General features: G+C 60.4%; 40 protein-coding genes and 2 tRNA genes (1 of these 42 only partly in view). 24 read left to right on the plus strand and 18 right to left on the minus strand.

The features are described 5' to 3' along the window. The 5 genes in view from D8U60_RS12490 to D8U60_RS12510 are tightly spaced (at most 52 nt apart) and all read left to right on the plus strand, a layout consistent with a single transcriptional unit that may run on beyond the window. Positions 1-620, plus strand: the end of a protein-coding gene (locus tag D8U60_RS12490) for an FAD-dependent oxidoreductase (RefSeq protein WP_016773218.1). 628 nt of this gene lie to the left of the window's left edge; only the last 620 of its 1248 coding nucleotides appear in the window; its start codon lies beyond the left edge, outside the window; the stop codon is at positions 618-620. Then, positions 617-1432 carry a DUF1365 domain-containing protein gene (locus tag D8U60_RS12495; protein WP_122706681.1) on the plus strand — a complete coding sequence of 272 codons (816 nt, stop codon included), beginning with the start codon at positions 617-619 and terminating at the stop codon, positions 1430-1432. The genes D8U60_RS12490 and D8U60_RS12495 overlap by 4 nt, the downstream gene beginning before the upstream one ends. Next, complete coding sequence (locus D8U60_RS12500) at positions 1419-2684, plus strand: cyclopropane-fatty-acyl-phospholipid synthase family protein (protein WP_016773216.1); 1266 nt, start codon at positions 1419-1421, stop codon at positions 2682-2684. Before D8U60_RS12495 ends, D8U60_RS12500 begins: the two co-directional genes overlap by 14 nt. Beyond that, positions 2677-3168, plus strand: a complete 492-nt coding sequence (locus D8U60_RS12505; protein WP_130900218.1) for a DUF2878 domain-containing protein — start codon at positions 2677-2679, stop codon at positions 3166-3168. Before D8U60_RS12500 ends, D8U60_RS12505 begins: the two co-directional genes overlap by 8 nt. A gap of 52 nt (positions 3169-3220) precedes the next feature. Further along, positions 3221-3526, plus strand: a complete 306-nt coding sequence (locus D8U60_RS12510; protein ID WP_024014290.1) for a YkgJ family cysteine cluster protein — start codon at positions 3221-3223, stop codon at positions 3524-3526. A gap of 107 nt (positions 3527-3633) precedes the next feature. Here the strand turns inward: D8U60_RS12510 and D8U60_RS12515 are convergent, their stop codons facing one another. From D8U60_RS12515 to hemA, 6 genes are all read right to left on the minus strand, one after another. Then, entirely contained in the window at positions 3634-4152 is a 519-nt protein-coding gene (locus D8U60_RS12515; RefSeq protein ID WP_016773213.1) for an acyloxyacyl hydrolase, read from the minus strand. Positions 4153-4263: 111 nt separating this feature from the next. Beyond that, positions 4264-5055: a glutamate racemase gene (gene murI / locus D8U60_RS12520; protein ID WP_130900219.1), complete on the minus strand. Its 792-nt coding sequence runs from the start codon at positions 5053-5055 to the stop codon at positions 4264-4266. After that, positions 5048-5803 carry a molybdopterin-synthase adenylyltransferase MoeB gene (locus D8U60_RS12525; protein ID WP_130900220.1) on the minus strand — a complete coding sequence of 252 codons (756 nt, stop codon included), beginning with the start codon at positions 5801-5803 and terminating at the stop codon, positions 5048-5050. The genes murI and D8U60_RS12525 overlap by 8 nt, the downstream gene beginning before the upstream one ends. Then, positions 5797-6627: a peptide chain release factor N(5)-glutamine methyltransferase gene (prmC, locus tag D8U60_RS12530; RefSeq protein ID WP_130900221.1), complete on the minus strand. Its 831-nt coding sequence runs from the start codon at positions 6625-6627 to the stop codon at positions 5797-5799. The genes D8U60_RS12525 and prmC overlap by 7 nt, the downstream gene beginning before the upstream one ends. Continuing rightward, the gene (gene prfA, locus D8U60_RS12535; protein ID WP_016773210.1) at positions 6628-7710 is read right to left on the minus strand and encodes a peptide chain release factor 1; all 1083 of its coding nucleotides are present in this window, start codon (positions 7708-7710) and stop codon (positions 6628-6630) included. Then, the gene (hemA, locus tag D8U60_RS12540; RefSeq protein ID WP_016773209.1) at positions 7707-8993 is read right to left on the minus strand and encodes a glutamyl-tRNA reductase; all 1287 of its coding nucleotides are present in this window, start codon (positions 8991-8993) and stop codon (positions 7707-7709) included. Before hemA ends, prfA begins: the two co-directional genes overlap by 4 nt. Before the next feature lie 182 nt (positions 8994-9175). Between hemA and D8U60_RS12545 the strand changes: the two genes are divergently transcribed. The 8 genes from D8U60_RS12545 to ychF all read left to right on the plus strand — a co-directional run bounded on the left by D8U60_RS12545 (position 9176) and on the right by ychF (position 16098). Further along, complete coding sequence (locus D8U60_RS12545) at positions 9176-10900, plus strand: tetratricopeptide repeat protein (RefSeq protein ID WP_024014295.1); 1725 nt, start codon at positions 9176-9178, stop codon at positions 10898-10900. Between the two features lie 3 nt (positions 10901-10903). Continuing rightward, the gene (lolB, locus tag D8U60_RS12550; RefSeq protein ID WP_016773207.1) at positions 10904-11521 is read left to right on the plus strand and encodes a lipoprotein insertase outer membrane protein LolB; all 618 of its coding nucleotides are present in this window, start codon (positions 10904-10906) and stop codon (positions 11519-11521) included. A 3-nt stretch (positions 11522-11524) separates the two neighbouring features. Next, the gene (gene ispE, locus D8U60_RS12555) at positions 11525-12376 is read left to right on the plus strand and encodes a 4-(cytidine 5'-diphospho)-2-C-methyl-D-erythritol kinase (protein WP_122611794.1); all 852 of its coding nucleotides are present in this window, start codon (positions 11525-11527) and stop codon (positions 12374-12376) included. A gap of 37 nt (positions 12377-12413) precedes the next feature. Beyond that, positions 12414-12488 (plus strand) — tRNA-Gln (locus D8U60_RS12560). Between the two features lie 45 nt (positions 12489-12533). Then, positions 12534-13475: a ribose-phosphate pyrophosphokinase gene (locus tag D8U60_RS12565; RefSeq protein WP_003171603.1), complete on the plus strand. Its 942-nt coding sequence runs from the start codon at positions 12534-12536 to the stop codon at positions 13473-13475. Positions 13476-13616: 141 nt separating this feature from the next. Continuing rightward, positions 13617-14219 (plus strand): 50S ribosomal protein L25/general stress protein Ctc, encoded by a 603-nt coding sequence (locus tag D8U60_RS12570; RefSeq protein ID WP_024014298.1) that lies wholly within the window; start codon positions 13617-13619, stop codon positions 14217-14219. A 171-nt stretch (positions 14220-14390) separates the two neighbouring features. Further along, entirely contained in the window at positions 14391-14975 is a 585-nt protein-coding gene (pth, locus tag D8U60_RS12575) for an aminoacyl-tRNA hydrolase (protein WP_016773203.1), read from the plus strand. A gap of 22 nt (positions 14976-14997) precedes the next feature. Further along, a complete protein-coding gene (ychF, locus tag D8U60_RS12580; protein ID WP_016773202.1) occupies positions 14998-16098 on the plus strand; it encodes a redox-regulated ATPase YchF in 1101 nt (366 codons plus the stop codon). Between the two features lie 144 nt (positions 16099-16242). Here ychF and D8U60_RS12585 read toward each other — a convergent pair whose 3' ends face one another. Then, complete coding sequence (locus tag D8U60_RS12585) at positions 16243-17460, minus strand: MFS transporter (RefSeq protein ID WP_039761258.1); 1218 nt, start codon at positions 17458-17460, stop codon at positions 16243-16245. 436 nt (positions 17461-17896) lie between these two features. On the opposite strand from D8U60_RS12585, the gene D8U60_RS12595 reads away from it, so the two are divergent. Together D8U60_RS12595 and D8U60_RS12600 are read left to right on the plus strand one after the other, a co-directional pair. Further along, positions 17897-19954 carry a methyl-accepting chemotaxis protein gene (locus D8U60_RS12595; RefSeq protein WP_095181651.1) on the plus strand — a complete coding sequence of 686 codons (2058 nt, stop codon included), beginning with the start codon at positions 17897-17899 and terminating at the stop codon, positions 19952-19954. Between the two features lie 115 nt (positions 19955-20069). Beyond that, positions 20070-20146, plus strand: a tRNA-Met gene (locus tag D8U60_RS12600). Positions 20147-20333: 187 nt separating this feature from the next. Here D8U60_RS12600 and D8U60_RS12605 read toward each other — a convergent pair. Continuing rightward, on the minus strand, positions 20334-20672 hold the full coding sequence (locus D8U60_RS12605) for a DNA-binding protein (RefSeq protein WP_122699513.1): 339 nt from the start codon (positions 20670-20672) through the stop codon (positions 20334-20336). Positions 20673-20676: 4 nt separating this feature from the next. After that, positions 20677-20991, minus strand: a complete 315-nt coding sequence (locus D8U60_RS12610) for a type II toxin-antitoxin system RelE/ParE family toxin (protein ID WP_122699512.1) — start codon at positions 20989-20991, stop codon at positions 20677-20679. Positions 20992-21564: 573 nt separating this feature from the next. On the opposite strand from D8U60_RS12610, the gene D8U60_RS12615 reads away from it, so the two are divergent. Both D8U60_RS12615 and ggt read left to right on the plus strand, forming a co-directional pair. Next, on the plus strand, positions 21565-21906 hold the full coding sequence (locus D8U60_RS12615; protein ID WP_130900222.1) for a hypothetical protein: 342 nt from the start codon (positions 21565-21567) through the stop codon (positions 21904-21906). A 183-nt stretch (positions 21907-22089) separates the two neighbouring features. Next, positions 22090-23922: a gamma-glutamyltransferase gene (gene ggt / locus D8U60_RS12620; protein ID WP_130900223.1), complete on the plus strand. Its 1833-nt coding sequence runs from the start codon at positions 22090-22092 to the stop codon at positions 23920-23922. A 53-nt stretch (positions 23923-23975) separates the two neighbouring features. On the opposite strand, the gene D8U60_RS12625 is transcribed toward ggt, so the two are convergent. The 3 genes from D8U60_RS12625 to D8U60_RS12635 all read right to left on the minus strand — a co-directional run bounded on the left by D8U60_RS12625 (position 23976) and on the right by D8U60_RS12635 (position 27536). Then, the gene (locus D8U60_RS12625; RefSeq protein ID WP_130900224.1) at positions 23976-24575 is read right to left on the minus strand and encodes a flavin reductase family protein; all 600 of its coding nucleotides are present in this window, start codon (positions 24573-24575) and stop codon (positions 23976-23978) included. Positions 24576-24791: 216 nt separating this feature from the next. Further along, positions 24792-26108: a PAS domain-containing methyl-accepting chemotaxis protein gene (locus tag D8U60_RS12630; protein WP_130900225.1), complete on the minus strand. Its 1317-nt coding sequence runs from the start codon at positions 26106-26108 to the stop codon at positions 24792-24794. Between the two features lie 114 nt (positions 26109-26222). Next, positions 26223-27536: an MFS transporter gene (locus tag D8U60_RS12635; protein WP_130900226.1), complete on the minus strand. Its 1314-nt coding sequence runs from the start codon at positions 27534-27536 to the stop codon at positions 26223-26225. Between the two features lie 339 nt (positions 27537-27875). Here D8U60_RS12635 and D8U60_RS12645 point away from each other — a divergent pair, with 339 nt between their 5' ends. The 3 genes from D8U60_RS12645 to D8U60_RS12655 all read left to right on the plus strand — a co-directional run bounded on the left by D8U60_RS12645 (position 27876) and on the right by D8U60_RS12655 (position 31321). Continuing rightward, the gene (locus D8U60_RS12645; protein WP_016773194.1) at positions 27876-29294 is read left to right on the plus strand and encodes a TIGR00366 family protein; all 1419 of its coding nucleotides are present in this window, start codon (positions 27876-27878) and stop codon (positions 29292-29294) included. A gap of 157 nt (positions 29295-29451) precedes the next feature. Then, positions 29452-30624, plus strand: a complete 1173-nt coding sequence (locus D8U60_RS12650) for a hypothetical protein (RefSeq protein WP_130900227.1) — start codon at positions 29452-29454, stop codon at positions 30622-30624. A 172-nt stretch (positions 30625-30796) separates the two neighbouring features. Further along, on the plus strand, positions 30797-31321 hold the full coding sequence (locus D8U60_RS12655; RefSeq protein ID WP_122699505.1) for a lysine methyltransferase: 525 nt from the start codon (positions 30797-30799) through the stop codon (positions 31319-31321). Between the two features lie 8 nt (positions 31322-31329). On the opposite strand, the gene can is transcribed toward D8U60_RS12655, so the two are convergent. Next, a complete protein-coding gene (gene can, locus D8U60_RS12660; protein WP_122611787.1) occupies positions 31330-31974 on the minus strand; it encodes a carbonate dehydratase in 645 nt (214 codons plus the stop codon). 140 nt (positions 31975-32114) lie between these two features. On the opposite strand from can, the gene D8U60_RS12665 reads away from it, so the two are divergent. Next, positions 32115-32519 carry a serine kinase/phosphatase gene (locus D8U60_RS12665; RefSeq protein WP_122611786.1) on the plus strand — a complete coding sequence of 135 codons (405 nt, stop codon included), beginning with the start codon at positions 32115-32117 and terminating at the stop codon, positions 32517-32519. A 120-nt stretch (positions 32520-32639) separates the two neighbouring features. Here the strand turns inward: D8U60_RS12665 and rimI are convergent, their stop codons facing one another. Both rimI and D8U60_RS12675 read right to left on the minus strand, forming a co-directional pair. Beyond that, a complete protein-coding gene (gene rimI, locus D8U60_RS12670; RefSeq protein ID WP_039761243.1) occupies positions 32640-33092 on the minus strand; it encodes a ribosomal protein S18-alanine N-acetyltransferase in 453 nt (150 codons plus the stop codon). Continuing rightward, positions 33085-33831, minus strand: a complete 747-nt coding sequence (locus tag D8U60_RS12675) for an energy transducer TonB (RefSeq protein ID WP_110646139.1) — start codon at positions 33829-33831, stop codon at positions 33085-33087. The genes rimI and D8U60_RS12675 overlap by 8 nt, the downstream gene beginning before the upstream one ends. 242 nt (positions 33832-34073) lie before the next feature. Here D8U60_RS12675 and mksB point away from each other — a divergent pair, with 242 nt between their 5' ends. The 3 genes from mksB to mksF are packed head-to-tail and all read left to right on the plus strand — an operon-like array spanning position 34074 to position 38882. Beyond that, positions 34074-35354 (plus strand): Mks condensin complex protein MksB, encoded by a 1281-nt coding sequence (gene mksB / locus D8U60_RS12680; RefSeq protein ID WP_177435465.1) that lies wholly within the window; start codon positions 34074-34076, stop codon positions 35352-35354. Beyond that, positions 35344-36045 (plus strand): Mks condensin complex protein MksE, encoded by a 702-nt coding sequence (mksE, locus tag D8U60_RS12685; RefSeq protein WP_016773189.1) that lies wholly within the window; start codon positions 35344-35346, stop codon positions 36043-36045. The genes mksB and mksE overlap by 11 nt, the downstream gene beginning before the upstream one ends. Then, positions 36042-38882 carry an Mks condensin complex protein MksF gene (gene mksF / locus D8U60_RS12690; RefSeq protein ID WP_041480021.1) on the plus strand — a complete coding sequence of 947 codons (2841 nt, stop codon included), beginning with the start codon at positions 36042-36044 and terminating at the stop codon, positions 38880-38882. The genes mksE and mksF overlap by 4 nt, the downstream gene beginning before the upstream one ends. Before the next feature lie 188 nt (positions 38883-39070). Here the strand turns inward: mksF and D8U60_RS12695 are convergent, their stop codons facing one another. Genes D8U60_RS12695 through D8U60_RS12705 form a run of 3 tightly spaced genes read right to left on the minus strand, consistent with a single transcriptional unit; the run spans position 39071 to position 42636 of the window. Next, positions 39071-41374 carry an MlaD family protein gene (locus D8U60_RS12695; RefSeq protein WP_130900228.1) on the minus strand — a complete coding sequence of 768 codons (2304 nt, stop codon included), beginning with the start codon at positions 41372-41374 and terminating at the stop codon, positions 39071-39073. After that, complete coding sequence (locus D8U60_RS12700; RefSeq protein WP_071173597.1) at positions 41367-41990, minus strand: paraquat-inducible protein A; 624 nt, start codon at positions 41988-41990, stop codon at positions 41367-41369. The genes D8U60_RS12695 and D8U60_RS12700 overlap by 8 nt, the downstream gene beginning before the upstream one ends. After that, complete coding sequence (locus tag D8U60_RS12705; protein WP_071173598.1) at positions 41977-42636, minus strand: paraquat-inducible protein A; 660 nt, start codon at positions 42634-42636, stop codon at positions 41977-41979. Before D8U60_RS12705 ends, D8U60_RS12700 begins: the two co-directional genes overlap by 14 nt. Positions 42637-42771: the final 135 nt, after the last annotated feature.

Below are 42771 nucleotides of genomic sequence, written 5' to 3' on the forward strand. Positions count from 1 at the left end.
GTTCCAGTGCCTATGTGGCGCCGCTGACTGCTTCATTCAGCGACAGGATCCGCCTGAACTGCCCGGTCAAGCGCGTCGAGCGCAACCAGCACGGCGTAGTTATCCACAGCCCGGCCGGCCTCGAACATTTCGACAAAGTGGTGTTCGCCTGTCACAGCGATCAGGCGCTGAACCTGCTGGCCAACCCGAGCGACGCCGAGCGTTCGATTCTCGGTGCCCTGCTCTACGCCGACAACGACGTCGTGCTGCACACCGACACGCGCCTGCTGCCAACGCGCAAACTGGCCTGGGCCAGCTGGAACTATCGCCTCGGCGGCGCCGGCCATACGCGCGCGGCGGTCACGTACAACATGAACATTCTGCAGGGCATCGAGAGCGACACCACGTTCTGCGTCAGCCTCAACCAGACTGCCGGCATCAGCCCGGATAAAGTGCTGGCCCGCTATACCTACGCCCACCCGCAATACACCCTCGCCGCAGCGGCCGCGCAAAACCGTTGGGGCGAACTCGACGGCGAGCAGCACACGCATTATTGCGGCGCCTACTGGGCCAACGGCTTTCATGAAGATGGCGTGGTCAGCGGGCTGCGCGTAGCCGCCGCGTTCGGTGAAACCCTGTGAACAGCGCTCTGTACAGCGGCGTCATCGGCCACCGACGTTTTTCGCCGCGCCGCCACGAATTCCGCTACCGCATCGGCCTGCTCTATCTCGATCTGAGCGAGCAGGATGCCGTGCTGGCCCTGTCGCCACTGGCCGGGCGCAGCCGCTTTGCGCCGTTCTCGTTTCGCGAAACCGATTACCTGAAAGCCTTCACCGGCAAGGGCATGCGCCTGATCGACGCCGTGCGTCAGCAGGTCGGCGCAGCCATCGGTCATGAGCCACAAGGCGCGGTATGCCTGCTGACCCAGCCGCGCAGCTGGGGGCTGTCGTTCAATCCGGTGAGTTTCTTCTACTGCCATGAAGCCGACGGGCAACTGGCGGCGATCGTTTGTGAAGTGACCAACACGCCGTGGCGCGAGCGTTATCACTATGTGCTGCCGGCGCAGACGCCGACCAGCCTGGTGGATTTCCATCAGCATTTCGCTGTGGCCAAGGCGTTTCACGTCTCGCCGTTTCTGCCCCGCGACCTCGAATACCGCATGAGCTTCAGCCCCGCTGCGCAAAGCCTCGGCGTGCACATGGCCGATTGGCAGGGCAACGAGAAACTGTTCGACGCCACGCTCAATCTGCGCCGTGAACCGCTCGATCGTCGCAGCCTGCATCGCTACCTGCGGCGCTTTCCGTGGATGACCGCAAAAACCGCTCTGGCGATTTATTGGCAAGCACTGCGACTGCTGCTCAAGCGCGCGCCGATCTTCCCTCACCAGGCTGCCGACGGCAGCTTTAAAACCGCCACTGTGCCTCCGAAGGAGCCGCACCATGAAATCCTCTAGCCTGCCGCTCGGTCGCTTCAGCACCAACGGTTTGACCGGCTCGCTGCTGCGCCGTGGCGTGTTGCGCCAATTGGCCCAGCTCAAACACGGACAATTGATGGTCGTCGAGGATGGCGAACAAATGCTTTTCGGCACCCCGGGCAGTGCTCTGCTCGGCGAAGTCCATGTACTCGACCCGGCCCTGTGGGGCATGGTCGCCAGTAGCGGCTCGATCGGCGCCGGCGAAGCATTCATCCACGGCTATTGGAGTTCGCCGGACCTGACTGCTGTGGTGCGCGTGTTCGTCAGCAATCTCGATGTACTCGATGCCATGGAAGGTGGCCTGGCGCGTCTGGGCCGGCCCTTCGTGCAAGGCCTGCATTGGCTCAATCGCAACACGCGCAAGGGTTCGCAGAAAAACATCGCCGCGCACTACGACCTCGGCAATGAACTGTTCGAACAGTTTCTCGACCCGACCATGATGTATTCCGCCGCCCAGTTCCTTTCGCCGAGCGACACCCTGGAACAGGCGCAACTGAACAAACTTGAACGCATCTGCCAGAAACTCGCGCTCAAGCCCAGCGACCACCTGCTGGAAATCGGCACCGGTTGGGGCAGCATGGCCCTGTACGCAGCGCAGCATTACGGTTGCCGCGTGACCACTACGACGCTGTCGAAAGAGCAGTTCGCGTTCACCGCCAAGCGCATCGAACAACTCGGCTTGCAGGATCGCGTCACCCTGCTGCTCAAGGACTACCGCGACCTCAGCGGCGAGTACGACAAACTGGTGTCGATCGAGATGATCGAAGCGGTCGGCCATCGGTTCCTGCCGACCTACTTCAAGCAATGCGCGCAGTTGCTCAAGAGCAACGGCCTGATGCTGCTCCAGGCGATCACCATTCGCGAGCAACGCTACGAACAGGCCAAGCGCAGCGTCGACTTTATCCAGCGCTACATCTTCCCCGGCGGCGCACTGCCCTCGGTGCACAAGATGCTCGATGTGGTCAGCCGCGAAACCGACATGAACCTGCTGCACATGGAAGATTTTGGCCTGCATTACGCCAAGACCCTGCGCCTGTGGCACGAGAACTTTCGCCTCGCCCATGGTCGCCTGAGCGAACTGGGCTACGACGATTATTTCCTGCGCCTGTGGGAGTTCTATCTGTGCTACTGCGAGGGCGGATTCCTCGAACGCACCATTGGCACCGCGCAATTGCTGCTGGCCAAACCGGCGGCGATGACCGCTCCCCTGCTCGGGCGCTTCGATGCGTGAGCGAATCGCCAATGCCGTGCTGTTTCAGCTCGGCTGGCTGGCCTGCGTGCTCGGCGGCAACAGTTTGTGGCTGCTGCTGGCGGTGGCGGCTCTGGTGATTCATCTGCGCTGGATCAGCAGTTGGGCGGCAGAAGGTCGTTTGATTCTGTGCGTGGTGATTGTCGGCACGGCGGTGGACAGCGTCTTGCGTTACCTCGACGTGTTCCGCTTTGCAGACGCCTCACCGCTGATTCCGCTGTGGCTGATGCTGCTCTGGGCGCTGCTCGCCACCACGTTGCGCCACTGCCTGGCCTGGAGCGCGCGGCCATGGTGGCTGGCCAGCGCACTTGGCGCGGTAGGCGGCGCATTGTCGTACTACGCTGGCGGACGGCTGGCCGGCGTGCAATTTCCCTATGGCGATATCCCCACGCTGATCTTGATCGGGCTGCTCTGGGCAGGCTTGTTCCCACTGTTGCATTTGATGGCGCGGCGTTTGGCGCCGTGAGCGTCCGTCAGCGCTTTCACACTCACAGCGATCACTGCCTTACACTGCCACGATGAAAACCATCCCCCACACCCAAATTGCCGAACCGGCGGTCACCTGCTCGACCTGTGCGGCGTGCTGCTGCCAGCTCGAAGTGATGCTGATCACCGACACCGGCGTGCCTGATCGCTTTATCGATACCGATGAATGGGGCGGTGAAGTGATGCTGCGTCTGGACGACGGCTGGTGCGCGGCGCTGGATCGCGACAGCATGATGTGCACGATCTATGAACGACGCCCGCTGATTTGCCGCGAGTTTGAAATGGGCGCGCCGGAGTGCATCGAAGAGCGCCGGGGTATTGCGACAGCCTACCGTTGATTCAAAAACAAAAGATCGTCCGATCGCGGCCCGAGCCTTCGGCAGCTCCTGCAGGAGACATCATTCCCATGTAGGAGCTGCCGAAGGCTGCGATCTTTTGATCTTTGTTACAGCGGCATTGTGTAATGCAGCGCGTAGCTTTCTACACCATCGTTGTCGCTGGACAGGCCGGCGTTGGAGTAGTGCGTGGCGCGGATGCCGACTTCGTGGCCGCCGTTGAAGCGCAGGCCGACACCGATGCGGTCTTCGAACTGGAAGGAGCCGCCCAGGTTGTTGCTTTCGTATTCGGTGTTGGAGAAGAACGCCACGCCGATACCCGCTTCCACGTACGGTTTGACCGACTGGCCGGCAAACTCGTAAACGAATACAGGCGAGAACGACAGGCTGTTGTTGCTGGAAGTCTTGTCACCTTCCCAATACGTGTAGGCACCGCTCCAGTAGCCGGTCAGGCGACCCACGTCGCTCTGCAGCCAGCTCTTGTCCCAGTCGAAATTCATGCCTAAGCGATACGTCATTGTCGAATCGCTGGTACCGCCGACGGCGAATTCAACGCCAGCGGCTTGTGCAGAAATGCTTTGCCCCATCAGTGCGGCCGCAATCGCGGCCAAGCAGAATAGTCGCTTCACTTTGAAACTTCCTTTTCCGGAACGATCGTTTGGTTTTTAGTTGCTGCTGTCGCTATAGAAATCCGCGCTTGGTCAGAAGTTCAGCGTTTTTTTAGTTATTTCACATTTTTTTTACAAGTCGAAGTTTTGCACATTCGACGCAGTTTGGCCCAGCAAGGGTAGGATTTTTCTGAGGGATTGCGGATCGCCGCTGGTCCAGAACTTCACCGGCTGGCTCGGACGTTGCGCCAGCAGATCACGCTCGGCGAGCAAGCGCTGCAACTGCCGGGCTACGGCAGTTCCGGTATCGATCAGGCTGACATCGTCGGCGATCATCGACCTGAGTAACGGCTTGAGGAAGGGATAATGGGTGCAGCCAAGAATGATTGTGTCGCAGTTTTGCGCCAGCAATGGAGCGACGTAACCTTGCAATAAAGTGCGTAATTCGGCGCTGTGCAGATCACCCGTTTCGATCAGTTCGACCAGTCCCGGACAAGGCTGGGTGATGACTTTCATGTCAGCCGCGAAACGATCGAGCAACGCGGCAAACTTCGCGCTCTGCAACGTGCCGGTCGTGGCCAGGACGCCAACCACGCCGCTTCGCGTGGCCGCTGCGGCCGGTTTGACCGCCGGTTCCATGCCGACAATCGGCCAGTCCGGGAAATCACGACGCAGATCGGCCACACCGGCCACGGTCGCTGTGTTGCAGGCCAGCACCAAAGCCTTGGCACCCTGCTCGCGAAAAAATCCTGCCATCGCACTGCAACGCTGGCGGATGAATTCCGGGGTTTTCTCGCCGTAAGGAATGTGCCCGCAATCGGCGACGTAAAGCAGCGATTCGTTGGGCAGCAAGCGCTGGATTTCGCCGAGAACCGACAAGCCGCCGACCCCGGAATCGAACACGCCGATCGGCGCTTCACGCATGGCGCGCGCCACAGACGCTGCAGCCCGGATCACGCTTGACCCGCAGCTCACGGAAGCGCGAACCCAGAGCGTCGATCAGCAACAAACGCCCCACCAATGGCTCGCCAAAGCCGACCAGCACCTTCAACGCTTCCAACGCCTGCAAGCTGCCGACCAGACCGACCAGCGGCCCGACCACGCCGGCCTCGCTGCAGGTCAGTTCGGCTTCGCTGCCGTGTCCGTACAGGCAGTGGTAGCAAGGGCTTTCGGCACGCCGTGGATCGAACACCGACAGCTGCCCTTCCAGACGAATCGCCGCGCCGCTGACCAATGGCTTGCGCGCGGCAACACAGGCGGCGTTGACCGCCTCACGGGTAGAGAAGTTGTCCGAGCAATCGAGCACCAGATCCACCGCCGCTACCGCTGCGGCGAGGGAATCGGCGTCCAGCGCCTGACGATGGGCGACCAGTTGAATTTCGGGATTGATCGCGCCCAGGCGCTTGAGCGCCGAGTCGACCTTGGACATGCCGACACTGTCGGTGTCGTGAATGATCTGCCGTTGCAGGTTGGTCAGATCGACCGTGTCGAAATCCGCCAGATGCAACTCGCCGACGCCCGCTGCCGCCAGATACAACGCCACCGGCGCACCGAGACCGCCAAGGCCGACGATCAGCACGCGGCTGGCCTTGAGCTTCAGCTGCCCGTCGATGTCGATGTGTTGCAGCAGAATCTGCCGGCTGTAGCGCAGCAATTCCTGATCATTCAGCACGGCAGGCGCCCCAGACTGATGCGTTGATGGCCGCCCAGATCGGTGCGGCTGTGGACTTCTGCAAAGCCACGAGTGAGCAGTAGGTCACGCACGGCTTTGGCCTGATCATAGCCGTGTTCGAGCATCAGCCAGCCGCCGGCTTCAAGATGATCCGGCGCCTGCGCAACAATCAGGCGCAGATCGTCGAGGCCATCTTCACCGGCGATCAGCGCACTGGCCGGTTCGAAGCGTACATCGCCCTCGACCAGATGCGGATCGGCGGCGGCAATGTACGGCGGGTTGCTGATGATCAGTTGAAAGCGCTGGCCTTCAAGGGCGCTGAACCAATGGCTGTTCAGCACCGTGGCGTTGTTCAGGTGCAGACGCTGGCGGTTGCGTTCGGCCAGGGCCACGGCTTCAAGCACACGATCCACGGCGGTGACTTTCCACGCCGGGCGTTCGCTGGCCAAAGCCAAAGCAATCGCACCACTGCCGGTGCCCAAGTCGAGGACCTTGGCCGGGGTTGCCGGCAGCAGCTCAAGGGCTGCCTCTACCAAAAGTTCTGTATCGGGACGCGGGATCAGCGTGTGCGGCGCGACTTCCAGATCGAGTTTCCAGAAGCCCTGCTGGCCCAGAATGTAAGCCACCGGCTCGCCACTGCGGCGGCGTTGCAAATACTCGGCAAAGGTCAGCGCAGCCTCGCTCGGCACGATGCGCTCGGGCCAGGTGTGCAGGAAGCTGCGCGACTTGCCCAGTGCGGCGGCGAGAAGCAATTCAGCGTCCAGACGCGCAGTCGGCGAGTCCGGCAACTCGGCAGCGCGCAACAGGCTGGCGATGATGGTCATTTATTCACCTATCGCTGCGAGCTGGTCAGCCTGATATTCGGCCAGCAGCGGCTCGATCACGGCTTCGACGCCACCGGCGAGAATTTCATCCAGGGAATACAGGGTCAGGTTGACGCGATGGTCGGTGACCCGGCCCTGGGCGTAGTTGTAGGTGCGGATACGCTCGGATCGATCACCGGAGCCGACCAGCAACTTGCGCTCACTGGCAATCGCGTTGGCTGCCGCTGCGTTCTGCTGATCGTTGAGTTTTGCCGACAGCCACGCCATCGCCCGGGCACGGTTCTTGTGCTGGGAACGTTCTTCCTGACACTCGACGACGGTGCCGGTCGGGATGTGGGTGATGCGGATCGCCGAATCGGTGGTGTTGACGTGCTGACCACCAGCGCCGGAGGAACGGTAAGTGTCGACACGCAGATCCGCCGGGTTGATCTCGATGGCTTCGCGCTCGTCCGGCTCGGGCAATACCGCCACGGTGCAGGCCGAGGTGTGGATCCGGCCCTGGGATTCGGTGGCCGGCACGCGCTGGACGCGGTGTGCGCCGGACTCGAATTTCAACTTGCCGTAAACGTTGTCGCCTTCAATGCGCGCGATGACTTCTTTATAGCCACCGTGTTCGCCTTCGTTTTCCGAGAGGATCTCTACGCGCCAGCCACGCCGCTCGGCATAACGCGAGTACATGCGGAACAGGTCGCCGGAGAAGATCGCCGCCTCGTCGCCACCGGTGCCGGCGCGAATTTCGAGGAAGACGTTGCGCCCGTCATTCGGATCTTTAGGCAGCAGCATGCGCTGCAGATCGGATTCCAGCGTGACCAGCAACTCCTTGGCTTCGCGAACTTCTTCCACGGCCATTTCGCGCATGTCCGGGTCGTTGTCCTTAAGCAGCGCCTGCGCGCCTTCAAGATCGCTTTGTACGCCGAGCAGCTTTTTATAGGCGGCCACTACCGGCTCGAGTTCGGCGTACTCCTTGGAATAGGCGCGGAACTTGGCCTGATCGGCAATGACTTCACCGTCGCCGAGCAGCGCGGTCAGTTCCTCGAAACGGTCCTGGAGAATGTCCAGCTTGTTGAGCAGTGACGCTTTCATTGCGGTTTTTTATCCGAAAAACTATCCGGTGAGCCCTCAAGGGCAAAGAGTTCCTGGGCCATGGCCAGCGCATCGAGGCGGCCTTCGGCAGACAGCTTTTTCAACTGCACGCTGGGCGCATGCAAGAGTTTGTTGGTCAGGCCACGGGCCAGTTGCCCGAGCACGTCTTCGGCGTTGCCGCCGTTGGCCAGCAGACGCAGGGCCTTCTGCAATTCCTCGTCCCGCAGGCGTTCGCTCTGTTGACGATAGGCCTTGAGCACATCGACTGCCGCCAGTTCGCGCAGGCGCACCATGAAATCGTCGGCGCCGACCGAGACCATTTCCTCCGCCGCTTGCGCAGCGCCCTGACGGCTCTTGAGGTTCTCGGCGACCACTTCGTGGAGATCGTCGACGCTGTACAGGTAAACGTCGTCGAGTTCGCCGACTTCCGGCTCGATATCGCGCGGTACGGCAATGTCGACCATGAAGATCGGCTTGTGCTTGCGCAGCTTCAGCGCACTTTCCACCGCGCCCTTGCCGAGGATTGGCAACTGGCTGGCGGTCGAACTGATGACGATATCGCTGCGCACCAGCTCCGCCGGAATGTCCGAGAGCAGTACCGCGTGAGCGCCGAATTGCTCGGCCAACTGACTGGCGCGCTCCAGCGTGCGGTTGGCGACGACGATGCGCTTGACTCCCAGCTCATGCAAATGGCGCGCGACCAGCGTAATCGTCTCGCCGGCGCCGATCAGCAGCGCCTGACTGCGTTGCAGATCGCTGAAAATCTGTTTCGCCAGGCTCACTGCGGCAAACGCCACCGACACCGGGTTCTCGCCGATCGCGGTATCGGTACGCACTTGCTTGGCGGCATTGAACGTCGCCTGAAACAGCCGCCCCAGCAGCGGACCGATGGTGCCGGCCTCGCGGGCCACGGCGTAGGCCGATTTCATCTGGCCGAGAATCTGCGGTTCGCCCAGCACCAGCGAGTCGAGCCCGGAAGCGACGCGCATCATGTGACGAACAGCCGCATCGTCTTCATGCACATAGGCACTGGCGCGCAGTTCGTCGAGGCTCAGATGGTGATAATCGGCCAGCCAGCGCAGCACGACATCGGCCGAGAGCTGATCCTGTTCTATATAAAGCTCACTGCGATTGCAGGTGGAGAGGATCGCGGCTTCGCGGCTGTCGGTCAGTCGGCAGAGCTGCTGCAAGGCCTCCACCAGCTGCTCAGGGGTAAAGGCCACGCGCTCGCGGACGTCTACTGAAGCAGTCTTGTGGTTAATACCGAGTGCAAGGAAGGCCATTCAAGGTCGCTGGTGGTGACGTGAAGCCGGCAATTGTCCTACTTCGAAAGATTCAGAACAACTACCGCTGACTATTGTCCCAATCGTCAGCCCCTATAATGGCCACAATTGAGTCTCGGTTATGTTTGGCCGAAGGCTTGTGTCATGATGATCCGACCGCAGGTTAGTCGTCCTCTTCCTATATGAATAGATCTTCCGCGTTGCTCCTCGCTTTTGTCTTCCTCAGCGGCTGCCAGGCCATGGCGCCCGTTGCGCCGGACGGCACCCCGCCGGTCGAAGACACCACGCCCGCACCTGAAAAGCCCAAGGTTTACGGCTCATTCAGCGAGGAAACCGTGTTCAGCCTGCTGAGCGCCGAACTCGCTGGCCAGCGCAATCGTTTCGACATTGCCCTGGATAATTACGTGACCCAGGCCATCAACACCCAGGATCCGGGCGTCTCCGAGCGGGCTTTCCGCATCGCCGAATATCTGGGCGCCGATCAACCGGCCCTCGACACCGCGCTGATCTGGGCGCGCAACGCCCCGGACGATCTCGAAGCGCAACGCGCCGCTGCGGTGCAACTGGCTCGCGCCGGGCGTTACGACGACTCCATGGTCTACATGGAGAAAGTCCTGCAGGGCAAGGGCGATACCCATTTCGATTTCCTCGCGCTGTCGGCCGCCGACACCGATCAGGAAACCCGCAACGGCCTGATGAAAAGCTTCGACCGTTTGCTCCAGCGCCACCCGAACAACAATCAGCTGATTTTCGGCAAGGCTCTGCTGTTGCAGCAGGACGGCGACAATCAAGGCGCGCTGACTCTGCTCGAAGACAACCCACCGGAAGACGGCGAAATCGCACCGATCCTGTTGCGCGCGCGCCTGCTTCAGTTGCTCAACCGTGGTGACGAAGCGCTGCCGCTGTTGCAGAAAAGCATCAGGAAATACCCGGAAGACAAGCGCCTGCGCCTGACATATGCGCGCATGCTGGTTGAACAGGACCGCATGGACGACGCCAAGGCAGAATTCTCCACCCTCGTTCAGCAATACCCGGAAGACGATGAATTGCGTTATTCGCTGGCGCTGGTGTGCCTGGAAGCCAAGGCGTGGGATGAAGCCAAGGGTTATCTGGAAGACCTGATCGCTCGCGAAAGCCATGTCGATTCAGCGCATCTGAACCTCGGCCGGATTGCCGAAGAGCGCAATGACCCACAAGGCGCGCTCATCGAATACGCCCAGGTCGGCCCGGGCAATGACTACCTGCCGGCACAGCTGCGTCAGGCCGATATCCTGATGAGCAACGGCAAGACCGCCGAAGCGCAAAGCAAACTGGCGGCCGAGCGTGACGAGCAACCGGATTACGCGATCCAGCTGTATCTGATCGAATCGGAAAGCCTGTCGGCCAATAAACAGGACGACAAGGCCTGGAAGGTTCTGCAACAAGCGCTGCAGAAATATCCGGACGATCTCAACCTGCTTTACACCCGCGCCATGCTCGCGGAGAAACGCAATGATCTGGCGCAAATGGAGAAAGACCTGCGCCTGATCATCAAGCGCGACCCGGACAACGCCATGGCGCTGAATGCGCTGGGCTACACCTTGTCCGACCGCACCACCCGCTACGCTGAAGCGAAAACGCTGATCGAGCAGGCGCACCAGATCAATCCGGAAGACCCGGCGGTACTCGACAGCCTCGGCTGGGTGAACTATCGCCTGGGCAATCTGGACGACGCGGAGAAATACCTGCGCCAGGCGCTCGAGCGTTTCCCCGACCATGAAGTCGCCGCGCACCTTGGCGAAGTCCTCTGGGCCAAGGGCAATCAACGCGAAGCCAAACAAGTGTGGGGCAAGTTCCTCAAGGATCAGCCCGACAGCACCATTCTGCGCAGCACCATCAAGCGCCTGACCGGATCCGAGAATCTTTAAACCATGCTTTTGCGCCACGTTATTGTTTTCAGCTTCATCGCCCTGCTCGCCGGTTGCTCGGGTTTCGGCACTCGCGAATCAGTCGAGGGTCACGGCAGCCCGGCTCAATGGGCAGCGAACAAACAGCAACTGACCGGCCTTGATGGCTGGCAGATCGACGGCAAGATCGGCATCCGCGCGCCGAAGGATTCCGGCAGCGGCACGCTGTTCTGGCTGCAACGTCAGGATTACTACGACATTCGCCTGTCCGGCCCGCTGGGTCGTGGCGCGGCACGCCTGACCGGGCGCCCGGGCAAGGTGTCGCTGGAAGTCGCCAACCAGGGCCGCTACGAATCGCAATCTCCTGAAGCCCTGCTCGAAGAACAGCTGGGCTGGAAATTGCCGGTATCCAATCTGGCCTGGTGGGTTCGTGGCCTGCCCGCGCCGGAAAGCAAGAGTCGCTTGAACCTGGACGCCGACAGTCGTCTGGCCAGCCTTGAGCAGGACGGCTGGAAAGTCGAATACACCGCCTACACCGAACAGAATGGTTACTGGCTGCCCGAGCGCATCAAGCTGCACGGCACCGACCTTGACGTAACGCTGGTGATCAAGACCTGGCAACCGCGCAAGTTGGGGCAATAAAGCATGACCGCTGCACGCCTGACCCTGCCCTCGCCGGCCAAACTCAACTTGATGCTGCACATTCTCGGTCGCCGTGAAGACGGTTATCACGAATTGCAGACGCTGTTTCAATTCCTCGATTACGGCGATGAAATCACTTTCGCCGTGCGCGATGACGGCGTGATTCAACTGCACACCGAATTCGCCGGCGTGCCCCACGACAGCAACCTGATCGTGCGCGCAGCAAAAATGTTGCAGCAACAATCCGCCTGCGCGCTCGGCATCGACATCTGGATCGACAAAGTCCTGCCCATGGGCGGCGGCATTGGCGGCGGCAGCTCGAATGCGGCGACGACCCTGCTCGGGCTCAACCATTTGTGGCAACTGGGCTGGGATGAAGATCGCCTGGCGGAACTGGGCCTGTCACTCGGTGCCGACGTACCGGTGTTCGTCCGTGGCCATGCGGCATTTGCCGAGGGCGTCGGGGAGAAACTGACCCCGGTCGAACCCGAAGAACCGTGGTATCTGGTGCTCGTGCCGCAAGTCGCTGTTAGTACGGCAGAAATTTTTTCCGATCCTTTGTTGACACGTAACACACCGCCCATTAAAGTGCGCCCCGTTCCCGAGGGAAACAGTCGAAATGACTGCTTGCCGGTGGTAGCAAGGCGTTATCCAGAGGTACGTAACGCATTGGATTTGTTAGGTAAATTTACCGAAGCAAAGCTCACCGGAACTGGAAGTTGTGTGTTTGGGGGCTTCCCAAGCAAAGCTGAAGCTGATAAAGTCTCGGCCCTTCTGACAGAGACCCTTACAGGGTTTGTAGCGAAAGGAAGCAACGTTTCGATGTTGCATCGCAAGCTGCAAAGTCTGCTCTAAAGGAATCAAGTGCCCGGCACTTGAAAGCAACAGATACAGGGGCGTCGCCAAGCGGTAAGGCAGCAGGTTTTGATCCTGCCATGCGTTGGTTCGAATCCAGCCGCCCCTGCCATTTTCTCTACTCATCCAGGTTACCCTCAGCCTCTAGGTACTGCGCGTGTCCAAGATGATGGTCTTTACGGGGAATGCCAACCCCGATCTGGCTCGGCGTGTCGTACGTCAGCTGCATATCCCTCTCGGTGACATCTCTGTCGGCAAATTTTCCGACGGCGAAATCACAGCCGAGATCAATGAAAACGTTCGCGGTAAAGACGTCTTCATTATTCAGCCGACCTGCGCTCCGACCAACGATAACCTGATGGAACTGGTAGTGATGGCTGACGCCTTCCGCCGCTCCTCGGCTACTCGTATCACTGCTGTTATTCCTTATTTTGGTTATGCCCGTCAGGATCGCCGTCCGCGTTCCGCACGTGTGGCTATCAGCGCGAAAGTCGTTGCTGACATGCTTACCGTAGTCGGCATCGACCGTGTTCTCACGGTTGATCTGCATGCTGACCAGATTCAGGGCTTCTTCGATATTCCGGTAGATAACATCTACGGCTCCCCGGTTCTGGTGGATGACATCGAAGATCAGCGCTTCGAAAACCTGATGATCGTGTCCCCGGACATTGGTGGCGTCGTGCGTGCACGGGCTGTTGCCAAGTCGCTGGGCGTCGATCTCGGGATCATCGACAAACGCCGTGAGAAAGCCAATCACTCTGAAGTGATGCATATCATCGGTGATGTCGAAGGGCGTACCTGTATTCTCGTCGATGACATGGTCGATACCGCCGGCACCCTGTGCCACGCGGCCAAGGCCCTGAAAGAGCATGGCGCAGCCAAGGTCTTTGCCTACTGCACACACCCTGTGCTGTCGGGCCGGGCCATCGAGAATATCGAAAATTCCGTGCTGGACGAGCTGGTGGTGACCAACACCATCCCGCTGTCCGCTGCAGCACAAGCCTGTGCACGTATCCGTCAACTGGATATCGCACCGGTTGTTGCCGAAGCGGTTCGCCGCATCAGCAATGAAGAATCGATCAGCGCGATGTTCCGTTAAGGGCCCTGCCCTTCGCGAAATGTCTCGTTGACGAAAAGCGCCCCGCCCCGGCATTCCTGTCGGGGCGGGGCTTTTTTGCCCATACCGTGTTCGGCGCTGGTCGCAAACGCCACTCGGTCATGGCTATTTTGGAGATACAAAATGAACGATTTTACTCTGAATGCTGAAGTGCGTTCCGACCTGGGGAAAGGTGCGAGCCGCCGCCTGCGTCGTCTCGCCGCTCTGGTTCCAGCTGTTGTTTACGGTGGCGACAAAGCCCCTGAATCCATCAGCATGCTGGCCAAAGAAGTTGCCAAACTGCTCGAAAACGAAGCGGCTTACAGCCACATCATCGAGCTGAACGTTGGTGGCACCAAGCAGAACGTCATCATCAAGGCTCTGCAGCGTCACCCGGCCAAAGGCCACGTGATGCACGCTGACTTCGTACGCGTTGTTGCCGGCCAGAAACTGACCGCCATCGTGCCTGTACACTTTGTTGGCGAAGAAGCTCCAGTGAAGAAAGGCGGCGAAGTTTCGCACGTTGTTGCTGAAATCGAAGTGACCTGCCTGCCAAAAGATCTGCCTGAGTTCATCGAAGTCGATCTGTCGAAAGCAGAAATCGGCACCATCATTCACCTGTCGGACCTCAAAGCTCCTAAAGGTGTTGAGTTCGTTGCTCTGGCACACGGCGATGACAAGGCTGTTGCCAACGTCCACGCTCCACGTGTTGCTGCAGAACCTACCGAAGAAGGCGAAGCAGAGTAATTCACTCTGTCATGCCGGAGTGAGCAAGTAACATCGCGGACTGGAACGTAGCGAGAAAGCGGGCGAGAACGCGGAGTTTACATCCATGGTAAATGAGCATTTTTCGTCCACTTTCGCCGCTTTCCCCGATCGCGGCGATGTTATCCACCACTCCAAGGAAGGGCCCCTATCGTGACTGCCATCAAACTGATCGTTGGCCTGGGAAATCCAGGCGCTGAATACGAGCAGACCCGGCATAACGCAGGGGCCCTTTTTGTTGAGCGCATCGCCCACGCACAGAATGTGAATCTTGTGGCCGATCGCAAATATTTCGGCCTGACCGGGCGCTACTCGCATCAGGGTCAGGATGTTCGTCTGCTGATTCCCACCACTTACATGAACCGCAGCGGCCAGGCCGTGGCGGCACTCGCCGGTTTCTTCCGCATCAAGCCTGAAGAAATCCTCGTGGCGCATGACGAACTCGACTTGCCTCCGGGCGTTGCCAAGCTCAAGCAGGGCGGCGGCCATGGCGGTCACAACGGGTTGCGCGACATCATTGCGCAACTGGGCAATCAGAATACGTTCTACCGCCTGCGGCTTGGCATCGGCCATCCGGGCGTTGCCAGTATGGTTTCAAATTTCGTCCTGGGTCGTGCGCCACGCGCCGAACAGGAAAAACTCGATGCCAGCATCGACTTTGCCCTCGGCGTGCTGCCGGATATCCTCGCCGGGGAATGGAACCGCGCGATGAAAAACCTGCACAGCCAGAAGGCCTGACTTTTACCCGAGGGGAAACACCATGGGATTCAATTGCGGCATCGTCGGCCTGCCTAACGTCGGCAAGTCCACCCTGTTCAACGCCCTGACCAAATCCGGTATCGCGGCCGAGAACTTCCCCTTCTGCACCATCGAGCCGAACAGCGGCATCGTGCCGATGCCGGATCCGCGTCTGGAAGCCCTGGCGGCCATCGTCAATCCGAAGCGCATCCTGCCGACCACCATGGAATTCGTCGACATCGCCGGCCTCGTCGCCGGCGCCTCGAAAGGTGAAGGCCTGGGCAACAAGTTCCTGGCCAACATCCGCGAAACCGACGCTATCGCTCACGTGGTGCGCTGCTTCGAAGACGACAACGTGATTCACGTTTCCAACAGTGTCGACCCGAAACGCGACATCGAAATCATCGACCTGGAACTGATCTTCGCCGACCTCGACAGCTGCGAGAAACAACTGCAGAAAGTCGCGCGCAACGCCAAGGGCGGTGACAAGGACGCCGTGGTTCAGAAGGCTCTGCTTGAGCAACTGATCGCGCACTTCACCGAAGCCAAACCGGCGCGCAGCCTGATGAAGAACATGAGCGCGGATGAGAAAGCCGTGATCAAGGGCTTCCACCTGCTGACCACCAAACCGGTCATGTACATCGCCAACGTTGCCGAAGACGGTTTCGAGAACAACCCGCACCTGGACGTGGTCAAGGCCATCGCCGAAGAAGAAGGCGCCATGGTCGTTCCGGTGTGCAACAAGATCGAAGCGGAAATCGCCGAGCTCGATGACGGCGAAGAAAAGGACATGTTCCTCGAGGCCTTGGGCCTGGAAGAGCCCGGCTTGAACCGCGTGATCCGCGCCGGCTACGAAATGCTGCACCTGCAGACCTACTTCACCGCCGGTGTCGAAGAAGTCCGCGCCTGGACCGTCAAGGTCGGTGCTACCGCACCACAGGCCGCTGGCGTGATCCACACCGACTTCGAAAAAGGCTTCATCCGTGCCGAAGTCATCGCCTACAACGATTTCATCCAGTACAAGGGCGAAGCCGGCGCCAAAGAAGCTGGCAAATGGCGCTTGGAAGGCAAGGATTACATCGTCAAGGACGGCGACGTGATGCACTTCCGCTTCAACGTCTAAGCAACAGCCGGGCAAGAAAAAGCCGCGTTTCATACGCGGCTTTTTTGTGCCCGAAAGATTGTTAAAAGATCGCAGCCTTCGGCAGCTCCTACAGATGTACATCTATCCCCTGTAGGAGCTGCCGAAGGCTGCGATCTTTTGATCTCAAGCTTTTTTAGTACGCGGCAAAAAAATCGCCAACACACCAAACAACGGCAAGAACGAGCAAAGGAAATACACGTACTCAATCCCGTGCACATCCGCCAGATGCCCGAGCAGCGCCGCGCCAATCCCGCCGAAACCGAACATCAGGCCGAAGAAGATCCCGGCAATCATCCCGACATTACCCGGCACCAGTTCCTGCGCGTACACCACGATCGCCGAAAATGCCGACGCCAGAATGAAGCCGATCACCACGCTGAGAATGCTGGTCCAGAACAGATCGACATGCGGCAGGATCAAGGTGAATGGCGCCACCCCCAGGATGGAAAACCAGATCACTGCCTTGCGCCCGATCTTGTCGCCAATCGGTCCACCGAAGAACGTCCCCGCCGCCACTGCGCCCAGGAAAAGGAACAAGTGCAGCTGCGAGCTGGCAACCGACAGGTCGAACTTCTCGATCAGGTAGAAGGTGAAGTAGCTGGTGAAACTGGCCATGTAGAAATACTTGGAGAACACCAGCAGCCCGAGCACCACCAGCGCACTGGTCACCCTGCCCTTCGACAAGCCGTGCGTCGCCGCCTGGCCGGCCTTGAGCTTGAACAAGTTGAGGTGATTGGCGTACCAGCGGCTGATGCGGTACAGCACGAACAGCGCAAACACCGCGAACAGTCCAAACCACGCCACATTGCCTTGGCCGAAGGGAATGATGATCGCCGCCGCCAGCAATGGGCCAAACGCGGAACCGGCATTGCCGCCGACCTGAAAGGTCGATTGCGCCAGACCAAACCGGCCGCCTGAGGCCAGTCGCGCAACACGCGAGGCTTCCGGGTGAAAGGTCGACGAGCCGATACCAATCAGCGCCGCCGCCAGCAGAATCAATGGGAAGCTGCCGACCACTGACATCATCAGAATGCCGATCAACGTACACACCGTACCCGCCGGCAACAGCCACGGTTTGGGGTGGCGATCAGTGTGATAACCGACCCACGGCTGCAACAGCGACGCGGTCAACTGGAAGGTCAAGGTGATCAGGCCGACCTGGGTGAAGGTCAGGCCATAGTTGGCCTTGAGCATCGGGTAGATCGACGGCAGCACCGACTGGATCAGGTCATTGATCAGATGCGCCAGCGCCACCGCGCCGATGATGCGCATCACCAAGGGGCTGCTTTGCGGAGCAGCGGTCGCCGAGGCAGCGGCGGTCTGAACGTTGCTGATAGCCATGGAAAATTCCGGACAGCAGATGGGTGCCCGCAGGCAGGTGCGTCAATGTGCCATTTTTCGGTGCGCTCGCGCTATCCCCTTAGCCAGCTAACTAAGTTATTGATGACACACCACCGTGTAGGAGCTGCCGAAGGCTGCGATCTTTTGATCTTGCTTCTAAGCATCAAAGTCAAAAGATCGCAGCCTTCGGCAGCTCCTACAGGGGATCGCTGGTGGCGAAGGTGATAGCGCAACGCCATGGTCTGAATCTTGCCTTGCTTCTGCCCTTGAACACGATCGCCTTACAAAGGCGCTCGACAATGGGAAGTTTCGCTACAGAGCCGGCCTACAGAGCGGGCATGAGTGAACTTTCGAGGCCTTTTAGAGGGCACAGGTCGCAGCCGAAAGGTTCGCGATGCACGCCAATGGTGCGTGGTGTCCAGAGGAGTCATGAGGCATGCAGGCTTTCCTTTCACCTGGGATCAAATTGCTGGGGCGGTTTGGCTTCGCAGGTAAATTCCAATTGTTGTTTCTGCTGTTCATTCTGCCGCTGGCCGGCAGCCTGTTGATGATCGGCCATGACTATCGCGAGAAGCTCAATCTGATCTCCGGCGAACGTGCCGGTGTGCGTCAATTGCTCGCGCTGGATGCACTGGACAACCTGCTCGCCGCGCAACGCGACCGCGCCGCCCGCTGGCGCGCCACCGAGACCAATCGTCAGCCGACACCGGCCACCCTCGCCGCCATGGCTGCCTTCGACGGCGTGCAACCGGCGGTGCTGCAAGCCACCACCGAGCTGGGCAATGCTCTGAACCAGCAAGGCGCCGACGGCGCAATCCTCGAACGCTTTCAGGCGCTGCAAACCGCACTCAATGGCCTTGATTCGAAAAGCCTCAGCAGTGTCGGCTGGTGGCCGGACGGTTATGACCGCTTCACCAATGCCCTGGGCGCGCTGCAAGCCTTGCGCGAGCAGATCGTCATGGACAATCGCCTGACCCTCGCGCCGTGGCTGGAAACCTACCTGCTGACGCAGATTTCCACGCAGCACGCGCCGGACCTGATCGAGCGGGTCGGGCGTCTCGCCGCGGTCGGCCAGGCTTCGGTGGTCTCCGGGCAGTTCACCCTGCAGAGCCGCTTGCAGTTGCGCGACCTGCGCAGCCGCATCGGGGACGCCCGCGAGCAACTGGTGAAAACCGCCGGCCTGCTGGAGGCGCGTCTGCCAGCTGAGCTGCAAGCCTGGGCCGGTCAGTATCACGACAGTCTGAAACACCTCGACAGCGGCCTGAAAGTTCTCGACGACGGTGTGTTTGGCGGCAGCATCAACCTCAAGCCAGAGGACTTCGAACGCAGCCTCGACGCGCTGCTCACCGACCTTGCTTCCCTGCGCCAGCAATCCCTGGTCGCGCTGGATCAGCGGCTCGATGCGTATTACAGCTCGGCGATCCGCCAGTTCATTGTTGTCGCCGCAATCTTCGGTTGCCTGCTGCTGGCCGCGTTGTACCTGTTCGTCTGCCTGCAAGCCTCGATCCGCCGCAGTGCCAGCGGCATCACCTTGCTCGCTGAGGCCTTGCGCGACGGCAACCTGAGCCTGCAAGTGCCGGTGGTGGGGCGCGATGAGCTGGCAGCGATCAGCACCGCGCTCAACGTCGCCGTGGTGCAATTACGCAGCAGCATGCTTGGCGTCGACCACGAGACCTCGCAGTTGAGCAACGCGGTACGCAGCCTCAACCAACACTCCAGCGGCGCCCTGAGCGAAGTCGAGGCGCAGCAGTTGCAGATCAGCCAGATCGCCGCTGCCGCCACGCAATTGGCCGCGACCTCGCAAGGCGTCGCGCAGAGTTGCGAACAGGCCTCGGGCAGCGCCCAGCAGACCCGGCGCATCGCCGCCGACAGCAGCCGCGACAGCCAGCGCACCACGGCCAGCATTCAGCAGCTCAATCAGCGCCTGAACGACACCGCCGCCGCGCTCGGCCGGGTCAGCGAGCAAGGCCAGCAGATTCAACTGGTCGTGGACACCATTCGCGGCGTCGCCGAGCAGACCAACCTGCTCGCGCTCAACGCCGCCATCGAGGCCGCCCGCGCCGGCGAACAGGGTCGCGGCTTTGCCGTGGTCGCCGACGAGGTGCGCAGCCTCTCGCAACGCACGCAATCGTCCACCGCGCAGATCGCCGGCACTGTCGACAGCCTGCGCGCCACGGTCAACGAAGCGGTGAGCCTGATGGAAGCCGCCTGTGGTCAGGCGCAATCGGATGCCGAAGCGGTCACCGGACTCGGCGAACGCCTGGGAGAAATCGCCAGCGCCGTACAGAGCGTCACCGACACCCTGGCGCAAATCGCCACGGCGGTTGAAGAACAGGCCAGCACCGCCGACGAAGTCAGCGGCAATATCCAGCAGGTCGACCAAGCGGCGGTGCGTTTGCTTGAAGGCGCACGCGCGGTGAACCTCGCGGCGGACACCTTGAGCCAGGGCAGCGAGGCCCTGAGCGCCAATACCGCCAGATTCCAACTGCGCTGACGCCCTCCCCGGCCCCGATTTTCGGGGCTGGAGGATAAGCGGTTGAAAACAGGAAGAAATATTTTCGATTTACGCTTGACGCTTTGCCATTTCAGGGGAATAATGCGCGCCACTTGGCTACATAGCTCAGTTGGTTAGAGCATAGCATTCATAATGCTGGGGTCCGGGGTTCAAGTCCCTGTGTAGCCACCAAGTACTAAAAACGGCTTACCGAAAGGTAGGCCGTTTTTTTATGCCTCGAGAAAAGTTGCGCTCTGCTTCACTCGCAACCTACCGCTTAATGTCAGCGGATCAATTCCACGTGCCCCATCAGGGAAATGCCGCAGGGAAAAAATCAGAAAGACCGACATCGAGCCGGGCTTCTTATTACCACGGTGGATCACGCTGCTGTGTGTTCCTGATCATCCTGACTGTGAGCGACCACCTTCGACAAACCGAGCCCCACAGCAGACAGCACCTTCAGTAGCGTAGAAAGGCCTGGGTTTCCATCTGCTGAAAATTGGCGGTAAAGATTGCCTCTATTGAGTCCGGTTGCGTTGGAGACAGCGGCAAAACCGCCTCTCGCTTCCACCACACGTCGCACCGCGGTGAGAAACACAGACTCACCGCCCTCTTCATCAATTTCTTCCAATGCTGCAACGAGATATTCGAGAGCGAAATTCTCGTCCGTGCGCAGCATTTCGAGAACACTGTCCTCGTGATTGCCTACGCTTTTCATTGAGCTACCTCTTCAGCGCCTTCCAGATTTCTTTTGATTGATCGATGTCGTGTTGCTGCCTTTGTTTTGTTCCACCGCCCAGCAAAAGTAAAACAAACGTGCCGCAAATGACGTAATACACCCGGTACCCGGGGCCATAATCGATACGCAACTCATAGACTGAATCGCCTACCGGTGCGTGATCACCGAAATTTCCCAGAGCGGCCCGATCCACTCTTGTGGTGATACGCGCTTTGGCTCTGGAATCTCGAAGCGAATCAAGCCAGCACTGGTACACATCGACACCATTGTCGGTGTGAACATGCTGCACCTCATACATGCAGTGTACCTTTAAAGGGACAAACTACCAGCTGATAACGTTGATCGAGCGGACGGGGTCGATGGGCGTCAACGGGCGCGCACCTCAAGTCTGGGTGATGCCGGGTGCGACTGAAATCAGAATAGAAAACCAACGGACTCATCCTTCTTTTGAAGCCTCTCCTGGGAACCGTACAGAAACCATCCTCAGGCAACGCCGCGTAGGCTGTCGACCTGAATAATCTGTAAGAGAAATCCGGCGTAATCAGCGATTCAAAGGAAAAGACTACAGGCGCGACCGACAATGGTTTTGCCTGAATCAGGCGCAAAACCGCTGGACTGAGATAGCCCTGTAGGAAGCAGGCTTTGCTCAGGTAAGAACTGGATTTTTCATCACTTCAAGCACCCGCCCCTCTCTCCCCGAATTGCCCTTCGACCGACAAGCTCCCCTGGCTCGATTCAGCGCCATGCAGGGAGTTGGCATGCGTCAATACAAATACCTTCTCGACGATGACTGGTTATTAAATCCGTATAGCGGTGGCAGGGCCTGGTTACTTTGCTTCCACCGAAAGCGCCGGAGCCGGTGTACATCGAGATGGACGAGTGGCCTGCGCCCGAGCCACGCGAAGACAGGGTATTTGCCAAGTCCTGCACGCCGGACAACTCGTGTCGCACGGACGCTGGCACTGCCGAGGAGCCAGCCAGCAACTTCGGCAAGATCATGGTCGCCGGCGCCATGCTCATGCCATCCGCCAGCACCGCGATCGCGACGGCAATAGGCGCCGACCTGGCTTTGGGGCGTCTGGCCGGCGGCGGGATTTTGCAACAGCGCCTGAACTGGGCCATCCGTGGCGCCGGCGGGCCGGCCAGCGTGTTTGTGCTGGGAATGCTGCCGAGCAAAATGGCCGACGGCACGCTTCACACGACTAAGAACTAAGAAAATAGCACCGCCTGAGCTACCGCTTTCGCGAGCAGGCTCGCTCCAACAAGGGCATCGTTTTCGGCCAATCGATTGGCGCGGCCTCTGATCGGAAGGGCTGTAATCCCCACGCGGTTTGCACCCCGTCCGCCCGCTCGATAAAGTCCCTCAAGACTTCTACCCCACGGACGGAGAGCCCGCGTGTTTCCAGCCCAGCCTTTGAAGCGCTTTCGCCTGCCAGCCCTGACACTGCTTGTCAGCGCTCTGACCCTCACCGCATGCAACGCCCCGCCCTCTTCCTCGTTGCCGCTGGCACCGGAAGCCGCTTCCGGTTACCGCACTGATCTGCAAACCCGTCACGCCAATAAGCACATGGCCGCTGCTGCCAATCCACTCGCGGCCGAAGCCGGGCGGGAGATGTTGCGTCAGGGTGGTTCGGCGATTGATGCGGCGATTGCGATGCAGGCGGTGTTGACGCTGGTTGAGCCGCAGTCTTCCGGGATCGGTGGCGGGGCGATGATTGTGTTGTGGGATGGCAAGCAGGTGCGCACCTATGACGGCCGCGAAACGGCCCCGGCCGGGGCCACCGAGGAGCTGTTCCTGAAGGCTGATGGTAAACCGATGGCCTTTACGCAAGCGCAGATCGGCGGCCGCTCGGTCGGTACGCCCGGAGTATTGCGGGCGCTGGAGCTGGCGCATCGACAACACGGTCGCTTGCCTTGGGCGAAGCTGTTTGAGCCAGCGATCAAACTGGCCGAGCAAGGCTTTGCGATTTCCCCGCGTCTGCATTCGCTGCTGACTGCCGATCCACTGATACGCCAGTCGCCAGACATGGCTGCGTACTTCCTGAATGACGATGGCAGCGTCAAAGCTGTCGGCACACGCCTGCAGAACCCGAAGTTGGCCGCCGTGTTCAAACGTATCGCCAGCGAAGGTGCCGATGCGCTGTACAAAGGTCCGATCGCCGAAGAGATCGTCTCCAGGGTTCAACAGCACACCAACCCCGGCAGCCTGTCGCTGAACGATTTGCAGCGTTATCAGGCCAAGGAGCGCGCGCCGCTGTGTACCGACTACAAGCGTTGGCAGGTCTGCGGCATGCCGCCACCGTCGTCAGGCGGGATCGCCGTGGCGCAGATTCTCGGCACGTTGCAGGCGCTGGAGACTAGCGATCCACGCCTGTCGCTGACCCCGCTCAAACCAGTGAACAGCAACAGGCCGGCCGGCATCGAACCGGCGCCGCAAGCGGTGCATCTGATCGCCGAGGCTGAACGTCTGGCCTATGCCGATCGTGCGCAATATGTGGCCGACACCGACTTTGTCCCGGTGCCGGTCAAAGGGTTGCTCGATCCTGCCTACCTGGCCAGCCGCGCCAGCCTGATCGGCGAGCGCAGCATGGGCAGCGCCAAACCGGGCACACCGCCGGGCGTACAGGTTGCCTACGCACCGGACCGCTCGCCGTTGCGCATCTCGACCTCGCAAGTGGTCGCGGTGGATGATCTCGGCGGCGCCGTGTCGATGACCACCACCATCGAAGCCGCGTTCGGCTCGCACCTGATGGTTCAAGGTTTTCTGCTGAACAACCAGATGACCGACTTCTCGTTCATCCCCGAAGAGAACGGGCAGAAAGTCGCGAACCGCGTCGAACCGGGCAAACGCCCACGCTCGTCGATGGCGCCGACGCTGATCTTTGATCGCAACACTGGTGAATTTGTCGCCACGGTCGGCTCACCCGGCGGCTCGCAGATCATCGAATACGTGGCGAAAACCACCATAGGCCTGCTCGACTGGAACCTCGATGCACAAAGTGCGATCAACCTGCCCAACTTCGGCAGCCGCAATGGCCCCACCGAACTGGAACAGGGACAGTTCAGCCCAGCGCTGATTCAGGCACTCAAGGACAAGGGCCACACGCTCAGCGAAATCGACATGACCAGCGGCACCCAGGCGATCGTGCGGGTGAAGAACGCGCAGGGCAAAGCGACATTGACGGGGGGTGCCGACCCTCGGCGTGAGGGAGAGGCGTTGGGGGGTTGAAACACCGCATTGAAAAAGGCCTGCCGAGCAGCAGGCCTTCTCCCGGGAGCAAATCAGACCGCCAACGTCTTGCCATCCACCCCATCCCCAATCTTCAGGAAATGCCCGCCCGCAACGTGGTGCAACGTACGCAAACCATCGTGCCCTTCGAAATGCCAGCGCCCGTCGCTGAACACACGCTCATCGGCTTGGGCGGCGATGACTTCGGCAAGGAACAGGTCGTATTGCTCGTGATTGCGCGGCTCCGGCAGCAGGCGGCATTCGAGCCAGGCGACACAGCCCTCAAGCAGCGGCGCTTCAATCTGTTCGCCAGCGAAGGTGTGTAGGCCGTACGCCTGAAACTTGTCGTGACCTTGGTTGCGGGTGATTTCCAGGCCGGAGGTGTTGCCGACGGTTTGCACGATATCGGCCTGATTGACGCAAGGCACGTTCAGCACAAAGGTGCCGGAGGCTTCAAGCAACTGGCGGGTCCAGGTGGATTTGTCGAGGACGACGGCGACTTTCGGCGGTTCGAAATCCAGCGGCATCGCCCAGGCGGCGGCCATGATGTTGCGCTGGCCGTCGTGAGCGGCGCTGACCAGCACGGTCGGCCCGTGGTTGAGCAGGCGATAGGCTTTGTTCAGAGGCACCGGACGGCGGTGGGAGACGCTCATGGGATCTGCTCCGGGGGAAAAGGAGCCGATTGTAGCGCTGTCACTGGAGAATCACAGAACCTGTGGGAGCGAGCAGATGCGGCGCTGCCCCTCTGTGATCGTTCCCACGCTCTGCGCGGGAATGCATCCTGTGACGCTCTGCGTCACGCCAGCGAAGGAACGCGGAGCGTCCCGGGCGGCATTCCCACGCAGAGCGTGGGAACGATCAGTGCGGTGTCAGTGAGAGAGCTGATTGGCAAACTGCCCCACTGCATCCACCACTTTCTGCGCACCGTCCTGAATCTCGACGATCACCGTGCCCGCCTCCGCCGCCAGCGCCAGGCCCTGTTCAGCCTGAAGCTTGCCGTCGGTCATCAGGGCTACGGCGTTGCGCGCCATTTCCTGGTTTTGCCGTACCACGCCGACGATTTCGTCCGTCGCCTGGCTGGTGCGGGAGGCCAGTTGCCGGACCTCGTCCGCGACCACGGCAAAACCACGGCCCTGCTCGCCGGCCCGGGCGGCTTCGATCGCGGCGTTGAGCGCCAGCAGGTTGGTCTGTTCGGCAATGCCGCTGATGGTTTTGACGATGGTGCCGATCACCAGCGACTGCTCGTTGAGCGCCTCGATACCTTCGCCAGCGGCTTGCATGTGCCGCGACAAATCACGCATCACGTTCACCGCTTCGGTGACAACCGTGGTGCCCCGTTGCGCGGTGCTGTCGGTTTGTTGCGAGGTGCTGTAAGCGATGCTGGCCGCGTCGGCAACCGCCTGCTCGCGGTTGACCTGATCGGTAATCACCGTGGCGAACTTCACCACCTTGTACAGTTTGTCGTTGGCATCAACCACCGGGTTGTAGGACGCTTCCAGCCACACCGTACGACCATGGCTGTCGATACGCTTGAAGCGGCCTGCGACGAATTCGCCGCTGTTCAAGCGCCGCCAGAAGTTCTGGTACTCGGCGCTGTTGTACTCATCCGGGGCGCAGAACGTGCGGTGATGTTTGCCTTTGATCTGCGCCAGGCTGTAACCCATGCCGTTGAGGAAGCGATCATTGGCGCTGAGCACATTGCCGTTGAGATCGAACTCGATCACGGCGGTAGAGCGCACCAGCGCGCCGATCAGGTTCTCATGCTCGCGGGAGGCTTCGATGGTGCGGGTCAGGTCGCTGGCGTAGAAGGAAATGTGTCTGATCCGGCCATCGGACGAGCGTACCGGTTGCACGATGGAACGCAGCCACGCCTCGTCGCCATTGCCGCGCAACAGGCGCACGGCGCCGGCAAAATGCTCGCCACGGCTCATCGAGTTCTTGAAGCGCTGATGGAATTCGTCGGATTTGACGTGGGCCGGGACGATGTCTTCGATTGCCCGGCCGATCAGGTCCTGGCTCTTGTAGAACATTTCATCGAGAAAATTCTGGTTGACCGAACGAATCCGCCCGTCGGGCTCAAGGGTCAGCGCGAGCATTTCGCTTTCCAGGCTTTCCTTCACTTGTACAAGGCTGGAGAGTTCTTCGCGCAGAGCAGCCAGCTCTTGTTTCAAGCGTTTATTGAACATGGGAAAGCACCGATGGCAGGGTAGTTAGCGGATACAACCTAGCCATCGGCCTTGCACAGCTTTTCTTAAGCCAGCTCCAGACCCGTCAGTCGAAAATAATCCGGCGCTTGCGGTTCAGGCAGCGCCGGCAGCCTGACACGGTCCGGTACGTGGCATGCGCGCACCGAAATACGCCGCTGTCACAATCCCCACAGCGCCCATCACGGCACAAAAGATCACGCAGATCCATGGGCTCCACGGCATCAGACCAATCAGCAACAGCGGCGTGATACTTGCCCAGGCGGCGTAGGCAATGTTGTAGGTGAAGGAAATGCCCGACACGCGAATCCGCGCCGGAAAAAGCCCGACCATCACCGAAGGCACCGCACCCACTACCCCACAAGCGAGGCCGGCGACCGCATAGGCCATGCCGATCCAATGCCCGCCCATGATCAGACAGCCATACAGCACGCCAATGCCCAATGGCAGCAACAGGCTGTAGAGCATGACCGTGCGCCAGGCGCCGATGCGGTCGACCAGCAGTCCGGCGATCACGCAGCCGATATTCAGAAAAACGATGCCCAAGGCACTGAGGCCGAAGGTGTGGCTGGCGGTCATGCCGAAGGTTTTCTGCATCATCGTCGGGGTGATGACCACGAACACCACCACCGCCGAGGTCAGCACACAGGTGAGCAACATGGCCGGCAGCATGGCCAGACGATGTTCACGCAGCACCGTGCGCAGCGGCAGCTCGACCCGCGCCTCGCGCTGCGCTTCCATGGCCATGAACACCGGGGTTTCGCTGAGCCAGCGGCGCAGATAAACGCCCACCACGCCGAACACGCCGCCGAGCAGAAACGGATAGCGCCAGGCGTAATCGAGAATTTCGGCAGGCGTGAAAACCTGCGCGAGGAAGGTCGCGGTAAGTGCGCCGATCAAGTAACCGAAGGTCAGGCCGGCTTGCAGGAAACCGAGGGCGTAACCGCGATGGCCGGTCGGGGCATGCTCGGCGACGAACACCCAGGCACTCGGCACTTCACCACCCACCGCCGCGCCTTGCAGAATGCGCAGCGCCAACAACAATAACGGGGCGAAATAGCCGATCTGTGCGTAGGTCGGCATGATCCCGATCAGCAGGCACGGCAGCGCCATCATCAGGATGCTCAGGCTGAACACCTTTTTGCGGCCCAGACGGTCGGCGAAATGCGCCATCAGAATCCCGCCCAGCGGCCGCGCCAGATAACCGGTGACGAAGATGCCGAAACTCTGCAGCAAACGCAGCCACTCGGGCATTTCCGGGGGGAAGAACAGCTGACTCAGGGTCAGTGCGAAGAACACGAAGATGATGAAATCGTAGATTTCCAGCGCCCCGCCAAGCGCCGCAAGGCCGAGGGTTTTGTAGTCGGAGCGGCTGAACGGCGCCGGTCGGGCTGGAGAATTGGCAGTCATGACAAAGAACTCAGGCATCGGCAAAAACCAAGGCGCTCATGGTCTACGCAAAAGCGCGGATCGACAACCCGTCAGACCATAGTCTCGGTTTGCGAAAACCTGCTCAACAAAAGGGCGGCGCTTGATTTACTGTTAGCGCCTGTCTGCTGGGCCACAGCTTACACAGCACCATCAATCCCCGTGGGAGCGAGCTTGCTCGCGAAGAGGCCGGTACATTCAACATCACTGTTGACTGACCTGACGCCTTCGCGAGCAAGCTCGCTCCCACAAGGGACGGTGACAATGCTGAGATTGTGGCCAGAGACCAAAAATAACCATAAAAAATCCGAGGTACTTCCCGTGGCCGTTGATATCGAAGATAGCCGCTCCGCGCGCTTTGCCCTGCGCTGTTCCAGTTTTGCCGAACGCTGGTTTCCCGACTCCTGGGTGTTCGCCGCGTTGGCCGTGATCATCGTTGCGCTGGCCACTCTGGCCATGGGCGCCAAACCCACCGCTGCAGCGATGGCCTTCGGCGACGGCTTCTGGAGCCTGATCCCGTTCACCATGCAGATGGCCTTCGTGGTGATCGGCGGCTACGTCGTCGCCAGCTCTCCGCCCGCAGTCAAACTGATCGACAAACTGGCACGCATCCCGAAAAACGGCCGCTCCGCCGTGGCCTGGGTGGCGTTGATCTCGATGGTCGCATCGCTGCTCAATTGGGGTCTGTCGCTGGTATTCGGCGGGCTGCTGGTACGCGCCCTCGCCCGCCGCACCGACCTGAAAATGGATTACCGCGCCGCCGGAGCTGCGGCATATCTGGGACTTGGCGCGGTGTGGGCGCTGGGCTTGTCATCGTCAGCCGCACAGTTGCAGGCCAACCCGGGCAGCCTGCCGCCGTCGATCCTGTCGATCACTGGCGTGATCCCGTTCACCGAAACCATTTTCCTCTGGCAGTCCGGGGTCATGCTGCTGGCGCTGATCGTGATCTCGATCATCATCGCCTACGCCACCGCGCCCGGACCGAACTCGGCACGCGACGCCAAGGCCTGCGGCATAGACCCGGCGTTCAACCTGCCGCCGCTGCAACCGCGCACTCGCCCCGGTGAATGGCTGGAACACAGCCCGTTGCTGATCATTGTGCTGGTGCTTCTGGCGGCGGGATGGCTGTTCCACGAGTTCTCGACCAAACCCGCGATCACTGCAATTTCCGGCCTGAACACCTATAACTTCCTGTTCATCATGCTCGGCGCGCTGTTGCACTGGCGCCCGCGCAGCTTCCTCGATGCGGTGGCCCGTGCGGTGCCGACCACCACTGGCGTGTTGATCCAGTTTCCGTTGTACGGCTCGATCGCCGCACTGATGACTACGGTCAAAGGCGCCGATGCGCAAACCCTCGCACATCACATCTCGACCTTCTTCGTCAGCATCGCCTCCCACGACACCTATGCGCTGCTGATGGGCGTCTATTCGGCGATTCTCGGTTTCTTCATCCCGTCCGGCGGCGGCAAATGGATCATCGAAGCGCCCTACGTGATGCAAGTCGCCAATGACCTGCAATACCACCTCGGCTGGGCAGTGCAGATCTACAACGCCGCCGAAGCCTTGCCGAACCTGATCAACCCGTTCTATATGCTGCCGCTGCTGGGCGTGCTCGGGTTGAAGGCGCGGGATCTGATCGGCTTCTCGTTCGTGCAACTGCTGGTGCACACGCCACTGGTGCTGCTGCTGTTGTGGGCGCTGGGGACGACATTGGCGTATACGCCGCCGGTGATGCCGTAGCAAAAACGAGCCAGGCCTGTGGGAGCGAGCGCTCGCTTGCACAGGTCTGGCGTGGAAATCATGAAATCCACACTCAACCGCTTTTCTGTCAAACACCGCTGATCCACTATGAAGCGCCCCCAAATCGAGGGGAACCCACGCTGAAAAGGATCTGAGCATGTTCAAACTCGCAGGACTTACCCTCGTTGCACTGACGCTAAGCGCCGCCGCTCACGCCGATGTCGACGTGAAACTGGGCAGCACCGAGCGCGTCACCCGGCTCTTCGCCTACCCCAACAATTGCAGCGTGATCTGCTTTCGCAACTGGACGCTGGAGCAGACCGTTGCTCACTACCTGAGCCAGAGCGTCCAGCGCGACGGTTACGTCGATGCCAAGGTGCTGGTGAAGACCGACAACGATCAGCTCTACGCCGAGATCACCGGTGTGCCGGACGGCTATGACAAGCCGTTGTCAGCGTTGCTCGACGCCGGTGATCTGGCTTATGCCGGCGCCAGCAAGCTCAATGCCGATGGCAAATGGGCCTATAGCTGGTATCTGTTCCTCCCGTTGGGCATGGCCCTGGAGAATCGCAAGAGCGTCGAGTTGCTGCACTTCCCGCCTGACTACTCGCTGACCCAGGCGCAGGACTATCTGCGCTCGAACACCACCGATCGCTGGGCGACGTTGCTGACCGATAACGGCATCCCCGCCGGGCAGACGCCGGCCTATCAGACCATCATCGACATCGCGCCGATCGCCGCGCCGTCCAATGCCGGCGGGGATCTGGAGGACGTCTACGACTACTTCAAGGATTACCAGACCACGCTGGTCAAGCAGTTCAGTAAGACCGCCAGCGGCACGACGTTGCCGATGGTTGCGTTCGGGGCGCCGGTGCGCAACTGGATCAAGGAACAGTATGGGCCGACGGTTGGCGTATTGGGTCTGGCGAGCATCAGTCCGAGCGAAGGGGTGAATGTGCCGGTGCTCGGCTCGAATCATCCGAGCTATATCTGGTACGCGGCCGATCCGAAGAGCTATACCGCCGACGATGCCCAGGCCAAGGCTGACGCGGCGGGCCTGAAAGTCATGGGCCAGGATTTGAGCGCGGCTTGCTGGCAGGCCGGGATGGGCAGCAAGCCGGGCAGCGATGCGCAGGCCACGCTGAACAGTTGCACGCAAACATGGCAAGTGACGCAAAAGGTCAAAACCTGCGAGTTGTTCTACACCTCGATCCGCAACCTCAGCGCCGAACAAGCCGCCGCCAAGTGCGCCACGCCACCAGTCAAGACGCAACTGCAACAGCTAAAAGCGCCCTTGCCTGCGGCCGCCGTGCCCGCACCCGCTCTGTAATCGCTGCCGGAGCCCCGTGTCAGCCAATGCTGACGCGGGCCAACGGTGATCGCGCCTGTCAGGTTTGACAGTAGACCGGTACCTTCAATTGCGCGACGCTTGGATCCAATCATGCTTCGCCTGGCGAGGCATGGGCACAATCCGGAGGCAACACTCAACAACAAGGATCGTTATGAACAATCAAGCCATGGGCCGGCACCTGCCGCGCGACACAGAAGGCATCTATCCGTTCGCCGGACTTCCGGTGCGGCTGGGTTTTCCATCCTGCGACGACTTCCAGATCATCCACAACGAACGAGGCGTCGCCACGGCAGTGGTCGCGCGCCGTGAGTTTCTGCGCATCAGCCGAATGTGCCGGGTTTCCGGGCAATTGCTGCCCTATCGCTGTCGACAGACCCGTCAGCTGCAAACCGGCATCCACGTTTACGATCCGCGCTTTTGCGGGGTGCTGGAACACGCCTGCGACCCGAATGTATTTCTCGACATGAGTGAGTTGTGGCTGTGGGCCTTGAAAGATATCCATAGCGGCGAACATCTGAGCATCGATTACGCATCGACCGAAGACAAACTGCTACGCCAGTTCGCCTGCGATTGCGGTTCGTCGCGTTGCCGTGGGTGGATCACCGGTTACGATGAACCACCCACGCCTGAAGGCCAGCGCTTTTTACAGCGCTGGCGTCACGCGGGGCGAGGTTGAAGTGCCGGTTATGGCGCGCCGATCGGGCGCAAACGATATTGCGGCGGCAACTGTTCGAAACCACTGATGGTGGTATTGAGACTTTTCCAGCGGCCGTCCTTGATGCCGTAGATGCAGCCGTGGATCGACAGCGGCTGCCCGCGATGCCAAGCGTTCTGGATGATGCTGGTGTGCGCGACGTTGGCCACTTGCTGGATCACGTTGAGTTCGCACATGCGATCGACCTGCTCTTCTTCGGTCGCCAGCTTGGCCAGCTCTTCGCGCTTTTCGTAGTACAGATCGCGGATCGAGCGGAGCCAGCCGTCGATCAGGCCGAACTGGCGATCCTGCATCGACGCACGCACACCGCCGCAGCCGTAGTGGCCGGTGACGAGGATGTGTTTGACCTTGAGCACATCCACCGCGTACTGGATCACGGACAGGCAGTTGAGGTCGGTGTGCAGCACGACGTTGGCGACGTTGCGGTGCACGAACAGATCGCCCGGCAGCATGCCGACGATTTCATTGGCCGGTACGCGTGCGTCGGAGCAGCCGATCCATAGATATTCCGGAGTTTGTTGGCGCGCCAGTTTGGCGAAGAAATCCGGGTCTTCCTTGGTGATCGCGTCAGCCCAACGCTCGTTGTTATCAATCAGGTCTTGTAGATCGTGCATGGATAAGGCCTCAAGAAAGATGCGCAGGTTTGATAGACGCCCCCCCGTCGAAGTCACGCCGCCAGCGCAAAGTGTTTTCGTTGGAATTCTCGCGCGCCCGGTGAGTCCACTCAGTAAGGCCCACACTATGAGGAATTGCCATGACTGATTCACGACGCCCTTATGATGCGGTGCAACCGGAACCCATCGATGATAACGAAGACCGCATGGGCTCGGTGCACGAGCTGGATTTCGACGATGAAGAGCCCAGCGCGAAGATCGGCGATGAGCTGCCCGAGCGTGAACGTGAACAATTGATGCCGGCTGAGCGAGTGCGTGAGGCGGGTATGACCGGGGCCTCGGTGGACGATCACCAGCCGACTGACGATGACCTGAGCCCGGAAACGTTGATTCGCGAGGATGGTGCGCGCGATGCCGAGGAAGTCGGCGAGGGTAATCAGGCGGATTGGGATCTGAGCGTGGTCGATGAAAATGACATCGGCGGCGGTGACGGGCTGGATGAAGCAGAACTGGCGGACCTGGATCCGCTGGATGGCAAGCGCTGATCCGCTGACTTGAAATTTGCCCCCTGTAGGAGCTGCCGAAGGCTGCGATCTTTTGATTTTGCTTTGGGTCTTACAAAAACAGGATCAAAAGATCGCAGCCTTCGGCAGCTCCTACAGGGCTTAATCCACCAGGGTACAGGCCATCACCACCGCATCCTCACGCCCACCCACCGCCGGATAATAATCGCGACGCCGGCCAATCTCGTTGAAGCCATACCGCTCATACAACTTGAACGCAGCCGTGTTGCTGTCGCGCACTTCAAGAAAACACTCCCGAGCCTCAGCCGCATACGCTCGCGACATCAGATGCTCAAGCAATGTCAGCCCCAACCCGCGCCCCTGATTTTCCGGCTTGACGGTGATATTGAGCAGGTGCGCCTCATCAAGAATGATCTGCACCACACCGTGGCCCACCTGCTGCTGCCCTTCGAACATCAGCCAGATCTGGTATTTGCCCAGGCCATCGAGAAAAATCCCCCGGGTCCACGGATGGCTGTACGCGGCGTATTCGATCTTCAACACAGCGTCCAGGTCCGCCTCGGTCATCGGGCGAAAGGTTACAGCCTCACTCATCGGATTGTTTCCAGCGCGCCATCAGCCGACGCATGGCTTGCCACACAGCGGCCTTGCGCTGTGGCTCTTCCATTAACAGTTCCAGACCGGGAATCGCCCAGGCCAGGCCCAGACCTTCGATCTGCAATTCACTATTGAAAGCTTCGGCGTCCGCTTCCCCGGCAAATTTCACCGCCGGCAGGCCGATCAGCCACAGACAGGCGCAAGGAGCCGCTTCCATCTGCACCGACAGGAAACCCTGCACGAAGTCGCGCGCCGCTTCCGGGCCTTGATCCAGCGTGCCGCGATTGAGCCACGGCCAGCGCACAGGTTCGCCGACGATTTGCGGCGCATCCGGCAGACCGGCGGCACGCAGCATGTCCTTGAGCAGCAGGTAGGCCGGATCGCGACTTTGAAACGCTTCGCCTGTGGGTAACTCGACCAGCAGCAGGCAGCGCCCGGCGCGCAGCAGTTGCAGGGCGAACCGCGGCGGCGGCACTGGCGCAGGCTTGACCACCACCGGCGTGTCGTCGACTTCCTCCACCGGTTTGGCGCCGTTGCGAGTGCTGGCCAGCGACGGACGCGGCACCTCGATTTTCGGCCGCTCGACCTGACGCGCGGCAGGCTGCGCCGGTGCTTCTGCCAGAGGCGCCGGAACAACCGGTACCTCAAGCTCAGGCTCGGGCATCTCCAACAGCTCGGGCCGCGACGGTGCGGCGAAAGGCAGTTCGGTGCGCGGCAGCCAGTTGACCACCTGCATGGCGTTCAAATAGGCGCGGCGGCGGGACTCGATAAGCAAAGGTCGGCCACTTGTGGATAACGGAAAGTGCGCTGATTCTACCGCCCTTCGCACAAGATCGCTCGCTGTTGATCGATACCCCGCGCTGCGCTGCGCCGCTGCCCTTTGGGCAAAGAATGCGACAGCCCGTCCCGAGAGTGAATCGCCGCGCCTGTGATGCAGTACAATCGCCGCTTTTAATCGCCAACCAGCCGGCCATTCCGATGATCGAACCCAAGCGCGTCTTGCGCGCCCTCGCTGAACACTGGGCACTTCTGGAGCCACTGTGCGAGCACTTCGACCAAGGCACCCTGAGCCTCAACGAACTGCGCACGCAACTGGCCGCCCAACAACTCGACAGCACGCCGCAGGACATCACCAGCCTGCTCGACGTGTGGATTCGCCTCGATATTCTGGTTCCGGTGGCGAAAAGCCCGAACCGTTTCGAGCTCAACGCGCAGATCCACGACTTCCTCGCCTACCTGCGCCGCGAACACCGCCTCGGTCTGTGCCTGGAAATCGAAGCCTATTTGCGTCACCTGGAGCGTCTGGCCGGTTACATCCAGGACGCTTTCGACGTTCGTGACGGCAACGATCTGGCGCGCCAGCTGCGCTTGCTCGACATGCGCGTGCGCGACGTACTGAAGAAACTCGACAACGATGAACAGGCCCTGGTGGCAGTCGCCGAACGGGCGAAGACCAGCGACCGGCAGATTCCGCTGCGTCAGCGTTACGCCGAAGTCCTGGCGACGTGGGACGAATACGTCGAGCCGATGATCGATCTGGTCAACGCCGACGGTGCCTTCGAGCAAGGCGTGCGCAAGGTCGAAACGGTGCTGCTGAAGATGCTCAGCGAACAGCAGCGTCTCGGCCATCTGGTCGATGACGACATGCTCCTGCGCACCCACGCGCGCATCCTCGAAATGCAGACCAGCGCGCAACTGACCCTGCGCCATGCCCGCGAACTGCTGCTGCCGTTGCGTGAAGAAGCGCGTCGGCATAACGCCGTGACCCGTGGCGCCGCACTGGCGCTGGCGGCGATCCGGCGTAAAGGCATCGACGCCGTGCCGCAAGCCGCAATGCCGCTGTTCACCCGTCCGCAAAGCACCTTCCTGGGCAGCGCCAGTCAGGTCGAAGCCTACGTTTATGCGCTGGCGCGTTTCGAGCCGAAACCGGCGCGCTTCCCCAAGGCGCACAAAACCCAGAAGGCGGGCGACGCTCCACGTGCACCGCGCACCGTGCGCGAGATGGTCGATCGTTGCGAAGAATCGTTGCCGATGCCGGACCTGATGACCTGGCTGCTGGAGCAGGAACCGGACGGCGCCACCGACGAGTTGCTTTACTGGTTCTCGCGCCTGTCGCGGGAAAAACGCTTCAAGCGCGAGCGTCTGGAACGCCGCGAATACCACACTCACGAGCACCAGGTCAGCCTGCGCTCCTTCGCCCTGCTCTCGGCCAGCGACCCCGCCGCCGAGGATTCTGCGAGCATCCCAAATGCATCTTGATCTTTCCGAACTGTCGCAACTGGCGCCGATCTTCCGCGAGTTGTTCAAGGGTTACCACGTCAGCCGCCGTGATCCCGAGCTGTACGCACAACTGTCGAATTTCCAGGACCAGTACCGCACGCTGTTCAAGGCGTTGGGCTTTGAACTGGTCTGCGACACCCGTGGTTTCTATTACTTCGTGCCGGACATGGCCGCAGCAGCGGTGAACAAGACCGCCCAGCGTCTGGCGCTGTTCACCTTCATCCTCGTCGAGCACCTGGCCGATCAGGGCCGCGACCCGATCGCCGTGCTCGACGGCGGCAGCCTCGGCCGCGAAGAACTTCCGTCGCTGCTGGATAAATACCGCGATCTGTTCATTCAGGCCGAAGTGCAGACCGTCGAAGAGCTCGAAGAAAAAATCATGCGCCGCATGACTCAGCTCGGTTTCGCCGGCGAAGAAAACGGTGTCTACCGCTTCCTGCCGCCGATGCACCGTTTCCTCGACGTGTGCCTGTCGGTACAGCAGGACCGCGACCTGGCAGCCAGCGTCCACAGCGTTCTGCCGCTGCCGGCGCCGGTGCTGATCGACGAAGAAGCCGAAGCGAAATTCCTCGAAACCGACGATCCGCTCGATCTTTCCGAATTTGAAGAAGAAAGCGAAGAAGACGCACTGGCCCGCGCCATTGCCGAAGAACAGGAGTCCGATGCATGAGCCAGGAACGCTACGGCATCCGCCGCTTTGCCCTTTTGAACACCGCCGGTTACAGCCTCGGTCTGTTCCCGCTGGAAGAACCGTTGTCGGTTTACGGCGCGAACAACCTCGGTAAATCAGCGTCGATCAACGCCTTGCAGTTTCCGATTCTGGCGCGCATGTCGGACATGAGTTTCGGCAAGTACAGCCTGGAACAATCGCGGCGCTTCTACTTCGCCTCCGACACCAGTTACATCCTCGTCGAAGTCAACCTGCCCCATGGCCCCCACGTAATCGGCGTGGTCGGTCGCGGCCCGGGCGGCGGTTTCGGCCACCAGTTCTTCGCCTACGCCGGCAAGCTCGATCTGGCGCATTACCAAAAAAACGACACTTGCCTGCGCCAGAAAGAACTGTTCAGCAATCTCGAAAAAGAAGGCCTGAAAGCCTACGAACTCAAGCCGGATGAACTGCGCCGCCTGCTGGTTGGCGGCCACACTTCGATCCCGCTCGACTTGACGCTGATCCCGCTGCGCTCCACCAGCGAGCAGAGCCTGAAGACCTTCCGTGCGCTGTTCATCAACCTGCTGCACATGCGCGAAATCACCGCGGCCAAGCTCAAGCAACTGTTCCTCGATGCTTTCGAGCACAGCCTGCGTTCCGGCAGCGTCGACTACATCGCCGCGTGCGAAGAAGCTTTCCGCGATGTGCGGCGCATGGAGCAGGACTACAACTCGCTGGTCGCCGCTGGCCCATTGGTTGAAGCGCTGGCCAACGGCGTGAAACAGCGCGATGTGCTGCGCGGCAAACTGCATCGCCTGTCGCCGCTGCTCGATTCCTTGCTCGGCACCTGGTCGGATTACGCCACGGCGCGCAAGGAAGAGCTGACCATCCAGGCCGAGCACTACCGTCGCGAGCAGGACGATCTGCAAAACGATCAGCGCGGCGGCACCCAGGAACTGATGCGTCTGGAGCGGGAAATTTCCGGCATTCAGCGCTGGCTCGGTGAGCTGTCGGTGCTGAAGAACCGCTTCGCCCTGGTCGATGACGTCAAAGTGCTCGAGCAACAATTGCTCGCCGCCAAGGATGCTCACGATGAACTGGCCGGTGCCCTGGCGCAGTCGCGTCAGTTCAGCGCCGAAGATCTCGAAGAGCGTCTGCGCGATCTGGAAAAACGCCTGAAGTCGGTGAAGCAACAACTCGATCACGCCGACAACAACAGCTACGCCCGCCTGCGCGAAGAGTTCTCGCAACAGGACGTCGAACGCCTGATGCGCCTGTTCAACAGCGCGCTGTTCAGCCTGCCGCTGGGCGAACACGGCATCACCCTCGACGAGAACGGTGAGTGGGTCAAATCCGTGGAGCTGATTCTTGACGGCTTCAAGGGCGAGCGCTTCGAAGTGCCGGGCCTGTCGATCGACATCTCGCACATTGAGCCGCCGGCCTTGCAGGCTCTGGCTGACCGCGCCGCGTTGCGCGATCAGAAGGAGCGTCTGGAAAAAGAGCTCAAGCAACTGAAAACCCAGCAAGCCGTGGCCGCCGACCGCGCCGCGAGCAAGACCCAGACCGAGGCGCTCTATCAGCAGGTGCTGGACGCGCAGAAGGCGCTGGAAGATTTCCGTCGCACCCAGACGCTGAGCGCCGAAGAAAGCGACAAGCTCGAGCAACTGGCGCAGATGGAAGCCGCGCAGGACGAACTCAAGCGCTCCAGCGATGCGTTCACCGAGCGCGTCCAGCAACTGTCGGCCAAGCTGCAACTGGTCGGCCGCCAGATCGCCGACATGGAAGCCAAGCAGCGCACCCTCGACGACGCGCTGCGCCGTCGTCAGTTGCTGCCAGCGGACCTGCCGTTCGGTACGCCGTTCATGGATCCGGTCGATGATTCGATGGACAACCTGCTGCCGCTGCTCAACGACTATCAGGACAGCTGGCAGGGTCTGCTGCGCGCCGATGGGCAGATCGAGGCGCTGTACGCGCAGGTGCGTTTGAAAGGTGTGGCCAAGTTCGACAGCGAAGACGACATGGAGCGGCGTCTGTCGCTGCTGATCAACGCTTACGCACACCGTACCGATGAAGCCCTGACCCTCGGCAAGGCGCGGCGCGCGGCGGTCACCGACATCGCCCGCACTCTGCGCAACATCCGCAGCGACTACGACAGCCTCGAGCACCAACTGGCGCTGTTCAACCGCGAGATCAACAAGCGTCAGGTTTCCAACCTGCAGAGCTTCCGCATCGTCCTCGCGCCGAACAAGGAAGCGCTCAAGCACATCGACCAGATCATCCACAGCGCCGGCCAATACGAAGAAGGCGAAACCCTGTCGGTGTTCGACCTCAGCCAGAGCGCCGAGCAGGACAACAAGAACGAAGAGGCCAAGGAATACCTCGCGCGGCTGGTGGCAGCGAACCACAACCAGCTCGGCCTCAAGGACTTGTTTGAACTGGCCTTCGAGATCACCAAGGTCAACGGCCAACCGGTGATCCACACCGATATCGACGGCGCGGCCTCCAACGGTACGACCATGACCATCAAGGCGCTGACCAACATGTACTTGTTGCTGCACTTGATGGATCGCGATCTGGCCGGCCGCGTGCGTTTGCCGTACTACCTCGACGAGGCGGCGGACATCGACGAGAAGAACCAGGCGGCGCTGCTGGAAACCAGTCTGCAACTGGGCTTCGTGCCGATTCTGGCGAGTGTGAAGCCGCAAGTCTGCGCCAGTGTCGCGATCGACCTGGAAGGCGGCAGCGGCCCGGCCGGGATCTACATCGATGAGGCGGACTGGAAGTACATTCGCCGCCATGATGTGGTCAAGGCCACGCTGAATGTGCAGGCCGATGAGCCGGAGCTGGATGCGGTTTGATCGGCTTTAGCTGAAGGCAAAAAGGGCCGCGATCTGATGGGATCGCGGCCCTTTTTTATCGCCTGGGATTTGGGTTGAATCAGAGGGCCTCTTCGCGAGCAAGCTCGCTCCCACATAGAAAGGCATACAAAATGTGGGAGCGAGCTTGCTCGCGAAGGCGTCTTGATAGACTCCCCATAAACTTCAGGTTACTTACCGAGCTGAATCTTCGGCGCCCAGGTCAGCCATTCATCCTCGAACTTGTCGAACAACGGGAACGTCTGCTCGGCCCGCGCCGGGTTGCCCATGCGTTCACCGTCCGGGGTGGCGAAGGCAATCCCGCCCTGAATCAGTGTCTCCAGCGACTCGGTGCGCACCGTCACGCCTTTGAACAAGCCGTAATCGAAGCCCACGCCGCTGGTGTTCCAGAAGCGGGTGCCGCTGCGCACCAGTGGCGCGTACTTCGGCTCGATCAGGATGTGCACCAACACACGGTCAGCGGTCTGGCCCAATTCATAACCGGTCACCTTTCCGACGGTGATTTCACGATAGGTCACTGGCACGCCGGGCTTCAGCGAACCACGACGTGCGGCGCTCAACACCAGACTCAGACCCGCTTCCTGCCTGGTGACTTCCGGCGCCTCGGCCAAGGCAACGAAGTTCTTCTGCGGGCCGAGACTCTTCGCCGCCGGCTGGACTTCGATGTATTTACCGGTGACCAGCGTTTCCAGATTCTGCGTCTTGATCAGGCCCAGTTCCGGCTTGACCACCCAGAATTGACTGCCGACCCGAGCAATCTTCTCCGGCACTTCAGTGATGCGAGCGGTGAGGATTACCGACTGCATGTCATCGGTAAGATCGACGCTTTCAATCTTGCCGACATCCAGCCCCTTGAAACGCACCGGCGTACCGCTGCTCAAGCCGTCAGCGCGATCAACCTTGATCGTCACTACCGCGCCTTTCTTGTTCGCCTCATCATGGTCGGCGAACAGACGGAAGCGCGGGATGCGTTTCTTCAACGGCGCATTGGCTTGCGGCGTTTCGAACGCGATACCGCCGGCCATCAGGGTTTGCAGGGATTCACTCTTGACCTGAATGCCCCCGGTCAAGCCACCGGTGAGGGTAATGCCGCTGACGTTCCAGAAGCGCGTCGAGGCGTTGACCAGGTTTTCGTATTCCTTCTCGATGTGCACGCCGATAACCAGCTGCTTCTTGGTTCGGGAGAACTGGTAGCTCTGCACCGAACCGACCTTGACCTGCTTGTACAGAATCGGACTGCCGACATCGATCGAACCCAGCGAATCGGTAAACAACACCAGATGCAGGCCCGGCGAACGCAGATCCAGCGGCGGAGCTTTCGGTCGCGCTTCGAACTCGCGTTTCGGCGCGGCGCCTTTATCGCCCGGGCGCACGGCGATGTAATTACCTTTCACCAGCGCTTCCAGCCCGGTAATACCCGCCAGGGATATCGACGGTTTGACCACCCAGAACTGCGTGCCCTCAACCAGATAGTCTTCAGCCAATGGATCAAGGGTCAGTTCGGCGGTGGCGCTGTTCAGGTCCGGATCGACCTTCAACGCTTTCAGGTTGCCGACCTGAATGCCTTTGTACATCACCGGCGTTCGACCGGCTTGCAGGCCCTCGAAATCGCTGAGTTTGACCTTCACGCGAATGCCGGCAGCGGCAGCGTCGAAGTCTTCATAGAGACGGAATGGCAGGCTCGGATCGGTCGCTGGGCTGTCCTTGCGATTCTCCGGCGTGGCGAAGGCGATACCACCGGCGACGATGCTGGCCAGGGATTCGCTGCGCACTTTCACGCCGGACAGGTTAGCGTCGATGCTGATGCCGCTGGCGTTCCAGAAACGTGTGTGTTTGCGCACCAGTTTCGCGTAGGTCGGCTCGATGAACACCTTCAGTTCAACGGTGCTCTGATCCTCGGAAAGCACGTAGCTTTTGACCTGACCGACCTTGATCTGCTTGTAGAACACCGGGCTGCCGCGATTCAGCGAGCCGAGGCGATCGGCCTTGATGGTCAGGTGCAGACCGGGCTTGGCGTCGGACAGCGGCGGTTCCTCGGCGAGTGCCTTGAACTTGCGCACGGGCTCGCCTTCACCGGGACTGATCGCAACATAGTTACCCGAGACCAGCGTTTCCAGACCAGTGATACCGGCCAGGGTCACGCTCGGTTTGACCAGCCAGAACCGCGTGCTGGTCTTCAGGTATTGCTCGACGTCCTTGTTCATTTCGATAGTGGCGATCACTCCTTTGGAGTTGCCTTCATCGTCGAGCTTGAGCGTCTTGACCTTGCCGACCGGCATGCCTTTATAGACCACTTCGGTCTTGTTGGCCTGGATGCCTTCGCCGCTTTCGAAGCGCACCTGAATTTCGATACCGGTCTCGGAATAAGCACGCCAGCCGAGCCAGCCGCCGATGATCAAAGCGATCAGAGGCAGCACCCAAATGGCCGACCAGTTCGAAGCCGGTCGGGTTTTCGCTACAGGCAAATCAGTCATGGTCGTCGTCCGACTCCGTGTTATCCCAAATCAGTCGGGGATCGAAAGTTACTGCGGCGAGCATCGTCAGAATCACCACAGAGGCAAAGGCGACGGCGCCCAAATTGGCTTCGACACTGGCTATACGGCCGAAGTTAACGACCGCCACGAGAATGGCGATCACGAAAATATCGAGCATCGACCAGCGGCCGATGAATTCGATGAATCGGTACATCCAGATGCGCTGACGGGCCGACAATGGCTGCCGGCGCTGCACTGAAAACAGCAACAACGCGATGCCGACCAGCTTGAACGTGGGCACCAGAATGCTGGCGATGAACACCACGCTCGCGATTGGAATCATGCCGTGCTGCACCAGTTCAATCACGCCGGACATGATGGTGCTCGGTTCACCCTGGCCCAGGGAGCTGACCGTCATGATTGGCAAGACGTTGGCCGGAATATAGATAATGGCTGCCGTGATCAACAGCGCCCAGGTACGGGTCAGGCTGTTGGGGCGGCGAGCGTGAACCTGCGCGCCGCAGCGGGTACAGCTTTGCTCATCGACGTCAGCTTCCTGCTTGTTCAGTTCGTGGCATTCGGTGCACACCAGAATGCCCGCATCAATCGCCCGCATGGGCATCCTCTCCTGATAATGCCTGCCAGATCTGATGCGGTGACATCACCACCTCCAGCCAGACTTGTACCAACAACAAGCCAATGAAACATGCCAGCCCTAGGCCGACGGTGATTGCTGCCATATCCGCCAGCTTCACGATCGCGACGAGGACGCCCATAAGGTAGACCTCGAGCATGCCCCAGTCTCTGAGGTGGTGGTAAATACGATAGAGCAACAAGCCATAACTACGGCCGACATTGAAGCGGATCGTCAGTAGGACAAACAGCTGGCACAACAACTTGAGTAACGGTATGGCCATGCTGCAAAGGAAGACGACAATCGACACTCCTTGCATGTCGGTATTGAACAGACCGACCACGCCACTCCAGACCGTATCCTGCGAAGATTGCCCGAGGATATTGAGTTGCATGATGGGTAAAAAGTTTGCCGGTACGTAAAGTAATAACGCGGCAATCACCAGGGCGAGGCTGCGCTGCACCACGTTATGGCGATGGGCGTACAACTCATAACCACAACGCGGGCAGAGCGCTTTCTCACCATGGGCAAGTGTCGGCTTGCGCATTAGCAGGTCGCACTCGTGGCAGGCTATCAAGTCTTCCAGCGGTAAATCTGACAGCCCGGGGGCGTCAACCGATTCTGACATACAGGCTCTGGCTCCGATAAAGATGGGGCTATTCTAGTGTTCTGTTTCGAAAATAACTGTGCAATTTTGTTCGCCGTAGCGCTGAAAACTTTCTCGCAGGCAAAACAAAACCCCAACTGCTTTCGCAATTGGGGT

Origin of the sequence: Pseudomonas sp. Sample_11, from assembly GCF_004307505.1 — a bacterium.
GTDB classification, from domain to species: domain Bacteria; phylum Pseudomonadota; class Gammaproteobacteria; order Pseudomonadales; family Pseudomonadaceae; genus Aquipseudomonas; species Aquipseudomonas atacamensis.

What these genes read in the sequence shown, in the direction of transcription:
- hemA (WP_016773209.1), bottom strand. Translation starts at nt 8,993, where the DNA reads ATGGCCTTCCTTGCACTCGGTATTAACCACAAGACTGCTTCAGTAGAC.
- can (WP_122611787.1), bottom strand. Translation starts at nt 31,974, where the DNA reads ATGCACGATCTACAAGACCTGATTGATAACAACGAGCGTTGGGCTGAC.
- prfA (WP_016773210.1), bottom strand. Translation starts at nt 7,710, where the DNA reads ATGAAAGCGTCACTGCTCAACAAGCTGGACATTCTCCAGGACCGTTTC.
- D8U60_RS12595 (WP_095181651.1), top strand. Translation starts at nt 17,897, where the DNA reads ATGCAGGCTTTCCTTTCACCTGGGATCAAATTGCTGGGGCGGTTTGGC.
- mksE (WP_016773189.1), top strand. Translation starts at nt 35,344, where the DNA reads ATGCATCTTGATCTTTCCGAACTGTCGCAACTGGCGCCGATCTTCCGC.
- D8U60_RS12500 (WP_016773216.1), top strand. Translation starts at nt 1,419, where the DNA reads ATGAAATCCTCTAGCCTGCCGCTCGGTCGCTTCAGCACCAACGGTTTG.
- D8U60_RS12700 (WP_071173597.1), bottom strand. Translation starts at nt 41,990, where the DNA reads ATGCGGGCGATTGATGCGGGCATTCTGGTGTGCACCGAATGCCACGAA.
- D8U60_RS12505 (WP_130900218.1), top strand. Translation starts at nt 2,677, where the DNA reads ATGCGTGAGCGAATCGCCAATGCCGTGCTGTTTCAGCTCGGCTGGCTG.
- D8U60_RS12610 (WP_122699512.1), bottom strand. Translation starts at nt 20,991, where the DNA reads ATGTATGAGGTGCAGCATGTTCACACCGACAATGGTGTCGATGTGTAC.
- prmC (WP_130900221.1), bottom strand. Translation starts at nt 6,627, where the DNA reads ATGACCATCATCGCCAGCCTGTTGCGCGCTGCCGAGTTGCCGGACTCG.
- D8U60_RS12570 (WP_024014298.1), top strand. Translation starts at nt 13,617, where the DNA reads ATGAACGATTTTACTCTGAATGCTGAAGTGCGTTCCGACCTGGGGAAA.
- D8U60_RS12695 (WP_130900228.1), bottom strand. Translation starts at nt 41,374, where the DNA reads ATGACTGATTTGCCTGTAGCGAAAACCCGACCGGCTTCGAACTGGTCG.
- ychF (WP_016773202.1), top strand. Translation starts at nt 14,998, where the DNA reads ATGGGATTCAATTGCGGCATCGTCGGCCTGCCTAACGTCGGCAAGTCC.
- D8U60_RS12675 (WP_110646139.1), bottom strand. Translation starts at nt 33,831, where the DNA reads ATGCAGGTGGTCAACTGGCTGCCGCGCACCGAACTGCCTTTCGCCGCA.
- D8U60_RS12705 (WP_071173598.1), bottom strand. Translation starts at nt 42,636, where the DNA reads ATGTCAGAATCGGTTGACGCCCCCGGGCTGTCAGATTTACCGCTGGAA.
- D8U60_RS12635 (WP_130900226.1), bottom strand. Translation starts at nt 27,536, where the DNA reads ATGACTGCCAATTCTCCAGCCCGACCGGCGCCGTTCAGCCGCTCCGAC.
- D8U60_RS12545 (WP_024014295.1), top strand. Translation starts at nt 9,176, where the DNA reads ATGAATAGATCTTCCGCGTTGCTCCTCGCTTTTGTCTTCCTCAGCGGC.
- lolB (WP_016773207.1), top strand. Translation starts at nt 10,904, where the DNA reads ATGCTTTTGCGCCACGTTATTGTTTTCAGCTTCATCGCCCTGCTCGCC.
- D8U60_RS12630 (WP_130900225.1), bottom strand. Translation starts at nt 26,108, where the DNA reads ATGTTCAATAAACGCTTGAAACAAGAGCTGGCTGCTCTGCGCGAAGAA.
- D8U60_RS12605 (WP_122699513.1), bottom strand. Translation starts at nt 20,672, where the DNA reads ATGAAAAGCGTAGGCAATCACGAGGACAGTGTTCTCGAAATGCTGCGC.
- D8U60_RS12625 (WP_130900224.1), bottom strand. Translation starts at nt 24,575, where the DNA reads ATGAGCGTCTCCCACCGCCGTCCGGTGCCTCTGAACAAAGCCTATCGC.
- D8U60_RS12585 (WP_039761258.1), bottom strand. Translation starts at nt 17,460, where the DNA reads ATGGCTATCAGCAACGTTCAGACCGCCGCTGCCTCGGCGACCGCTGCT.
- D8U60_RS12615 (WP_130900222.1), top strand. Translation starts at nt 21,565, where the DNA reads ATGGACGAGTGGCCTGCGCCCGAGCCACGCGAAGACAGGGTATTTGCC.
- D8U60_RS12655 (WP_122699505.1), top strand. Translation starts at nt 30,797, where the DNA reads ATGAACAATCAAGCCATGGGCCGGCACCTGCCGCGCGACACAGAAGGC.
- ispE (WP_122611794.1), top strand. Translation starts at nt 11,525, where the DNA reads ATGACCGCTGCACGCCTGACCCTGCCCTCGCCGGCCAAACTCAACTTG.
- D8U60_RS12510 (WP_024014290.1), top strand. Translation starts at nt 3,221, where the DNA reads ATGAAAACCATCCCCCACACCCAAATTGCCGAACCGGCGGTCACCTGC.
- murI (WP_130900219.1), bottom strand. Translation starts at nt 5,055, where the DNA reads ATGCGTGAAGCGCCGATCGGCGTGTTCGATTCCGGGGTCGGCGGCTTG.
- mksB (WP_177435465.1), top strand. Translation starts at nt 34,074, where the DNA reads ATGATCGAACCCAAGCGCGTCTTGCGCGCCCTCGCTGAACACTGGGCA.
- D8U60_RS12650 (WP_130900227.1), top strand. Translation starts at nt 29,452, where the DNA reads ATGTTCAAACTCGCAGGACTTACCCTCGTTGCACTGACGCTAAGCGCC.
- mksF (WP_041480021.1), top strand. Translation starts at nt 36,042, where the DNA reads ATGAGCCAGGAACGCTACGGCATCCGCCGCTTTGCCCTTTTGAACACC.
- rimI (WP_039761243.1), bottom strand. Translation starts at nt 33,092, where the DNA reads ATGAGTGAGGCTGTAACCTTTCGCCCGATGACCGAGGCGGACCTGGAC.
- D8U60_RS12665 (WP_122611786.1), top strand. Translation starts at nt 32,115, where the DNA reads ATGACTGATTCACGACGCCCTTATGATGCGGTGCAACCGGAACCCATC.